General features: G+C 68.2%; 58 protein-coding genes (2 of these 58 cut by a window edge). 16 read left to right on the top strand and 42 right to left on the bottom strand.

The annotated features are described in order from the left end of the window. The 5 genes from ADBZ9K_RS24520 to ADBZ9K_RS24500 form a co-directional block, all read right to left on the bottom strand. Positions 1 to 1,405, bottom strand: the 5' portion of a protein-coding gene (locus tag ADBZ9K_RS24520; RefSeq protein WP_526624849.1) for an alpha/beta hydrolase. 50 nt of this gene lie to the left of the window's left edge; the window shows 1,405 of its 1,455 coding nt (coding positions 1–1,405); its start codon is at positions 1,403 to 1,405; the stop codon falls past the left edge of the window. 174 nt (positions 1,406 to 1,579) lie between these two features. After that, complete coding sequence (locus ADBZ9K_RS24515; protein ID WP_526624848.1) at positions 1,580 to 2,641, bottom strand: L,D-transpeptidase; 1,062 nt, start codon at positions 2,639 to 2,641, stop codon at positions 1,580 to 1,582. 144 nt (positions 2,642 to 2,785) lie between these two features. Next, the gene (locus ADBZ9K_RS24510) at positions 2,786 to 4,021 is read right to left on the bottom strand and encodes an MFS transporter (protein WP_526624847.1); all 1,236 of its coding nucleotides are present in this window, start codon (positions 4,019 to 4,021) and stop codon (positions 2,786 to 2,788) included. Between the two features lie 131 nt (positions 4,022 to 4,152). Next, a complete protein-coding gene (ricR, locus tag ADBZ9K_RS24505) occupies positions 4,153 to 4,443 on the bottom strand; it encodes a copper-sensing transcriptional repressor RicR (protein WP_526624846.1) in 291 nt (96 codons plus the stop codon). Next, entirely contained in the window at positions 4,444 to 5,034 is a 591-nt protein-coding gene (locus ADBZ9K_RS24500; protein WP_526624845.1) for a DUF305 domain-containing protein, read from the bottom strand. A 78-nt stretch (positions 5,035 to 5,112) separates the two neighbouring features. On the opposite strand from ADBZ9K_RS24500, the gene ilvD reads away from it, so the two are divergent. After that, positions 5,113 to 6,810 carry a dihydroxy-acid dehydratase gene (gene ilvD, locus ADBZ9K_RS24495; protein ID WP_526624844.1) on the top strand — a complete coding sequence of 566 codons (1,698 nt, stop codon included), beginning with the start codon at positions 5,113 to 5,115 and terminating at the stop codon, positions 6,808 to 6,810. Positions 6,811 to 6,851: 41 nt separating this feature from the next. Here ilvD and ADBZ9K_RS24490 read toward each other — a convergent pair whose 3' ends face one another. The 3 genes from ADBZ9K_RS24490 to ADBZ9K_RS24480 all read right to left on the bottom strand — a co-directional run bounded on the left by ADBZ9K_RS24490 (position 6,852) and on the right by ADBZ9K_RS24480 (position 10,698). Next, positions 6,852 to 8,471: a PE-PPE domain-containing protein gene (locus ADBZ9K_RS24490; RefSeq protein ID WP_526624843.1), complete on the bottom strand. Its 1,620-nt coding sequence runs from the start codon at positions 8,469 to 8,471 to the stop codon at positions 6,852 to 6,854. A 110-nt stretch (positions 8,472 to 8,581) separates the two neighbouring features. After that, complete coding sequence (locus ADBZ9K_RS24485) at positions 8,582 to 9,358, bottom strand: DAPG hydrolase family protein (RefSeq protein ID WP_526624842.1); 777 nt, start codon at positions 9,356 to 9,358, stop codon at positions 8,582 to 8,584. Then, positions 9,358 to 10,698 carry an FAD-binding oxidoreductase gene (locus ADBZ9K_RS24480; RefSeq protein WP_526624841.1) on the bottom strand — a complete coding sequence of 447 codons (1,341 nt, stop codon included), beginning with the start codon at positions 10,696 to 10,698 and terminating at the stop codon, positions 9,358 to 9,360. The genes ADBZ9K_RS24485 and ADBZ9K_RS24480 overlap by 1 nt, the downstream gene beginning before the upstream one ends. Before the next feature lie 90 nt (positions 10,699 to 10,788). Here ADBZ9K_RS24480 and ADBZ9K_RS24475 point away from each other — a divergent pair, with 90 nt between their 5' ends. Further along, positions 10,789 to 11,547: an IclR family transcriptional regulator gene (locus ADBZ9K_RS24475; protein ID WP_526624840.1), complete on the top strand. Its 759-nt coding sequence runs from the start codon at positions 10,789 to 10,791 to the stop codon at positions 11,545 to 11,547. 66 nt (positions 11,548 to 11,613) lie between these two features. Beyond that, the gene (locus ADBZ9K_RS24470) at positions 11,614 to 13,836 is read left to right on the top strand and encodes a molybdopterin-dependent oxidoreductase (RefSeq protein WP_526624839.1); all 2,223 of its coding nucleotides are present in this window, start codon (positions 11,614 to 11,616) and stop codon (positions 13,834 to 13,836) included. A gap of 3 nt (positions 13,837 to 13,839) precedes the next feature. Here ADBZ9K_RS24470 and ADBZ9K_RS24465 read toward each other — a convergent pair whose 3' ends face one another. Genes ADBZ9K_RS24465 through ADBZ9K_RS24445 form a run of 5 tightly spaced genes read right to left on the bottom strand, consistent with a single transcriptional unit; the run spans position 13,840 to position 17,693 of the window. Further along, positions 13,840 to 14,505, bottom strand: a complete 666-nt coding sequence (locus tag ADBZ9K_RS24465; RefSeq protein WP_526624838.1) for an O-methyltransferase — start codon at positions 14,503 to 14,505, stop codon at positions 13,840 to 13,842. A 28-nt stretch (positions 14,506 to 14,533) separates the two neighbouring features. Then, positions 14,534 to 15,031, bottom strand: coding sequence for a TIGR04338 family metallohydrolase (locus ADBZ9K_RS24460; protein ID WP_526624837.1), 498 nt, complete (start codon positions 15,029 to 15,031; stop codon positions 14,534 to 14,536). Continuing rightward, the gene (locus ADBZ9K_RS24455; protein WP_526624836.1) at positions 15,028 to 15,777 is read right to left on the bottom strand and encodes a DUF2786 domain-containing protein; all 750 of its coding nucleotides are present in this window, start codon (positions 15,775 to 15,777) and stop codon (positions 15,028 to 15,030) included. The genes ADBZ9K_RS24460 and ADBZ9K_RS24455 overlap by 4 nt, the downstream gene beginning before the upstream one ends. Before the next feature lie 42 nt (positions 15,778 to 15,819). Further along, positions 15,820 to 16,857, bottom strand: coding sequence for an alpha/beta hydrolase (locus tag ADBZ9K_RS24450; RefSeq protein ID WP_526624835.1), 1,038 nt, complete (start codon positions 16,855 to 16,857; stop codon positions 15,820 to 15,822). Then, the gene (locus ADBZ9K_RS24445; protein ID WP_526624834.1) at positions 16,854 to 17,693 is read right to left on the bottom strand and encodes an alpha/beta hydrolase; all 840 of its coding nucleotides are present in this window, start codon (positions 17,691 to 17,693) and stop codon (positions 16,854 to 16,856) included. The genes ADBZ9K_RS24450 and ADBZ9K_RS24445 overlap by 4 nt, the downstream gene beginning before the upstream one ends. A gap of 105 nt (positions 17,694 to 17,798) precedes the next feature. Here ADBZ9K_RS24445 and ADBZ9K_RS24440 point away from each other — a divergent pair, with 105 nt between their 5' ends. Then, on the top strand, positions 17,799 to 18,794 hold the full coding sequence (locus tag ADBZ9K_RS24440) for an RNA polymerase subunit sigma-70 (protein ID WP_526624833.1): 996 nt from the start codon (positions 17,799 to 17,801) through the stop codon (positions 18,792 to 18,794). Positions 18,795 to 18,819: 25 nt separating this feature from the next. Here the strand turns inward: ADBZ9K_RS24440 and ADBZ9K_RS24435 are convergent, their stop codons facing one another. From ADBZ9K_RS24435 to ADBZ9K_RS24425, 3 genes are read right to left on the bottom strand one after another with little or no spacing between them, the layout of a single operon-like run. Continuing rightward, entirely contained in the window at positions 18,820 to 19,242 is a 423-nt protein-coding gene (locus ADBZ9K_RS24435; protein WP_526624832.1) for a nitroreductase family deazaflavin-dependent oxidoreductase, read from the bottom strand. A 42-nt stretch (positions 19,243 to 19,284) separates the two neighbouring features. After that, on the bottom strand, positions 19,285 to 20,268 hold the full coding sequence (locus tag ADBZ9K_RS24430) for an L-lactate dehydrogenase (RefSeq protein WP_526624831.1): 984 nt from the start codon (positions 20,266 to 20,268) through the stop codon (positions 19,285 to 19,287). A gap of 2 nt (positions 20,269 to 20,270) precedes the next feature. Further along, positions 20,271 to 21,233, bottom strand: a complete 963-nt coding sequence (locus tag ADBZ9K_RS24425) for a ferritin-like domain-containing protein (RefSeq protein ID WP_526624830.1) — start codon at positions 21,231 to 21,233, stop codon at positions 20,271 to 20,273. A gap of 361 nt (positions 21,234 to 21,594) precedes the next feature. Here ADBZ9K_RS24425 and ADBZ9K_RS24420 point away from each other — a divergent pair, with 361 nt between their 5' ends. Further along, a complete protein-coding gene (locus ADBZ9K_RS24420; RefSeq protein ID WP_526624829.1) occupies positions 21,595 to 22,002 on the top strand; it encodes a hemophore-related protein in 408 nt (135 codons plus the stop codon). Positions 22,003 to 22,058: 56 nt separating this feature from the next. On the opposite strand, the gene ADBZ9K_RS24415 is transcribed toward ADBZ9K_RS24420, so the two are convergent. After that, entirely contained in the window at positions 22,059 to 22,505 is a 447-nt protein-coding gene (locus ADBZ9K_RS24415) for a MarR family winged helix-turn-helix transcriptional regulator (protein WP_526624828.1), read from the bottom strand. Between the two features lie 95 nt (positions 22,506 to 22,600). On the opposite strand from ADBZ9K_RS24415, the gene ADBZ9K_RS24410 reads away from it, so the two are divergent. Together ADBZ9K_RS24410 and ADBZ9K_RS24405 are read left to right on the top strand one after the other, a co-directional pair. Beyond that, entirely contained in the window at positions 22,601 to 23,356 is a 756-nt protein-coding gene (locus ADBZ9K_RS24410) for a pirin family protein (RefSeq protein WP_526624827.1), read from the top strand. After that, entirely contained in the window at positions 23,337 to 24,611 is a 1,275-nt protein-coding gene (locus ADBZ9K_RS24405) for a PQQ-dependent sugar dehydrogenase (protein WP_526624826.1), read from the top strand. The genes ADBZ9K_RS24410 and ADBZ9K_RS24405 overlap by 20 nt, the downstream gene beginning before the upstream one ends. A gap of 4 nt (positions 24,612 to 24,615) precedes the next feature. On the opposite strand, the gene ADBZ9K_RS24400 is transcribed toward ADBZ9K_RS24405, so the two are convergent. Continuing rightward, complete coding sequence (locus ADBZ9K_RS24400) at positions 24,616 to 24,894, bottom strand: GlsB/YeaQ/YmgE family stress response membrane protein (RefSeq protein ID WP_526624825.1); 279 nt, start codon at positions 24,892 to 24,894, stop codon at positions 24,616 to 24,618. 200 nt (positions 24,895 to 25,094) lie between these two features. Between ADBZ9K_RS24400 and ADBZ9K_RS24395 the strand changes: the two genes are divergently transcribed. Next, positions 25,095 to 26,210, top strand: a complete 1,116-nt coding sequence (locus ADBZ9K_RS24395) for a phosphodiester glycosidase family protein (protein WP_526624824.1) — start codon at positions 25,095 to 25,097, stop codon at positions 26,208 to 26,210. Between the two features lie 52 nt (positions 26,211 to 26,262). On the opposite strand, the gene ADBZ9K_RS24390 is transcribed toward ADBZ9K_RS24395, so the two are convergent. The 15 genes from ADBZ9K_RS24390 to fadD5 all read right to left on the bottom strand — a co-directional run bounded on the left by ADBZ9K_RS24390 (position 26,263) and on the right by fadD5 (position 42,303). After that, positions 26,263 to 27,087: an SDR family oxidoreductase gene (locus ADBZ9K_RS24390; RefSeq protein WP_526624823.1), complete on the bottom strand. Its 825-nt coding sequence runs from the start codon at positions 27,085 to 27,087 to the stop codon at positions 26,263 to 26,265. 9 nt (positions 27,088 to 27,096) lie between these two features. Continuing rightward, entirely contained in the window at positions 27,097 to 27,795 is a 699-nt protein-coding gene (locus ADBZ9K_RS24385) for a YoaK family protein (protein ID WP_526624822.1), read from the bottom strand. Between the two features lie 25 nt (positions 27,796 to 27,820). Then, positions 27,821 to 28,501 carry an Mce protein gene (locus ADBZ9K_RS24380; RefSeq protein WP_526624821.1) on the bottom strand — a complete coding sequence of 227 codons (681 nt, stop codon included), beginning with the start codon at positions 28,499 to 28,501 and terminating at the stop codon, positions 27,821 to 27,823. Next, complete coding sequence (locus ADBZ9K_RS24375; protein ID WP_526624820.1) at positions 28,468 to 29,016, bottom strand: Rv1363c family protein; 549 nt, start codon at positions 29,014 to 29,016, stop codon at positions 28,468 to 28,470. The genes ADBZ9K_RS24380 and ADBZ9K_RS24375 overlap by 34 nt, the downstream gene beginning before the upstream one ends. Then, entirely contained in the window at positions 29,013 to 29,990 is a 978-nt protein-coding gene (locus ADBZ9K_RS24370; RefSeq protein ID WP_526624819.1) for an RDD family protein, read from the bottom strand. The genes ADBZ9K_RS24375 and ADBZ9K_RS24370 overlap by 4 nt, the downstream gene beginning before the upstream one ends. Then, complete coding sequence (locus ADBZ9K_RS24365) at positions 29,987 to 30,664, bottom strand: Rv1363c family protein (protein ID WP_526624818.1); 678 nt, start codon at positions 30,662 to 30,664, stop codon at positions 29,987 to 29,989. The genes ADBZ9K_RS24370 and ADBZ9K_RS24365 overlap by 4 nt, the downstream gene beginning before the upstream one ends. Then, positions 30,634 to 32,184, bottom strand: coding sequence for a virulence factor Mce family protein (locus ADBZ9K_RS24360; RefSeq protein WP_526624817.1), 1,551 nt, complete (start codon positions 32,182 to 32,184; stop codon positions 30,634 to 30,636). Before ADBZ9K_RS24360 ends, ADBZ9K_RS24365 begins: the two co-directional genes overlap by 31 nt. A 14-nt stretch (positions 32,185 to 32,198) precedes the next feature. Continuing rightward, positions 32,199 to 33,341 carry a virulence factor Mce family protein gene (locus ADBZ9K_RS24355; protein ID WP_526624816.1) on the bottom strand — a complete coding sequence of 381 codons (1,143 nt, stop codon included), beginning with the start codon at positions 33,339 to 33,341 and terminating at the stop codon, positions 32,199 to 32,201. A gap of 8 nt (positions 33,342 to 33,349) precedes the next feature. Next, the gene (locus ADBZ9K_RS24350) at positions 33,350 to 34,972 is read right to left on the bottom strand and encodes a virulence factor Mce family protein (RefSeq protein ID WP_526624815.1); all 1,623 of its coding nucleotides are present in this window, start codon (positions 34,970 to 34,972) and stop codon (positions 33,350 to 33,352) included. A 3-nt stretch (positions 34,973 to 34,975) separates the two neighbouring features. Beyond that, a complete protein-coding gene (locus ADBZ9K_RS24345; RefSeq protein WP_526624814.1) occupies positions 34,976 to 36,523 on the bottom strand; it encodes an MCE family protein in 1,548 nt (515 codons plus the stop codon). After that, positions 36,520 to 37,560 (bottom strand): virulence factor Mce family protein, encoded by a 1,041-nt coding sequence (locus ADBZ9K_RS24340; protein WP_526624813.1) that lies wholly within the window; start codon positions 37,558 to 37,560, stop codon positions 36,520 to 36,522. Before ADBZ9K_RS24340 ends, ADBZ9K_RS24345 begins: the two co-directional genes overlap by 4 nt. Next, positions 37,557 to 38,768 (bottom strand): MCE family protein, encoded by a 1,212-nt coding sequence (locus ADBZ9K_RS24335; protein WP_526624812.1) that lies wholly within the window; start codon positions 38,766 to 38,768, stop codon positions 37,557 to 37,559. The genes ADBZ9K_RS24340 and ADBZ9K_RS24335 overlap by 4 nt, the downstream gene beginning before the upstream one ends. Before the next feature lie 4 nt (positions 38,769 to 38,772). Beyond that, positions 38,773 to 39,642, bottom strand: coding sequence for an MlaE family ABC transporter permease (locus tag ADBZ9K_RS24330; protein ID WP_526624811.1), 870 nt, complete (start codon positions 39,640 to 39,642; stop codon positions 38,773 to 38,775). A 1-nt stretch (position 39,643) separates the two neighbouring features. Continuing rightward, a complete protein-coding gene (locus ADBZ9K_RS24325) occupies positions 39,644 to 40,399 on the bottom strand; it encodes an MlaE family ABC transporter permease (protein ID WP_526625615.1) in 756 nt (251 codons plus the stop codon). Between the two features lie 278 nt (positions 40,400 to 40,677). Further along, complete coding sequence (gene fadD5, locus ADBZ9K_RS24320; protein WP_526624810.1) at positions 40,678 to 42,303, bottom strand: fatty-acid--CoA ligase FadD5; 1,626 nt, start codon at positions 42,301 to 42,303, stop codon at positions 40,678 to 40,680. A 156-nt stretch (positions 42,304 to 42,459) separates the two neighbouring features. Between fadD5 and ADBZ9K_RS24315 the strand changes: the two genes are divergently transcribed. Then, positions 42,460 to 43,152, top strand: coding sequence for a GntR family transcriptional regulator (locus ADBZ9K_RS24315; RefSeq protein ID WP_526624809.1), 693 nt, complete (start codon positions 42,460 to 42,462; stop codon positions 43,150 to 43,152). A 12-nt stretch (positions 43,153 to 43,164) separates the two neighbouring features. On the opposite strand, the gene ADBZ9K_RS24310 is transcribed toward ADBZ9K_RS24315, so the two are convergent. Both ADBZ9K_RS24310 and ADBZ9K_RS24305 read right to left on the bottom strand, forming a co-directional pair. Continuing rightward, positions 43,165 to 43,608: an SRPBCC family protein gene (locus ADBZ9K_RS24310; RefSeq protein ID WP_526624808.1), complete on the bottom strand. Its 444-nt coding sequence runs from the start codon at positions 43,606 to 43,608 to the stop codon at positions 43,165 to 43,167. A 33-nt stretch (positions 43,609 to 43,641) separates the two neighbouring features. After that, a complete protein-coding gene (locus ADBZ9K_RS24305; protein ID WP_526624807.1) occupies positions 43,642 to 44,268 on the bottom strand; it encodes a TetR/AcrR family transcriptional regulator in 627 nt (208 codons plus the stop codon). A gap of 133 nt (positions 44,269 to 44,401) precedes the next feature. On the opposite strand from ADBZ9K_RS24305, the gene ADBZ9K_RS24300 reads away from it, so the two are divergent. From ADBZ9K_RS24300 to ADBZ9K_RS24290, 3 genes are read left to right on the top strand one after another with little or no spacing between them, the layout of a single operon-like run. After that, complete coding sequence (locus tag ADBZ9K_RS24300; protein WP_005142555.1) at positions 44,402 to 44,512, top strand: hypothetical protein; 111 nt, start codon at positions 44,402 to 44,404, stop codon at positions 44,510 to 44,512. 18 nt (positions 44,513 to 44,530) lie between these two features. Then, the gene (locus ADBZ9K_RS24295) at positions 44,531 to 45,679 is read left to right on the top strand and encodes a low temperature requirement protein A (RefSeq protein WP_526624806.1); all 1,149 of its coding nucleotides are present in this window, start codon (positions 44,531 to 44,533) and stop codon (positions 45,677 to 45,679) included. Then, the gene (locus ADBZ9K_RS24290) at positions 45,676 to 46,149 is read left to right on the top strand and encodes an acyl-CoA thioesterase (RefSeq protein WP_526624805.1); all 474 of its coding nucleotides are present in this window, start codon (positions 45,676 to 45,678) and stop codon (positions 46,147 to 46,149) included. The genes ADBZ9K_RS24295 and ADBZ9K_RS24290 overlap by 4 nt, the downstream gene beginning before the upstream one ends. A gap of 70 nt (positions 46,150 to 46,219) precedes the next feature. On the opposite strand, the gene ADBZ9K_RS24285 is transcribed toward ADBZ9K_RS24290, so the two are convergent. The 5 genes from ADBZ9K_RS24285 to ADBZ9K_RS24265 form a co-directional block, all read right to left on the bottom strand. Beyond that, positions 46,220 to 47,653, bottom strand: coding sequence for an NAD(P)(+) transhydrogenase (Re/Si-specific) subunit beta (locus tag ADBZ9K_RS24285; RefSeq protein WP_526624804.1), 1,434 nt, complete (start codon positions 47,651 to 47,653; stop codon positions 46,220 to 46,222). Next, on the bottom strand, positions 47,650 to 47,973 hold the full coding sequence (locus tag ADBZ9K_RS24280) for a proton-translocating transhydrogenase family protein (protein WP_526624803.1): 324 nt from the start codon (positions 47,971 to 47,973) through the stop codon (positions 47,650 to 47,652). The genes ADBZ9K_RS24285 and ADBZ9K_RS24280 overlap by 4 nt, the downstream gene beginning before the upstream one ends. Then, complete coding sequence (locus ADBZ9K_RS24275) at positions 47,974 to 49,131, bottom strand: Re/Si-specific NAD(P)(+) transhydrogenase subunit alpha (RefSeq protein WP_526624802.1); 1,158 nt, start codon at positions 49,129 to 49,131, stop codon at positions 47,974 to 47,976. Between the two features lie 163 nt (positions 49,132 to 49,294). Further along, the gene (locus tag ADBZ9K_RS24270) at positions 49,295 to 50,506 is read right to left on the bottom strand and encodes a sensor histidine kinase (protein ID WP_526624801.1); all 1,212 of its coding nucleotides are present in this window, start codon (positions 50,504 to 50,506) and stop codon (positions 49,295 to 49,297) included. Then, complete coding sequence (locus ADBZ9K_RS24265; RefSeq protein WP_526624800.1) at positions 50,499 to 51,143, bottom strand: response regulator transcription factor; 645 nt, start codon at positions 51,141 to 51,143, stop codon at positions 50,499 to 50,501. Before ADBZ9K_RS24265 ends, ADBZ9K_RS24270 begins: the two co-directional genes overlap by 8 nt. A gap of 149 nt (positions 51,144 to 51,292) precedes the next feature. On the opposite strand from ADBZ9K_RS24265, the gene ADBZ9K_RS24260 reads away from it, so the two are divergent. The 4 genes from ADBZ9K_RS24260 to ADBZ9K_RS24245 all read left to right on the top strand — a co-directional run bounded on the left by ADBZ9K_RS24260 (position 51,293) and on the right by ADBZ9K_RS24245 (position 53,888). Beyond that, positions 51,293 to 51,472, top strand: coding sequence for a hypothetical protein (locus ADBZ9K_RS24260; protein WP_526624799.1), 180 nt, complete (start codon positions 51,293 to 51,295; stop codon positions 51,470 to 51,472). Positions 51,473 to 51,491: 19 nt separating this feature from the next. Continuing rightward, on the top strand, positions 51,492 to 51,695 hold the full coding sequence (locus ADBZ9K_RS24255) for a hypothetical protein (protein ID WP_526624798.1): 204 nt from the start codon (positions 51,492 to 51,494) through the stop codon (positions 51,693 to 51,695). A gap of 184 nt (positions 51,696 to 51,879) precedes the next feature. Further along, positions 51,880 to 53,097 (top strand): acyl-CoA dehydrogenase family protein, encoded by a 1,218-nt coding sequence (locus ADBZ9K_RS24250; protein ID WP_526625614.1) that lies wholly within the window; start codon positions 51,880 to 51,882, stop codon positions 53,095 to 53,097. Next, complete coding sequence (locus ADBZ9K_RS24245; RefSeq protein ID WP_526624797.1) at positions 53,094 to 53,888, top strand: tyrosine-protein phosphatase; 795 nt, start codon at positions 53,094 to 53,096, stop codon at positions 53,886 to 53,888. The genes ADBZ9K_RS24250 and ADBZ9K_RS24245 overlap by 4 nt, the downstream gene beginning before the upstream one ends. Here ADBZ9K_RS24245 and ADBZ9K_RS24240 read toward each other — a convergent pair. Both ADBZ9K_RS24240 and ADBZ9K_RS24235 read right to left on the bottom strand, forming a co-directional pair. Further along, on the bottom strand, positions 53,877 to 54,362 hold the full coding sequence (locus ADBZ9K_RS24240; RefSeq protein WP_526624796.1) for a DUF456 family protein: 486 nt from the start codon (positions 54,360 to 54,362) through the stop codon (positions 53,877 to 53,879). The genes ADBZ9K_RS24245 and ADBZ9K_RS24240 overlap by 12 nt on opposite strands. Before the next feature lie 155 nt (positions 54,363 to 54,517). Then, positions 54,518 to 54,649, bottom strand: partial view of an SDR family oxidoreductase gene (locus tag ADBZ9K_RS24235; RefSeq protein WP_526624795.1) — the 3' portion only. 732 nt of this gene lie beyond the right edge of the window; the window shows 132 of its 864 coding nt (coding positions 733–864); its start codon lies off the right edge, out of view; its stop codon occupies positions 54,518 to 54,520.

Below are 54,649 nucleotides of genomic sequence, written 5' to 3'. Positions count from 1 at the left end.
ACGGGAGCGCATCGGAGAAGGCCCGCTCGGCGAACTGCCAGGTGTGGAAGCTGACGATGCGGTGCACCGAGCAGGAGATACCCACACTCTGCGCGGTCGTGCACAGATCGTCGGCGGCGCCGGCCTCATCGGAATCACGGAACTCGTCGTGCCCCCCGAAGCCCAGCGGCGCATCCGATTGCGGCCGGTGTCCACCGCCGTTGCCGTAGGGCGATACGCCGTTGGCGGGTTTGACGGTGTCCTCGAACCAGCCCGAGACACCCTGATACGGGCCATGTTTGAGCATCACGGTACGCGGGTCGAATTGATCCCAGGCCGCGACGTTCCCGCCGTAAAGTCGGCTGATCGTCTGGTCCTTGGTGCCGGCAGTCGGCCCATGGTCACCGGCGATGTCCTCGAAGGTGCTGAACAACTCCGGATGCATCACGGTCAGGTCGATCGCGCAGGTGCCGCCCATCGACCAGCCGACCACCGCCCAGTTGGCCGCCTGGCCGGAAGCGCCGAATTGGTCGACGACATAGGGCCGGACGTCGTTGGTGAGATGGTCGGCGGAGTCGCCACGGGGGCCGTTGACGCATTCGGTGTCGTTGTTGAAACTCCCGCCGGAGTCGACGAAGACAAAGATCGGCGCCTGGCCGTCATGGCTCTGGGTGTAGGCGTCGATGATGGGCATCGCGTTGCCGCTGCGCATCCAGTCCGCCGGGGTGTTGAACTCACCGGCGACCATCATGATGACGGGCAACCGCGGCGGCACAGCACCGGCGAACCAGGCCGGCGGCAGATAGACGTATTCGCTGCGATGCTTGAATCCGCTTACTGCCGAACCGATGTCGACCTCGACCAGCTTCCCGGTCGCTGGCACGGTGTTACGCAGGCCGGGCAGGTCGGTGGCATCGATCTGGTTGGGTAGCGGCCCCGCCGTCAGCGCCCCCCACGCGGCCGGCACGCTCGGGTAGTAACCGACCCACTTGTTGAGCGCGAGCAGCGCCGTCGACAGCGTCAACGGAATCGCCAGGACCGCCACACCACGGCGCCACCAGGAACTCCCTCGCCAACCCAGCACTGCGACCGCGACCCCGGCGGCGAAAACCCCTGTCCAGAGCCACAAATAGAAGGGCGCTGGGTCCGAGGCCAGCCCCTGGGAGTTGACGTAGGTGCGCGCGACGAGAGCACCCGCCACACCCACCACCACACACGCCGGCAGCCAGACCAGCCACCAGCGCCGGGTTCGCCGCCACCCGATGGCCACGAGCAACGCGACGACGGCGACGATCTCGACCGTCAGCGGCAGCCAGCCGCCCAGCAGCGAGATCCCGTGTGCGTACTGGTGGAAGTCCGGTGCCGGCAGCTGCGGCAGTGGTGCCGGCTCGGCCGGCGACGGTGCAGGCGACGGAGTTGGCGGCACATACCCCATTGTGGGGGTGGTTGCTGTGCCTAACCTTTGAGCGTTCGTCCAGCCGACCCTGCGGTGAGCGCACCGAGTCTGCGTCCGGAGTGCAATCCGCCGCGTTGAACACGCACTGCGCGCAGGCTCGATGCGCCGGGGGCAGAGCGAGTGCCCCGGCTGTCAGCGGCCCGATCAGGCCAGCTGCCACTGCCAGTCGTCGGCGCCGTCGGGGTTGTTGTAGAGCCCGACGGAGTTCTTCACCACGATCGGGTCACCGCTGCCGAAGTTGTCGTAGAACCACTTGGCGTTGTCCGGTCCGAGGTTGATGCAGCCATGGCTCACATTGCGTTTGCCCTGGTCACCGACGGACCACGGCGCGCTGTGCACGAAGGCCCCGCTGTTGTCGATGCGGACCGCCCACTGCACCTTGAGCTTGTATCCCTCGGCCGAATTCACCGGAACGCCGTAGGTGGACGAGTCCATGATGATGTCGGGGAACTTCTCCAGCACGTAGTAGGTGCCGTTCTTGGTCTCGTGCTTACCGTCCGGCTTGCCCATCGATACCGGGAAGGTCTTCTCCACCTTGCCGTTCCGGGTGACCGTCATCTGGTGGGTCTTGTCGTCGACCGTGGCCACCAGCGCGTCGCCGACCCGGAAGCTGGACTTGGCGCCGCTGGCGTCGATGTTGACGATGGTGCCGGCCGGCCAGAAGCTGTAGGGACGCCAGCGCACCTGGGTGTCGGTCGTCCAGTAGAACGCGCCCGGAACCGGCGGCACCGAGGAGACGTGGATCGCCGACTCGGCCAGCGGACGGTTGGCGATCGGTCGGGCGAAGTTGATGATGATCGGCTTGGCCACCCCGACCAACGCCCCGTTGACCGGGTTGAACGACGGCGGGGCGAACACCGGGTCACCGGTATAGGGCAGCGGGTTCTGGCCCTTGACCGGCCCGGCCGCGGCTGCGGCCTGCTGGGCGGCCAGCGGATCGAGAGGCGCCGGCGGGGCGCCGGGATCGGTCACCGGCGGCGGGGCCGGCAGGGCCGGATCGGGTGCCGGAACGGCTGCCGGATCCGGTGCCGGAACGGCTGCCGGGTCCGGGGCGGGAACGCCCGGTGCTTGCGCATCGACGACCACGGGGTCGACGGGCGCCTGGTCGGGATCGGCCAGCGCCGACCCACTGCCCAGACTGAGCCCGGCGGCCACTCCGACCACACACAACGTGGCCGCAACAGCCCCCTTCACCCGCAGTGCCATAACCAAACTCCCTCGATACCGACTCGAACCCAGTGTGGCACAGCACGCTGAGTTGACCGCTGGACCACGTTCGCCAGCGAACCCGAGTGCCGGCGCCGTCAACGCTCTGAACTGTGCGGATCGTCGTCGCGGCGGGGGCAAGCGTTACTTTCCGCTGGTAGCCGGGGCGAGCGCGAACAGCCCACGGCTGCCCACCACGCACACCAGGGCACTCAGCATGAGCAGCGCCGACGCGGCGATCATGGCCGGCACTCCGGCGCGCTGATACAGCAGCCCACCGGCCAGCGAGCCGGCCATGATGCCGACCTGAAACGCGGCCACGTAAAGGCCCGACGCCCCGTCCGGGTCCTGCGGGGCGTGCCGCATCGCGGCGGCCTGCAGCATCGGCGGCATCGCGGTGGCCGTGGCGCCCCAGAGCACGATGGCCGCCGCACCGGCCAGCACCGTCGCGACGGTGTGCGGACCGCCGGCACCCAACGCTGCCAGCACCGTGAACGCCAGGGTGGACCCGATCAGGCAGGCCACGACGGTCGCCTTGGGCCGGCGGTCCCCCGGCCGGGCCAGCACCGCCATGGCGGCCAGCCCGGCCAGTCCGTAGGCGGCCAGCAGCCACGCCAGGTGCGGCCCGCGCACCCCGACGACGTCGCGGATGATCACCACGATGAACGTGTAGGAGATGAAGTGGCCGGTGACGCCCACCAGCGTCAACACACTGAGTGTCACCAGCGGGCCGTTGCGGTGGTGAGCCACCCGGCCGGCCCCGGCGCCGTCCGCCCCCGTCGCCATCACCATGGCCGGCAGTGTGAGGCGGGCGGCCACCAGCACCACCAGCGCGGCCACCGTGATCGCCCCGACCGCCCACCGCCATCCCCACACCTCACTCATCGCCGCCGTCAGCGGGCTGCCGACGACCAGGGCCAGGCCGGTGCCGACATAGACGGCCATGGTGGCGCGCCCGGCGTGGCTGGGCGGCACCAGGCGCGCACCGATCGGGGCGATCACCGACCACATCAGTCCGTGGGTCAGGGCGCACAGCACCCGGCCGCAGGCCAGCACGGCGAACGACGGCGCCAGCGCCGAGATCAGCTGCGATGCCGACAGGCAGGCCAGCGTGCACAGCAGGGTGCGCCGCCGCGGCCAGGTCGCCGTCGCGCGCAGCAGCGGCATCGTGGCCAGGGCCGCCACCAGGGCGTAGCTGGCCAGCAGGGTGCCGACCATCGCCTCACTGACGTCAAGGTCGCGCGCGATGGCCGGTAACGCCCCGACCGGCATGATCTCGGCGGTGACGTAGATGAACGCCGCCGCGGCCAGCACACCCAGTGCCACCGCAACCCGCGGTGTCCACGGTCCGGTGCGGGCGGGAGGCGACGAGTCGATCATGACAAGCGTTCTCCCGGGCCGACCCGTGAGTTCGGCACTGGGAGCACGCCATCACGGTATCGGCTGCGGCGGCCAAACCGGCCGAGGTCGCCCGGCGTTGCACGCCGCGGTGGTTCAGCGGGTTGCGCCGCTCAGGAGCGCACCAGCCGGGCGATCGCAGCGGTGGCCTCGGCCAGCTTCTTGTCGGCATCCTCGCCGCCCTGCGCGACCGCGTGACTCACACAGTGATTGAGATGTTCCTCAAGCAGGCCCAGGGCCACCGACTGCAATGCACTGTTGACGGCACTGATCTGGGTCAGCACGTCGATGCAGTACTTGTCCTCGTCGATCATCTTGGCAATCCCGCGGACCTGCCCTTCGATCCGGCGCAGCCGCTTGGCGTAATTGTCCTTACGCGCCGAATATCCATGAGCGCCAGTCATTTACCCTCCAAGGATCTGCTTCATCTGATCGATCTCGGCCTGCTGCGCGGTGACCATGCCCTTGGCCAGCGCCGTCATGTCGGCGCTGGTGCCGTTGGCGATCTCGGTCTTGGCCATCTCGATGGCCCCCTGGTGGTGGCCGATCATCGACTGCAGCCACAGTGTGTCGAATTCGGGGCCGGTGAGCGAGTTGAGTTTGGCCATCGTGGCGCCGTCGACCATGCCCTGCATCGCCATACCGCCGTGGTCTCCGGCGGCGTTGAGGTCGACGTCCCACTGCAGCAGCAGCGCCTTCATCGCGTTGATCTCCGGTTGCTGCTCTGCGGAAATGGTCGACGCCAGCTTGATCACCGCGGGATCTGCCGACCGTTGCGGCACCAGGGCGGACAGCTCGAGGGCCTGTTGATGGTGAGGGATCATCATCTGGGCGAACATGATGTCGTCGGCGTTGTGCGCGGCCACCGTCTCGGTGCTGGTCGCAGCCGGTGCGGAGGGTTCGCTGTGGTCCTGGGGCCGGCTGCATGACGCGATCACGACGGCGGTGGCGAGGGCGGTGGCCGCGGCGACGATGCGGCGGCGGGTCGACGTCATCCTGCCACCGTACCGGAATACCCCTCGGGGGTATAAAAGGGATTTGGTCGCCATCCCCCACCACGGCATACTTGACCGGTGAGCCAAACGCCCGATCTCAAGCCCCGCAGTCGCGACGTCACCGACGGTCTGGAGAAGACCGCCGCCCGCGGGATGCTCCGCGCGGTAGGCATGGGCGACGAGGACTTCGCCAAGCCGCAGATCGGGGTGGCGTCCTCGTGGAACGAGATCACGCCCTGCAACCTATCGTTGCAACGCCTGGCCCAGGCCGTGAAGGAAGGCGTGTTCGAGGCCGGCGGCTACCCGCTCGAATTCGGCACGATCTCCGTCTCCGACGGCATCTCGATGGGCCACGAGGGCATGCACTTCTCGCTGGTGTCTCGCGAGGTCATCGCCGACAGCGTCGAGACCGTCATGCAGGCCGAGCGCCTCGACGGTTCGGTGCTGCTGGCCGGGTGCGACAAGTCGCTGCCGGGAATGTTGATGGCCGCCGCGCGGCTGGATCTGGCCGCGGTGTTCCTCTATGCGGGCTCGATCCTGCCGGGGCGGGCCAAACTGTCCGACGGCACCGAGATGGACGTGACGATCATCGACGCCTTCGAGGCCGTCGGCGCCTGCGCGCGCGGGCTGATGTCACGCGCCGACGTCGACGCCATCGAGCGGGCGATCTGCCCGGGCGAGGGCGCGTGCGGTGGCATGTACACCGCCAACACCATGGCCAGCGCCGCCGAGGCGCTGGGCATGTCGCTGCCCGGCAGCGCCGCCCCGCCGGCCACCGACCGGCGCCGGGACGGGTTCGCCCGGCGCAGCGGCCAGGCCGTGGTCGAGCTGCTGCGGCGCGGGATCACCGCCCGCGACATCCTGACCAAGGAAGCCTTCGAAAACGCCATCGCGGTAGTGATGGCGTTCGGCGGGTCCACCAACGCGGTGCTGCACCTGCTGGCGATCGCCCATGAGGCCGAGGTCGAGCTGTCCCTGGCCGACTTCACCCGCGTCGGCGCCAGGGTGCCGCACCTGGCCGACGTGAAGCCGTTCGGCAAGCACGTCATGTTCGACGTCGACCACATCGGCGGCGTGCCGGTGATCATGAAGGCCCTGCTCGATGCCGGGCTGATGCACGGTGACGTGATGACGGTGACCGGAAAGACCATGGCCGAGAACCTCGCCCACATCGCGCCGCCGGATCCCGACGGCAAGGTGCTGCGCGCGCTGGACAACCCGATCCACCCCACCGGCGGCATCACGATCCTGCACGGCTCGCTGGCTCCCGAGGGCGCGGTGGTCAAGTCGGCCGGCTTCGATTCCAGTGTGTTCGAGGGAACCGCGAGGGTTTTCGACGGCGAGCGAGCAGCGATGGATGCCCTCGAGGACGGCACGATCACCGCCGGTGACGTGGTGGTGATCCGCTACGAGGGCCCCAAGGGCGGCCCCGGAATGCGCGAGATGCTGGCGATCACCGGTGCGATCAAGGGCGCGGGCCTGGGCAAGGACGTGCTGCTGCTGACCGACGGCCGGTTCTCCGGCGGCACCACCGGCCTGTGCGTGGGGCACGTGGCGCCCGAGGCGGTGGATGCCGGGCCGATCGCCTTCGTCAACGACGGTGACCGGATCCGGCTCGACGTGGCCAACTCGACCTTGGACGTTCTGGTGGACGAGGGCGAATTCGACTCTCGCCGTGCGGGTTTCACCCCCCCAGCCCCGCGCTACACCACCGGTGTGCTGGCCAAGTACCGCAAGCTGGTCGGGTCGGCCGCCGGCGGCGCGGTCTGCGGCTAGTCCGCGGCCGCACCGGGTTGCGTAGATCCGCCCTCGACGTCCTAGTCGCCGGCGGACCGCTTGGATCCGCCCACCCCACCCTTGTGGGCAGAGCTGTTCTGGGCTGAATCATGGCTGCCGGCAGCGCTGTCGGCCTTCTTCGACGGTTTGCCGGACTTGCCCACCGTCACCGAGGTCGTCGGCGTGGACGGTGAACCCGTCGAGGCAGCGTCGTCGGAGGCGGCGACGTCCTTGACGTCCTTGACGTCCGTGACGTCCGTGACGTCCGTGACGTCGTCATTGACCGCCGCCGTCGTCGGCTCGTCGACCGTCGACTGGGTCTGCGTGCTCGAGGAAGCCGCGATCGCCTGGGCCGCAGGCGCTGCCTTCAGCGACGCCGCCGCCGAGGCGGGCACCGAGGCGGCCGAGTTCGGGAAGAACACATCCTTGAAGCCGGTGATCAGCGCCTTGATGACGTCGCCGGGAACCTGCGCCCACTCCTGCGGGGTGAGCGTGGCCTGCGACAGGTACGGAACGTACTGGCCCGACTGATCGTAGGTGCGGTTGTAGGTTCCGCCCTCGCTCGGCGTCTGGACATCGGTGTAGCCAGTGTTGACCAGGATGGTCAGCGCCGGTTGCAGCGCGTCGGCCAACGGCGTCCCCAGGTGGATCCCCACCCCGAGCGCGTCGAAGGCGGCGTTGAGCAGCCGGGAGGGCAACCGCAGCGGCTCGAGCAGGGGCAGGTCCTTCGGGACGAGAGTGCTGTAGGTCGTGCTGGGGGTACCGAGGGTCACCAGCGCGATCAGGTTGGTCTCGATCGTGCTGACGCTGGTCCCCTGCAATTCCACGCCCCCGAGCAGGTACGTGGGCAGGACGCTGGCATACAGGGAGTTGAGCAGCGAGAACGGGTTGAGCGTTGCCGGGAAGTCCGACAACATGTCGTAGCCGAGCGCGACGTTGACGAAGGCACCGTTCAGCACGATGCCGGTGCTCGAGCCGGAGCCGGCGTTGGGGCTGACCGGATTCATCCCGAACAGGTTGAAGATCGGCGCGAAGCGGGCGTACAGGCCACCGTTGGGCGTCTCGGGGTTGCGGATCAAGGCGATCGGCAGGTTGGTGACGTTGGTGCCCTGGGCGCAGGTGATCCCCGTGGTGCAGGAGTTACCGGAGATGTTGACTTTGCCGGGGTTGGTGAGCGGGGTGTACCCGGCCGGTGTGTTGCCGTTGGCGCTCGCTAACAGGGCTTGGTAGGTCTGCAGCGCGGTGGGCACGGCCGTCCCGGACGCAACCAGCAGCGGCCCGGTGGGATTGGAGGCCAGGATATTGGGGCGGGTGAAGGAATAGAAGAGCGGGTTGAACCCACCGAATGTCGAGGAGTTGAGCACGTTGTAGAGACCGACCGAGTCGGCCTCATTCCAGTCGAAAGCCAACGTGATCGAGCCAATGACCGGCACATTGTCGAAGGTGACGCTGTCCACCCCGAGCTGGTTGACCAGCCACAGCAGCGGCCCGGTGGTGGTCGTGTCGAGGGTCAGCGCGCTGGCCGTGGGAGCGGTCGGCGTCACCGCCGTACCCACCGTCATCGCCACGGCCGTCGCCGCTGCCGCGCCGAACAGCGCGGCCTTCCTGCCGCCGGCCTTCGACCGTCGCTGAATTCTGCTCGAAAGTGTTGTAGCTGCCATGTCCCCCACCCCTTACGCCTACTTCTCAGGCTGCTCTCAGGAACATAGTCCTTCCCGCTGACGTCGGCGGCAGTTTCGCAATCTCGGCGCGGGTCGGCGCGTCGGGCGGGTCAGGCCGTGGCGAACTCGGCGTGGATCGCGGCCAGCCGGGCAGCCAGATGGTTCATCTCCTGGGCGCAGTGCACCAGCAAGTCCCGGGGTTGCGGCAGCTGGCGCGCGGCGACGGGCCGGATCACCGAGTCGGCCAGCCGGTTGCCGCCGCGCACGCCGATGAACGGTCCACCCATCCAGAACCGCGACCGCATCTCCGCGCCGTCGGGGGTCGCCCGGACATGGTGGATGAACCAGCCGATGTCCACCGGCAGCTCGCTGGAGCCCAGCCGGGCGCACACCGCGACGTCCCCGCCGAGCCGCGATGCGTCCAGACCCAGGGCCGACGGTTCGAGGAACTGGATCGCCCCCTTGGTGTAGGCCGAGCCCAAGTACTCCTCGATGATTGAGGTCCGGCCGACGTAGCGGCCGTCAGGTCCGTCGTCACCCCAGTGCGCCGAGGCGTGGGCGCGTGGATGCCACAACTTGTAGCGGCGCGAGTCGCTGCCGTGCCAGCCGAACCACCAGTCCCACATCGCCGGCGTCACACCGGGCATGTCGGTGCGAACCGCGACGTGGAACCCGCCACCGCGCAACGTGCCATAGCCGTTCTCGGTCTGCTGATAGCCGTCATCGAGAATCGATGCGGCGGAATCGAATCCGAGCAGTGTTTGGTCGGCCTGCGGGCCGTGCTCGAGGGCGACGACGACGTGGCTGGGTAGCGTTGCCATTTGCGGGTCGAAGTACTTGCCCCACGGCGTGTCCGCATCGCCGGGCCGGTAACCCAGGTAGGTCATCAGACGCGTCCCATCCAGCTGTGGAAGCGGCCGTCCGGGTCGTACTGGGCGCGCACCCGGTCGAGCTTGGCCATGTTCTCGTCGGTGGCGAACTTCGCCGGCCGCTGGCCGAGGTTTTCGTCGGCGAGCTGGATTCCAGTGGCCAGCGGTGCCATCGCCGCCATATTGGAACGCGGCCAGTCGCTGTACTTCTCGTCGTCAGCGGGATCCATCCAGCCGGCGTACAGCGCCAGATAGATCTCGCTTTCCAGGCTGTAGGCCATGTCCTGGCGCTCCGGTGACGGACCCCAGTTCAGCCACAGGAAATGCGCCGGGTGCGGCGGGAGAGTGTCCAGGATCCGGTGAATGCCGGGCAACAGCTCCGCGGCCGAGGCGTTGGTCCACATATTGTCGGCGGTGTACCGGTGATCGGCGAGGTAGTTGCTCATGACCGCGGTGTACCAATCGGGCAAACCCATGGGCGCGTAGGGAACCGCGATCAGCGCCTTGTCGGCTACCGGGCATCGGTCGAGAATGCCGAAAGCCTCTTTGGCCTCGTCCTCGGTGTCGGCGAACGCCGGGGAAGCCATCACGATGGCCGGGCGGTCGATGCCGGCGTTGGGCACGCTGCTGGAGGCGACGATCTGCAACTCGACCCGTCGGTCCACTTCGCCGGAGATGCCGCGGGCCCAGGTGAAGATCTCGTCGGCGAGTTCGATGGGATAGGCGTAGAAGCTGCTGCCCAGCACGGCGGGCTTCTTGTAGAGCTTGAGGTGGAACGCGGTGACCACGGCAAAGAAGCCCGGCCCGGCACCGCGGGCGGCCCAGTACAGATCCGGATGGTGGTCGGCGTCGATATAGATCTTCTCGCCGTCGGCGGTCACCACGTCCAAGCCGATCACGCTTTCGCAGGCAGGCCCCACCACACGGCTGTTCCAGCCGTAACCACCTTGCAGCAGATAACCGCCGATGCACACGCCCTTGCAATGCCCGGCGGGAAAGAACAGGCCCACCTCGTCGAGCTGGGCGGCGAGCGCGCTGCCGCCCTTACCGGGGCCCGCGACCGCGGTCTGCTTGGCGGTGTCGATGCTGGTCTGGTCGACCCGGCTCATGTCCAGCAGCACCGCGCCGTCGCGCAGGTGACTGGCCGCCCAGCTGTGGCCGCCGGACTTGATGCTGACCTGCTTGTGGTTGGCCTTGGCATACCGCACCGCGGCCACCACGTCGTCGGCGTCGACCGCTTGGACGATGACGTCCGGGTAGCGGTCGGGCACGCGCTTGTTCCACACCGTGGCGCGGCGCGCGTCCTCGTACCCGTCGTCGCCGCGGAAGAAATGGCGACCCTCCGGAAGTGACCCCACCAGAGCCTCCTCTGATTCACAATGCGGACCGCTATGATCCGTAATGCGGCACATTACCGTGGAGGGCATCGGATAGGAAGGGACGACCAGATGGCGGATCCGGCAATTTCCGGTGCAGACGAACCTCGGGGGGCCGGCCGCGACGACGGCATCCAGGTGCTGCGCCGGGCCGCGGCCGCGCTCGACGAGATCGCGACCGCGCCGGGCCGGCTGCGGCTGGTCGACCTGCACAGCCGGCTGGGGCTGGCCAAGTCGACGACCCGGCGGCTGTTGGTCGGGCTGACCGAGATCGGGTTCGCCGCGGTCGACGACGACGGTCGCATCGTCCTGGGCGACCGGCTGCTGAGCCTGGCCAGCGCCAACGCCGCCCAGATCTCCTCGACATTTCGCCCGACGCTGGAACGGGTGGCCGAGGCCACCGGAGAGACCGTCGACCTCTCGGTCTACCGGGGCGGCCAGATGCTGTTCGTCGACCAGATCGAGTCGCCACACCGGCTACGTGCCGTCTCCGCGATCGGCGGCCGGTTCACCCTGCACGACACCGCCAACGGCAAGGCGGCCTTGGCGTTGGTCGACGATGCCGAACTCGACGCCGCGCTGGCGGCGCTGGATTCGGCAGTGGCCGAGCGGGTGCGCGCGGAAATCGACAGCATCCGTACCAGCCGTGTCGCTTTCGACCTCGATGAGCACACCGAGGGGATCTCGGCCGCCGGCGTCGCCGGGCGGGCGGCCGGTGGCAACATCGTCGCGATCTCGGTGCCCGCGCCCACCGAACGCTTCACCGCCCACCGAGACCGCATCGTCGCCGCGCTGCGGCTGGCGTTGGAGTCGGCGGCCTGGCGCAGCTGAGCAGATTCTGACCATCCGGTTGGTCGGGCTTGCCAGCGGGTCGGCGGTGGGAGCACAGTGACAAGCGTGAGCCGCACCGCATTGCGCATCTGCCCGATCTGCGAGGCCACCTGCGGGCTGGTCCTGACCATCGACGACACGGAGCGGGTCAGCTCGGCCCGCGGCGACCGGGACGACGTGTTCAGCCACGGTTTCATCTGCCCCAAGGGGGCGAGTTTCCCCGAGCTGGACAACGATCCCGACCGCCTGCAGAACCCGCTGGTCCGCCGCGGCGGCGAGTTGGTCGAGACCACGTGGGCTGAGGCGTTCGCCGCGGCCGCCGAGGGTCTGCAGCGGGTCATCGCCGACACCGGCGGGCCCTCGGTGGCGATGTATCTGGGCAATCCCAACGCCCACACCATCGCCGGCTCGCTCTATGCCCCGGCCGTCCTCAAGTCGCTGGGCACCCGCCAGGTGTTCTCGGCCAGCACGCTGGACCAGATGCCCAAACACGTCGCCTGCGGCTACCTGTACGGCAATCCGGTGGCGTTCACGATCCCCGACCTGGACCGCACCGACTACCTGGTCATCATCGGCGGAAACCCGTTGGTGTCCAACGGTTCCCTGGCCACCGCCGCCGACTTCGGCGGCAAACTCAAGGCGCTGCGCCGCCGCGGCGGACGCCTGGTGGTCGTCGACCCGACCCGCACCCGCACCGCCGAGCTGGCCGACCGGCACATCGCCCCGCGCCCCGGCACCGATGCCGCGCTGCTGTTCGCGATCGTGCACGTGCTCTTCGACGAGGACCTGGTCGACCTCGGCCACCTCGACGGCCACGTCACCGGGATCGAGCAGGTACGCGCGGCCGCGGCGGATTTCGCGCCCGAGGCGGTCGCCCAGCACTGCGGTGTCGGTGCCGACGACATCCGGACCCTGGCCCGCGAGATCGCCACCGCGCCCAGCGCGGCGGTCTACGGCCGCATCGGCACCTCGACCGTCGGGTTCGGCACCCTGACCAGCTGGCTGGTCGACGTCGTGAACATTCTGACCGGCAATCTGGACCGCGCCGGCGGGGTGATGTTCACCAGCTCGCCGGTCGCATCCGCCCCGCGCCCCGCCCGCCCCGGCCGGGGCTTTGCCACCGGCCGCTGGCGCAGCCGGGTCTCCCAGCACCCCGAGGTGCTGTCCGAACTGCCGACGGTCGCGCTGGCCGAGGAGATCGAGACCCCCGGCGACGGCCAGGTCAAGGCCCTGATCACGATCGCAGGCAATCCGGTGCTGTCGGCGCCGGACGGCGCCCGGCTCAGCGAGGCCCTCGGCCGCCTCGCCTTCATGGTGTCGGTCGACCCCTACCTCAACGAGACCACCCGGCACGCCGACGTCATCCTGCCGCCGCCCCCGCCGTCGCGCGCGGCGCACTTCGACGTCGCGCTCAGCGCGGCGATGGTGCGCAACAACGCCCGCTACTCCCCGCCGGTGCTGCCGCTGCCCGCCGGACGCCCCGACGAGTGCGAGATCCTGTCCCGGCTGGCCTTGATCGTGCTGGGAATGGGACCCGACGCCGACCCGAACCTCGTCGACGACCAGGTCATCGCCACCACGCTGGGCAAGGAGACCGCCGATCCGCACTCGCCGGTGTCGGGCCGCCCGGTCGAGGAACTCACCGCCATGCTGCCCGACGGTCCGGGCTACGAGCGGCGGCTGGACATGATGCTGCGGCTGGGGCCGTTTGGTGACGCCTTCGGTGCCCGACCGGATGGCCTGACCCTGCAGCGACTCAAGGACACACCGCACGGTGTCGACCTCGGCCCGCTCACACCGCGGATCCCTGAGGTGATCCGAACCCCCTCGGGCACAGTGGAACTGGCTCCCGAGCCGATCCTGGCCGATATCCCCCGGCTGCTGACGTCGCTGTCCGAAGAGCCCGGATTCCTGCTGATCGGCCGCCGCCATCTGCGGTCGAACAACAGTTGGATGCACAACCTGCCCGCCCTGTCGGGCGGCACGAACCGGTGCACACTGCAGATCCATCCCGATGACGCCGCCCGGCTGGGGCTGGACGAGCTCGCCCTGGTCACCGGCCCGGGCGGGAAACTCGAAGTGCCGGTGGAGATCACCGACGCGATCCGTCCCGGCGTGGTGTCGCTGCCGCACGGGTGGGGGCACAGCGAACCGGGCACCCGGCTTCGGGTTGCCGCGCGCGACCCTGGGGTGAACGTCAACAGCCTCAACGACGGCACGCTACTGGATCCGCTGTCCGGGACGGCGGTGCTCAGCGCGCTCCCGGTCGAGGTGGCTCCGGCCGGCTGACGGCTACGTCACCAGCGCGACGGCGAAACCGTCCCAGCCTTTGCGCCCCACCGTCTGGATGGCGGCGGTGTCGAGGCGGTGATGGGTGCTCATCATCTCCAGCATGTCGCGCACGCCGCGGGCCTGGCGGTCGCCGTCCGCCGGGTCCAGGATGCGGCCGCTGCGCACCACGTTGTCCACCACGATCACGGTGCCGGGCCGGCCGAGGTCGATCGCCCACTGGACGTAGGCGGTGTTGTTCTCCTTGTCGGCGTCGATGAACACCAGATCGAACTCACCGGTGAGTCCGGGCAGGCGCTCCAGCGCGGCGCCGACGACGATGTCCACCCGGTCGGCCACCCCGGCCCGCTCGAGATTGGTCCGGGCGACCTCGGCGTGCCGCGGTTCGTATTCCAGTGTGACGACGCTGCCTTCGGCGCCGACGCCGCGTGCCAGGCAGATCGTGCTGTAGCCGCCCAGGGTGCCAATCTCCAGCACCCGGCGGGCACCGCGGATACGGGTCAACAGGTAGAGCAGCTGCGCGCTTTGCGGGGACACCTCGATGGGCGGCAGCCCGGCGGCCGCCGAGTCGGCCAGCGCGGCGGCCAGCGCGCGATCCTCGCCGAGCAGCAGGCGGTCCAGCAGTTCGTCGACGGGCTGCCAGTCGGTGGGGCCGATCGTGTCGCTCACCGCCCCACCGTAACCGGTGCGGACCGGCTCAGCGCACCCCCTCTTTGGCGTACACCACCCGAAGCACATGACCGACCTCCGGGCCCATCACCACCGAAGCCAATTCACAGAAGGTCGCGGTGAAGCCCGGCCCGTGCGCGGGCCCCTCGGGCGCTAGGTGGTGGGCAATCTCGTGCAGGACGACCAGCTCCCGCATGGCCCAGTCGGCGGCGTTGCGGTCCGGGACCGCGATAACGCCTGTGCCGTCGCGGTTCTCGTAGTGCGCGGCGCCCCCCGCCCGCCGGGGCCGCACGCTCAGCGGCGCCGAGGCGGGCCACCGGTCGGCCACCGCGGGCAGCGCCAGCACCTCGTCGACGTAGCGCTGCACCGACGTCATCGACGCGAAGCGTCCTTCCGGCGGCAGGGTGAGCTGAGCGCCGAAGAAGTCGATGGTGGGTGAATTATGTTGGGCGGCACGGTCGAAGAGCATTCGGATGAACTCCTCGGCGGCGTAGACCCGCGAGCGCTGACTGTCGCGCGAGCTCACCGGGACAGCCGGCGGCGCGCCCCCGGCAGTTCGGGGGACGATCCCAGCTGGGCCTGCCGGCCGGCCCGGTCACCGGCGCGCCGGGCGGCCGACGAATACCCCGCCGTCGCGCGGGTGGCCTGCCAGGTGCCCCGCGCCTTGGATGCCTGCCGGTAGTAGTCGCGCAACTCAAGTTCCTTGTTGCGCAGCGCCAATGCGGTTCCCGGCGCGGACTTCCGGTCGCGGGTGGCCTCGTGACGGGCTTCGTCTCGCGCCTGCGCCAGACGCTGGGCGACCCGGGCACCGAAGGCCAGTTGGAAGTTGAGCCGGGCGGTGATGGTCGGCGTGGGGCGGTGCGCCCCGGTGGACAGGTAGGCGTCACAGGCCCGCACCATCTGGACCACGAGGCTGGCGTAGAGGGCGTGGCTGGCGTCGATGTCCTCGCCGAACCCGTAGGCGTAGACGAACGTCGAGTTGGAGGCGACATCGCAGCGCACGTCGTTGGCCGCGGCGATGCCGGCGAACAGCTGCACATAGGTGCGCAGCCCGCGGCTGCCGGGCTCGCCCATGGTGATGGTCCGCTGGGTCGGGGCCTGGGCCGCCGTCCGGGTGGCCGAGTGGGCGCGCGCCACGGCGAGGTCGATGGAGGTGGCGGTGGCCAGACGCTGCGCGGCGGCCATGAACGCCTCGGCTTCGTGGGCGTTGTCGGTGCCTTCGGCCTGACGGAGCAGCGCGGCGATCCGCGCGAGCATCTTGTCGTCGGTCACGAATGGCAACCTAGCCGAGCACTATGACATCGGCACGGCCGGTCATCTGGTGACGAACTGGTCCAGGGCGGCGGTCAGCTGCGGTGACAGCGGGCCCGGTTTGGCGTAGTTGCCGACGTTGTCGGTCGGGTCGTCGCGCAGCACGTGGTTGACGCCCTTGAGTTGCAGGAACGTCAGTGCGGTGTGCGCCAGTGCCGCGGTGAGCGGCGCCATGTCGGCGCAGTTGGCCTGGGCATCGGAATCCGAGCAGGTCACCAGGACCGGGGTGCCGGCCGGGATGCGGGCGGCCAGATCCAGCGGGTCGATGGCGTCGGCCTCGGCGACGGCTTTGACATTGCCGGGGTTGAGGATTGCGCTGAGACCCTCGGGCAGCTTGGCCGCCACGGTGCCCTTGGTTCTGGTCTCCTGGACCGCGGCGTCCCACGCGGCGATCACTTGGTCGGCCTGCTGCTGGTTCTTCTGACCGCTCTTGACCGCCGCGGCCATATCGCCCTTGACCCGGCTGGTGATCAGGTCGAGGTAGCGACCGGCCAGGGGTTGCAGCAGCCCCAGCGCGTGGATCTTGGGCGCGCCCGCGGAGGTGTCGTCGGCCAGCGACATGGCGTGGACGGTGCCCTCCCCCAGGCCGTAGACCGAGACCCGGTTCTTGTCGGTGCCGGACTGGTCGGCCAGGAACCGCACCGCGGCCTTGGCCCCGGCGGTGTAGATGGCGCTGCCGACGTCGGCGGGGCGGTCGGCGAAGGGGCCGAGCCCGGTACGGCCGGTGCCGACCTTGTCGTAGCGCAGGGAGGCCTCGCCGTGCTCGGACAGGTACTCGGCGAGCTGGCGCATGTTGCCGATCGGGCCGGCGACGTTGTTGTCGCCGTTGCGGTCGGTGCGGCCACTCTCCGAGATCAGTAGGGCCGCCGGTGCGGGCGGGGCGCCGTGCTGATGGCGGTAGGTGCCGTGCACGGTCAATCCGTCGGCGTCGAAGGTCACCTCGTCCTCGACCCAGGCCTTGGACGATTCGCCGGTCGACGAGCAGCCCGCCACCAGGGTCAGCGCCAGCGCCGCCAGCGCGACGCACCTGGCCAGCCTCACAGCCTGGCCTCGATCCAGGCCGTGACGTCGTCGAGGACCCGGTCGCGCTCGGGCTCGTTGAACACCTCGTGGTAGAGCTCCGGGTACACCTTGAGGTGCACGTCGGCGGAGCCGACGCAGTCGACGAGCAGTTCGCTGCCGCTGGCCGGTACCAGCGCATCCTCGGCGCCGTGCACCACCAGCAGCGGCGCGGCGAGTTGCCGGGCGCGCTGGGGCATCGTCTCGCCGACCTTCAGCAGCGCCTTGGCGATACCGGCGGGGATCTTGCCGTGGTGCACTAGCGGGTCGGCGTTGTAGGCGGCCACCACCTCGGGGTCGCGTGAGACGGCGTTTGCGTCGAGTTCCTCGACCGGAAGGTTCGGCAGCAGCGAGCCCACCGCCTTACCCAGCAGGGCTTTACCCGGGGGCACCCCGATGTGCGCGGCGACCGCGGGGCCGGAGAGCACCATCAGGTCGAACGCGCCGGGGCGCTCCACGCCGTAGGCGAAGACGATGCCGCCACCCATGCTGTGGCCGAGCACGATTCGGGTCAGTCCGGGGTGCTCGGCGGCGGCAATGTTGACGAGGGTGTCGAAGTCGCCGGTGTACTCGTCGATGCTCTTCAGCCGCACCCGTTTGCCGCCGGAGCGGCCGTGACCGCGGTGGTCGAGGGCGTAGGTGATCAGGCCGGCCTGGCCGAAGCGCTCGGCGACGTGGTCGTAGCGGCGGGCGTGCTCACCCAGGCCGTGCGCCAGGACGACCACGCCGCGGGGCTCGGTGTCGGGCGTCCACACGTCGTAGACGATGCGGACGCCACCGACTCCGTCGAACGTCCGCTCGGTGCGCGTTGTGACCATCAGGGGAGCCTAACGGGGTCGATGGCCCGGCCGAGTTCGACACAGGGTTGGGGCCCGCCGCTGTCGCCGCTTCCGTTGTCGGTGGTCGTGCGTAAGCTCGGTTCGGTGAGCGTGCTCGCACAAAGTCTTGACGGGGGCGACGACGATTTCTTGGCTCGGGCCGAGCCGTACCGGCGCGAGCTGCTGGCGCACTGCTACCGGATGACCGGCTCGTTGCACGACGCCGAGGACCTGGTGCAGGAGACCTTCCTGCGGGCGTGGAAGTCGTTCGACCGGTTCGAGGGAAAATCCTCGGTGCGCACCTGGTTGCACCGCATCGCCACGAACACCTGCCTGACCGCGCTCGAGGGTCGCCAGCGCAGGCCACTGCCCACCGGGCTGGGCGCGCCGAGCTCCAATCCCACCGACGAACTCATCGAGCGGGCCGAGGTGCCCTGGCTGGAGCCACTGCCCACCACGTCATATGACGATCCCGCCGATCCTTCTGTGATCGTTGGATCCCGGGAGTCGGTCCGGCTGGCTTTCGTTGCCGCCCTGCAGCATCTGTCGCCGCGGCAGCGCGCCGTTCTGGTGCTGCGCGACGTGCTGCAGTGGCGCGCTGCCGAGGTCGCCGAGGCGATCGGCGCCTCCACGGCCGCGGTGAACAGCCTGCTGCAGCGGGCCCGCGCCCAGCTCGACGAGGTCGGGCCGAGCCAGGACGACCACCTCACGCCGCCGGAGTCGACCGAAGCCCGCGAACAGCTGGCCCGCTACATCGCCGCGTTCGAGGACTACGACATCGAGCGGCTGGTGGAGATGTTCACCGCCGAGGCCGTCTGGGAGATGCCGCCGTTTATCGGCTGGTACCAGGGCGGGCCGGCGATCGGGACGCTCATCCACGAGAACTGTCCGGCCGATGCGGCCGGCGACATGCGGCTGCTGCCGTTGATCGCCAACGGGCAGCCGGCCGCGGCGATGTACATGCGCCTGCCCGACACCGGCGGGCGCCATGTGCCCTTCCAGCTGCACGTGCTCGACCTGCGCGCCGACGGCATCTCCCACGTGGTGGCGTTCCTCGACACCAGCCTGTTCGCGAAATTCGGCCTGCCCGAGGTGCTTTGACCCCACTGCGCCGCAGACCCGCGGTTCAGGAGCGGCGCAGCTCGACGACCGGGATGACGCGCGAGGTGTTGCGCTGGTACTCGCCGAACTGGGGTTCGACCGCGACCTGCTTGGCGTAGACCTCGTCGCGTTCGGGACCGGAGAGCACTCGCGCGGTGACCGGGAATGTCTCGGTTCCCAGCTCCACGACGGTGTTCGGGTTGGCAACCAGGTTGTGGTACCAGTCCGGATTGGTGTCGGCTCCGCCCTTGCTGGCGAAGATGAAGATCCGGCCGTCCTCCAGCAGGGGCACCAGGGGCGCGATCCGCTGGGTTCCCGACTTCGCGCCGACGTGATGCACCAGAACCAGTGGCTTCCCTTCGAACATCCCGCCGGCCTTGCCGCCCGTGGCGCGGAACTCTTCGATGACCTTGCGGTTCATCTCGTCGAAATTGATGGCTTCTGTCATGAGTCCACCGTAACCGTGGCCCGAGTCAACTCGACGAGCACTTCACAGGTTCAGCGAATCCTGCGCGGAACGCAGCGCCGTCGCCGAGGCCTGCAGCCCGAGCAGTTCGTTGACGGCCAGCGGCACCTGTAGCACCTCGCCGGCCCCGGCCGCCGAGACCACGGTGGGCAAAGACAGTGCCACACCGGTGATTTCATAGGCGCCGCGCTGGACGCTGGAGACCGGCATCACTCGATGCTGATCGCCGAGCACGGCCTCGATGATGCGGGCGGTCGACAACCCGATCGCCAGATTCGTCGCGCCCTTGCCCTCGATGATCTCGTAGGCGGCGTTGACCACATCGGCCGAGATGGCCGTGCGGGTGGCCTCGTCGAAGACGATCGCCCCGTCGCTGCGGAACTGCTCGGCCGGCACACCACCGATCGACACGCTCGACCACAGGGATATCTCGGAGTCGCCGTGTTCACCGACGATGAATCCGTGCACGTTGCCCACCGCCAGATCGGCGCGCTGGGCGACCAAGAAGCGAAATCGGCTGCTGTCCAACAGGGTCCCTGATCCAAAGACCCGTCCCGGCGGGGCGTCGACGGCCTGCGCGGCGGCATAGGTGACGACGTCGACGGGGTTGGTGACGAAGATGATCACCGCTCGCGGCGACATCTGCAGCAGCTGCGGGGTGAGCTGCTGTGCCATCGCCACATTCGTGGCCGCCAGCTCGAGACGACTCTGCCCGGGATGCTGCCTGGCCCCCGCGGTCACCACAACGATCGCCGACCCCGCGGTGATATCGAGCTGATCGGAGCCCGACACCGTGCAGTGCGGGACGAACTGGCTGCCGTGGTTGAGGTCGAGGACCTCGGCGCGCACCTTCTTGGCGTTCGTGTCATACAGCGCCAGAGCGCCCGCCGACCCGCGGATCAGGCAGGCGTAGGCGATCGCCGTCCCGACGCTGCCGACCCCGACGATGGAGACTTTGCGGTTCCGTTGCTCGGGCACAGCTCCATCATCGGGTACGGCGCTCGTCACGGTCAGTCGATGCCGACGATCTCCTGGGCGATGGCAGCCACCCGGGCCTGAGCGGCCGAGACCAGCCGAGCACGATTCTTGTGCGCTTCCTCGTAGGCGACGATCACCCGAATGTCGGCGGGGTCGCCGAGTTCCTTGACGGCGGCGACGGCCTCGTTGAGGTTGAGCTCGTCGTAGCCGGTGATCGGCAGTTCACTGGGCTCCAGGACACCGGTGGCGCTGCGCATCGAGTGCAGGGCGTCGGCGGCTCCGTCCGCACCCTCGCGACGCGCGACCCGCTCGGCGGATTCCAGCGCTGCGTCACGCGACGCTGCCGCTGCCTTGACGGCGACACCGCCGGCGTGCGCGCCACGGCTGACCAGCTCGTCGACGGCGGGGCGGGTGTTGCGCAGGGCGTCCAGGGCGCGATCGATGCCGCGGACCGAGGAGATCATCGGCCAGTTGGCCACCCGAATGGCCAGGCCGGTGACAACCTGCACCGGCGTGCGGCGCAGGGCCGCGGGCCCGCCGAGCGCGTCCTCGGCCAGGACCGTCGTGAGCCAGTCCACGGTGGCCGAGTGCGCGGTGATCAGGCGATTGGCCAGGCTCTCGACGTCGGATTGCCGGGCGGCGACGGCCAGCGCCTTGAGATAGCGGGCGCGGTCGAGCAGCTGTCCTTCCAGCGCGAGGTCGCCCAGCAGTGCCTCGTCGAAGGGCTGGGCCTGCTCGGTCAGTGCCTTGACGGCGGCGGCGGCGCGGCCGAGGAACGGGCCGATGACGTCGGGGAACCCACCGAGGTCGCGGATCGCGGTCTCGATGGCCTCGGCGCGCTCGCGGCCGTTCTGGGCGTTCTGGGTGAGTTCGCGGCGCACGGCGTCGGTACGGGCCTGTGCGACGCGGGTCTCGGCGATCTGGATCTCGGTGTTGGTCAGGTCGAGCACGGCCCGCAGCTGGGCCAGCAAGGTTGCGGTATCTGCTGTGGTCATAGGGTCCCTCCCCTTGGGGGGTTGATGGCGGCGCGGTTATTGCGCCTCTGAAGGCCTTTACCCGCTATGCACGGTCCGTACTCCCGTTTGCGGGCGATAACGATTGCGTCACAACCCGAGATCACGATCAGCTAAGGGATTGCGCCGGGAAATAAGAACATTCAGAACTCGTGGGCCGCCCTGACTACCCGGTAAACCGATCCCCACGAAATGGGTCGAAGATCACCCACTGATGCAGTAACACCGTCCTCGGGGCCGAATTCAGCAGTCGTTACGACATTTTGCTGCAAAACCTCAGGCGTACTTTGGATTTCAGGAAGGGGAACAGCGACCGATTCATGAATCGGAGAAGGAAGTGATCATGATGTTCAGCGGAATCACACCGGGTACGCGGGTCGCGGCCGGGTTCGCCGGTTGGGTGGTAGGGGCAATGGCGGTGGCCACCCTGGCCACCCTGGCCGCACCGATCGCCTCGGCCGCCCCGGACTGCAGCGGAGCCGGCGTTGCCAACACGGTCAACTCGGTCACCGGCTCGGCTCATCAGTACCTGGCCGGCCATCCCGGTGCCGGACAGGTACTCATGGCGGCGGCCAACCAGCCCCGCCCGGAGGCCGCGGCGAACGTCCGTGGGTATTTCACCGCCAACCCGGGCGAGTACTACGACCTGCGCGGCATCCTGGCCCCCCTGGGCGACGTCCAGCGCCAGTGCGGCGTCGCGGTGTTGTCACCCGACCTGCAGTCGGCCTACGACCAGTTCATGGCCGGCTGAGGTCAACAGGACCCGCCGATCCGCCGCCACGGTGCATGCCGTGGCGGCGGATTGCATCACGGCTCCAGACGCTGCAGCACCGTCGCGGTCACCGCATCGAAGGCGCGCAACTGGGCCGGGGTCATCGACTCGAAAAGCACCGACCGGACCAGCGCGACATGGCCGGGCGCGGCGGCGGCCAGCGCATCGGCGCCCGCCGCGGTGATCGCGACGACGGCGCCGCGCCGGTCGTGCTCACTGCCGCGCCGGTCGATCAGCTCGCGGGCGCGCATGCGGCTCAGCTGATGCGAGAGCCTGCTCTGCTCCCAGCCGAGTTCCTCGGCCAATTCGAAGACCCGCATCGTCGCCCGTTCCGACAGGGCGACCAGAACGTCGTAATCGGCCAGCGAGAGCCCGCAGTCGGCCTGCAGCTGGCGGTTCATCGCCGCCTGCAGTCGGCCGACCATGGCCAGGTAGTTGCGCCAGATCCGTTGTTCGTCGTCGGTCAACCACCGCGGGGCCATGTCGCCCAGCCTAGCGGAATACATGATACGTCATTCATGTTGTCGGGTTCAAGGCCGGCCACCTAGGCTGGCAACCGACCCGAGGGGTGATTGACATGGCCGCAACCGTCGACATCAGGCGCGCCGCCGACCGCGCTGCGACGAAGATCGACTGGCTGGACTCCAAGCATTCGTTCTCCTTCAGCCACCACTACGACCCGGCGAACACCCACCATGGCCTGCTGCTGGTCAACAATGACGACATCGTCAAGCCCGGCACTGGTTTTGAGACTCACCCGCACCGCGACATGGAGATCGTCACCTGGGTGCTGCAGGGATCGCTGGTGCATCAGGATTCGACCGGGCACTCCGGGGTGATCTATCCGGGACTGGCCCAACGGATGTCGGCCGGCCGCGGCATCCTGCATTCGGAGAAGAACGACTCGTGGCGGCTCACGGGCCACGAAACACACAGCGAACCAGTGCATTTCGTGCAGATGTGGGTGGTTCCGGACGAATCCGGGATCGACCCCGGATACCAGCAGCTGGAGATCGACGACGAATTGCTGCGCGGCGGCCTGGTGACCATCGCCTCCGGTATGCCCGAGCACGCCGACCAGACCGCGATCGCGATCCGCAACCGGTACGCGGCGTTGCACGGCGCCCGGTTGCAGCCGGGTGAGACGGTGCAACTGCCCGAGGCCCCCTATCTGCACCTGTTCGTGCCCCGCGGAGCGGTGACCCTGGAGGGCGCCGGCGAGCTGGGTGCCGGCGACGCGGTGCGGTTCACCGCCTCTGGCGGGCAACAGGTCACCGCAACCGCGCCCGCCGAGATCCTGGTCTGGGAGATGCATGCCGGGTTGGCGAGCTAGGGTCGGCTGCGCCGCCATCGCGGCGCTGACGGCGGCGTGCGGGCAACCGGCGCCGCCCGCACCGCCCGCCGCCGCACCCATGGGTTTGGCGCCGGTCACCGTCAGCGTCCCGGACGGTATGGCCGGCGCCCCACTCGACACCCCGCGCCAGGCCCTGGTGCCGGTCGGCTGGACGATGTCGGTATGGGCCCGGATACCCAAGGCCCGGTTGGCGGTGTGGGCTCCCGATGGCGCGCTGTTGGTATCGATACCGGCTGCGGGACAAGTACTTCGACTGACTCCGGCCGCGCCACGCGCCAACAGCGCGGTGCTGCTCGATGGCCTGGACCAGCCGCACGGTCTGGCCTTCGACGGCGCGACGCTGTATGTGGCCGAAAGCGACCGGATCGCCGCGTATGGCTACGCCGATGGCCGGGCCGGCGCGGCCCGCGTGGTCGCCGACGGCCTGCCCGATGAGCGCAGCCCGGAATTGGGGGGTGCCTATGCCCACGCCCTCAAAAGTGTTGCGGTGGGCGATGACGGCGCCGTCTATTTCTCGATCGGCTCAACCGGCAATGTCACCGCGGTCGACCGCACCGCCAGCCCGCCGCGCGCCACGATCATGCGGATCCCGCCGGGGGGCGGCCCGCCGGCCGTCTTCAGCACCGGCGTTCGTAACGGCACCGGGCTGGCCGTCGCCCCCGATGGATCCGTCTGGACGGCGGTCAACAACCGCGACCAGGTGGCCGACCCACACCCGGGGCCGTCCTACGCGACGGTGACCACCGATTACGTCAACGACCACCCACCGGAGTCGATCGCGCGGCTGTCCCCGGGGCGCGAACTCGGTTGGCCCTATTGCAATCCCGACGTCGACGGCCGGCCCACGTTCCTGCCCGATGTGCAGACCAATGCCGACGGCAGCCGCCTCGACTGTGCGGCGCTGGCGCCGGTCGAGCAGACCCTCGGTGCGCATTCCGCACCGCTGGGACTGAGTTTCGTCGGCGCGCCACTGCCCGAGCCGTTCGCCGTCGGCGCGCTGATCGGGGTGCACGGGTCGTGGAACCGCACCCCGCCGCGCGCGCCCGAGGTGTCGTTCTTTGCCTGGCGCAACGGCGCTTTGGGCCCACAGCAGACGCTGGTGGGCGGATTTCAGGACGCCGACGGCACCCGCTGGGGGCGCCCGGTGTCGGCCGTCGCCGGCCCCGACGGCGCGGTGTACATCACCGACGATTACGCCGGTGCGGTGTACCGGCTCGCGCCGCCGGGCCATTGAGCGATCAGTGGTGGACGCGGCTGCTCCGGCCGGTGATCGCGACGTAGATCCCGATCAGGATCACCGCGACGACGATGCCGACCAGGAACGGGATGATGGCGAATCCGCCATTGGCGTTGGAGTACCCGAGCTGGTAGGCGATCCACGAGCCGAGGAACGAACCCACCGCACCGAGCAGGATCGTCATGATGACGCCGATGTTCTGCTTGCCCGGCATCACCAGCCGTGCCAGCGCCCCGACGATCAGGCCGACCACAATCGCTCCGATAATCGTTCCGATCATTGCTGCTCCTCATGTTCCGGCAGGGCCCAGCGGGCTCCGCGCCGAACAGTAGTTCCCCAGAAACCGCCCGGATAACCGCACCGGGCCCGCGATCGGTGCTCCAGCAAATACCGTCGCGCCGGTTGTGACGGCCCTGCAGCCGAACCGTCACGGCCCTGTTACGAAAGTTGACAGCGGTACCTGTGAGGTTATTGTGAAGTTTGCCGGACCCTACCCATCGTGACGAAAGGCCCAGTGTGCCAACCCCAGCCGCGACCCTGCGCCGCATCTCCGCGCGCGCCGTGGCGGTGATCGCCAGCCTGACGCTGGCGGCCACCACGGGCATGCCGGTCGCGGCGGCGGACGGTCGCGAGCAACTCGCCCAGGCCATCGCCACGACGCGGGGCAGTTACCTGGTCTACAACTTCGGCAGCGGCTACCCCGCGCCGATGCTCAACGCGGCTGGAAACTGGTACGAGATGACCAACGGTGGCCATCTGATGATCGTCAAGGCCGCCTCCAAGCGGTTGACGCCCCGTCTGCTGGTCGACACCCACACCGGCTACCAGTCCCGGTGCGAACGCACGCCCGGAGCGCGCACCCGGGAGGGGCTGGTGCAGGCCTCGGAGACCTACAGCCCCCTGCAGGCCTGGCAGGCCCTGGGTCAACCGACCATCGCCGTCAACGCCAACTTCTTCGATGTGCGCTCCCAACAGGCGGGGTCGTGGAAGACCACCGATTGCAGCTCACCGCTGGGCGCCTACGTCGACAACACGCAGGGGCAGGGCCGGGCCAACGCCGCCGTGACCGGAACCATCGCCTACGCCGGCAAGCAGGCGCTCTCCGGCGGCGACGAGGTGTGGACGGCGCTGACGACGATGATCCTTCCGGTTGCCGGCGCCCCGTTCGTGGTGACGCCCAAGACACCCGACGACTACGACTCCGCCACCCCGGTCATCCAGGGCCTGCTGGACAAGGGCACCCGGTTCGTCGCCGTCAGCGGACTCAAGCTGCTGGCACCCGGTGACACCGGCCAGATGAACGACCCCGGCCCCAGTGCGGCGCGCACCGCGCTGGCCTATGCCAGGGACCGCGACGAGATGTACGTCTTCCAGGGCGGCAACTACACCCCGGACCAGATCCAAGATCTCTTCCGCGGCCTAGGCAGTGACACCGCGATCCTGCTCGACGGCGGCGGCTCCTCGGCGATCGTGCTGCGCCGCGACTCTGGCGGGATGTGGGCGGGCGCGGGAGTGCCGAAGGGGTCCTGCGACACCATGCAGGTGCTCTGCGACTCGCGGGAGCGGGCACTGCCGAGTTGGCTGGCGTTCAGCTAGTTATCCGTTGCGGTGTGGCTGCCGGACTGCAACTGCCGCACGCGACCCCCAGTCAGGGTTGTCCGAGCACTCGGCGCAGGACCGCGTCGCGAACGCGGGTGGGGAGCTTGGTCATCAGAGTCATCTGAACAACGGTGGCTACGCCCACCGGGTAGCGTGCCCGCGGCTTGTGTGCGGTGAGTGCGGTGAGCACCACCTTGGACACCTTCGCGGGATCCACCGCCAGACGCTGCGACGTCGGGATCGATTTCCGCATACCCGCTACATGTTTGGTGTACAGAGCACGGTGTCGCGGCGCCAGTGCGGCTTCCATGTCGATGAAGCTCTGGTCTGCAGTGCGCCACAGATCGGTGTCGGTCTGGGCGGGCTCGACGACGCTGACCGCGATATGCCAGGGCCGAAGCTCTTGTCGCAGTGCGTCGGCGGCGGCTTCAAGGGCAAACTTGGACGCGCTGTAGGCGCCCATCATCGGCGCCGCAAGCTTGCCGTTCACACTGGAAATGAACACGATCCGGCCACGTGACTCCCGCAACAACGGAAGCACCGCAGAGGTGACCGCGAGCTGCCCGACCACGTTCACGTCCAGTTGTCGCCGGATCTCTGCCGTGGTCAACCCCTCGAGCGGGCCGCTGACCGCAATCCCAGCATTGTTGACCACCGCATCGAGACGGCCGGGCAGCGCCTCGGGTAACGCCGCGACCTGCGCGTCATCGGTGACGTCGAGGGTCACGGTGCTGACTCGCGGCAACGCTGACAACGCTTCGGCGTCGGCCGCGTCGCGGACACCGCCGATGACATCCCAACCGGCGGCGGACAGGTAACTCACGATCGACTTGCCGATACCACGCGAGGCGCCGGTAACCAGAACAGTGGGCATGTCGCGACTCTACTTGTCGGACTGTGCAATCGGCGCCGGTTGTGGACCGTAGTGGAAGACCGCCAGGCTGGCCGCCACTGTCGCCGCGGCCAGCCCGATCACCGGGGCGACCATGAAGCGCGACATCGTCGCGCCGACTGTCGCACCGGCACACATCGTGAGAACGACGGCGTAGCGCAGCTTTTCGCGCTCACCGCTGCCGCCGGCCAGCCGGCTGTCAACGCCGATCCCGACCAGGGTGGAGGTCAGCACCGTCGTACTGAGTTCCTGGATTCCAAATTGGCGGGCCGCGGCGTTCTGCGCGCCGAAGGTGACCGCGAGACCGGCGATCAGGATCAGCTTCCCGTCGTCGTGATAGTTCAGCACCCCAGTGCCCGCGAGCACGGCCAGCACCGTCAGCAGGACGATCTCGGTGCCCAGCGCCGCGGTGAGCCACAGTCGCACTTCATGATCGAGGTGGCGGGCGAACCGGCCGCCCAGCACCGTACCGATCAGGAAACTCACGAAGGCGATCACCGCGGCCGTCATGTCGACACCGGAATGTGGGACGAACCAGAAGCCCAGGAAGATCACGTTGCCTGTCATGTTGGCGACGAACACGTGGCCGAGCACCAGCACGCTGATCGCATCCACCAGGCCGGTGGCGAACGTCAGCAGCAGCAATGCGACGACGGTCAGTCGCTGCGACACGGGCGAGACGACGGCCATGGCTCAGTATGGCCAATCGCCGCGCTCAGAGCTGCGGGGTGAGGTCCAGCGATGTCACCGTGGTCATCTTGGTGACCAACCACCGTGCGCCATCCCGCTTCAACTGCAACCGGTAGGACAGGTACCGCATGGCGGGGATGTTCTTGCTCAGCGGGCTGGTCGAGGTGGTGTTGGTGTAGACCAGGGCACTGGCTTCGGCGGCGTTGAGCGACTCGACCGCGGCGCCCACCACTTCGGTGGTGTTGGTGACCTTGGCCTGCTTGTTGGCCGGCACGATGGCATCGACGTACTTGCGGTACTGCTCCTGGAAGTCGCCCGACAGATACTTGGCCGAACGATCGGGCAGCGATTCCATGTTGTCGGGGGTGTAGGTCCACAGGGTCGTGATCGCTTCTGCTGCGGTCGTGGCGATGTCGAGCTTGGTGTCGACCGTCGCCCGGTCCATCAGATAGGGCGCCACCGTGGCCCCGCCGAACGCTCCCGCGGCGACGAACAGCGCCGCCGAGGTTCCCACCACCACTGCTGTCTTGTTGCGGCCGAACCAGTTTCGCCGCCGCGGCGGCGAAGTCTCGGCCTCGGTGGCGGCGTCAGCCTCAGCGGCGTCGGTGTCCTCGGTAGCGGCGTCGGCGGCGGCCTCGCTGTCGACGGCGTCGGTCTCGGGTGTGCCGTCGGTCAGATCACCTGAAGAAGGTTGCTGATCTTCCACTGCTCTCCCTCCTTGGTCGCGGTTACCACCCATCGGCTGCCGCTCTCGATGACTTTGCCGTCGGGCATGGTGGTCTTGGTCGTGGCGGCCACGACGACGTCGGCACTGCCGTCGGAGTTCCAGCGCTCGATGCCGAGATCCTGAACGGTCCCCTTCGTCGGCTCGGCCTGGGCCACCTGGACGACGACCTCGTTCATCTTCTCCTGGTACAGCTTGGCGAACTGGCCGGTGCCCTGCGCCAGCACCCGGTCGGCGTAGTCGTTGGCATGAAACGGGTCGATGGACGTGTACTGCGTGACGAATCCGCGTACCGAGCTCAGCACCGCCACGTTGCGGACGGCGTCCCGGCGCTGCGTTTCGCGGGTGATCAAGAGCAGCGTGCTCACGGTCAGCGCGGCGATCACCGCGATCGCGGCCAGGCCGGCCACCAGCGGCAACACCCACCGGCGAGGTTGGGGGTCGGGCAGCCGGAACAGCTCGACGCTGTCCGGTTCGATCCTGCGGCGCGGGCTCATTTCGCCTGCCCGGCGGGATTGGGTTTGGCCAGCACAGACAGGTTGGCCACCTGCCACTGGCCGGCCGGCGACTTCTCGAAGTCGACCCGCAGCGTCGCGGTGATCAGGCGCTGCTTGGGGGCCTCGCCGCGCTGGCCCTGCATCAGCAGGAGCATCACCGCGCGGTCCCGGGTATTGGTCAGCACCGTGCTGTTGGTCACCCAGTAGTCGTTGTCGACGGGACCGGCCTTGCGGACCGCATCCTGCTGAGCCACCAACTGCGGGAGGTAGCCGGCGGTCACCAGACCGCGGGCCCGCGCGAAGTCGTCGTCGATACTGGCCACGTTGTAACTGAGCATCTGGGCGACGATCTTGGGCCCCTGCACCGCCAGCTGCTGCTGCGCCTGCTCCACCGCGAGCGCGGGCCGATACACCGTGAGGTAGCCGAGCCCGGTCGCCGCCAGGCCCAGCAGTGCGGTCACCGAGATAACCACCCCGGCCAGCCGGCGCCGGTTGGGTTGCTCCCCCTGGACCCGGTGCACCTCGGTGCGGGCCAGCAGATCGGCGAACGTGCGGCCGCGCGAGTCCCACAATGGCCACAGCCAACCCAGGAACAGTGCGGCGGTGTCGAGCAGGTGCGCCAGGTCGCGGGCCAGCAGACGCCACGGGCTCACCGGTGCGCCGTCGCGCCCGACAACGGCGATCCCGGCCGCCGCCCGGCCCAGTGTCCATCCGGTGATGGACGGCAAGACCAGCCGGTTCAGCGCCATCGCCAGGATGACCGCGGTGGCCAGGCCGACCACCACCCACCAGACCCAGCCACGCAGCGGTGCCGCCCACGCCACCAACAGGCAGGTGATCACCACGCCGGTGCCGAAGAACACGTCGATGCAGAAGGCGCCGGCCCGGGCCCGCCAGCTCGCCGGCACGGCGTCGACGGTCTGCGCGACGGCCGCGGCGGTTTCGGGTTCGGTGTGGTCGAGCGCCACCGTCACTTGCTCACCTGGTCGAGTCTGGCGATCTTGTACGTGCCGCCATCCGGTGCCATCCGCACCCGCAGCCGGTAGCCCTGCTCCTGGTCCTGGCTTTGGGTGTTGGACACCTTCACCCGCACCGCCACCAGGACGTCCATCGAACCGTCGTCGTTGTGGCGTTCCACCGCGGCACGCATGTTGGACACCTGGACCTGAACCTTTGCGGCCTGGTAGGCGTCGACGAGCAGTCCGCTGTACAGGGTTGCCTGCGCACCGAAATCGCCTGTCGCACACTCGATGATCTTCTGCTGGCTGGCGGCCATCGCGTCGGCGTTGGGGGCCTGGGTGGCCGCGACACAGTCCTTGGCCGCGGCCAGCGCCGCCGTCTCCGCGCGGGCCTGCGCTTGGCTCTGCTGATGGGAACGCAGCGCGAGGACTCCGCCCGCGGCGACCGCCAGGCTGACGATCAGCAACACGACCGAGACGCCGACCAGCCGCCGCGCGCTCAGCCGTGACCCGCTGGGCTGCTGCCCGTCGGGCGACTCGGCCTGCCCGGCCGCCTGCGCATCGGTTCGTTGCGCATCGGCGTCGTCGTCGAGCGGGGCTTGATTCGCCGTCTCCTGCGCCGCACTGCTTTCGGCGTCATCGTCGAGCGGGGTGGGGTTCAGCCGGCCGGAGCCAGCATCTCCTTCCATCCGTCGTCTCCTGTACTGCTCGAGTTGCTGACGTTGTACTTCACCCCGTCAGGGCCGACGACCTGGCCGCTCGATGGGCTGTACACGGCCGTATTGCTTGCTGCCGGAGTGTACGTGCACGGATTGGGTTGCTGTCCGTTGCACTGCACGGTCCCGGTCCCCGGCGCACTGAGGTCATCGCTGGTCGGCGGGGTGGGTCCCGGCAGCAAGTTCGCCGGCAACGGGTTCATCCCGTTGTTGATCGTCGGTGCCGGTATCACGGTACCGGGGTTCACTGGCTGGTCACATCGAGCGCCGGGCGCCGGGCAGTTGAGCACCTGGTTGGGATCGCCGTACCAGGGGTTGTTGCCCAGCGGCGTGTACGGCTCGGTGCTGCGGCATTCCATCGGCGTCGCGGCCCGCTTGCCAGGGACGTCGACGCAGGGGAAGTTGCGTGCGCCGCGGACCACGTTGGCCGGGGTGTCCTTCGGAATCTTGCAGTACAGACCGTTTTCCACCGGCATCGGCCTGGTGTCGGCGGGAGCCCGCCATTGGCTGGCCGGCAGGAACCCGGTCAGGCACGGCGGCGGCTGGTTGATGGTCAACCCGAAGTCCAGCGCCGCCTGGCCCGGGTAGGGCGCCGACACCGACTGGGCGACCGAGGCGCCCTGCGGCAACAGCACCAGGGACTGCTCGACGCCCTTGTTGTAGCGCTTGAGCATGTCCAGGATGATCTCGAGGTTCGCCAGCGTCTGCGGCAACGCCTCGCGCACGTCGCTGAACACCGCCGTCACCGCGTCGGCGGTGGGCGCGGCCTGTCGCAAGCCATCGCGCAGAGCCTGATCCTGCGCAGCGGTCTGAGCCGAGATGGTGTTCAGGTTCGCCGCCCATTGCTGGATGGCATCCCCGGAGTTGATCTGGCTGTCAATGATCGGTGCTGAGTTGGCGATGATGTCGTTGACGTCGGCGATGTTGGTCTTGAAGTCACCGACAAGCGCCTGGGTGCCGTCCACCAGCCGCTGCAGCGACGGGCCGAGCCCGCCCACGGCCTGGGCGGTCTCGTTGAGCAGCACCGGGATCTTGTCGGCCGGCAACGCCGCGAGTCCCTTGTTCGCGGCGTCCAGCGCGGGGCCGACCTCCTCGGGCACCGTCGACTTGGTGATGGTCTGCCCGCTGCTGAAGTACTGCCCCGGGTTTCCGTCGGACACCAGGTCCAGGTACTGCTCGCCGACCGCGGACACCGAGTGCACATTGGCGCTGGCGTCGACCGGGATCTTGAACTTGTCGCTGATGCTCATGGTGGCCCGGACGCCGGTCTCGGTCGGTTCCACCGCGGTCACCCGCCCGATCGTGACGCCCCGGTAGGTGACATTGGCCGTGCTGTACAGACCTCCAGAGGAGGGCAGGTCCGCCTTGAGGGTGTACTGCCCGACCCCGGCCAGCGTGGGCAGGCGCAGGAAGTACACGCCCAACACCAGCAGGGCGATCAGCGTCAGCACGCCGAAGACGACGAGCTGCGTCTTGATGAAACGCGTCAGCATCTACTCGTCACCCCTTATTCGCCGCGCTCGACATACGGTCCACCGTCGGTCATGTTCGGGTGCGGTGTGAACCGGACATCCGGGATCATCGTCTGCGGATCGCGGCCCCACGCCTGCTCGAGTGCGCGCAGCATGCCGGACACTCCGGTACCGGTCAGGAACGCGTTGTCGATCGAGCTCAGCGTCAGGTCGAACGTCGCCGAGGTGTTGATGTAGTCGCCCCGGATCACCTTCGGGATGTTGTCGATCGGGTACGGGGCCGTGATGACCAGCTTCAGCGAGTCGATCAGGTACGGCGCGGCCCGTCCGAGCTGCTTGAGCGGACGCTGCAGCAGGGCCAGGTTGGTGTCGAAGTCGGCACGCGACTGCGACAGGGTCTGGTCGGTGATCCGGCTGAACCGCCCGAGTGCCTCCACCGCGCCGGTGAACCGGTCCCTGGCGTCGGCGAAGTACTTGATCAGCGGCGGGAACTCGGTCAGCACCCGGTCCAGGGTGGCGTTGCGGGCCGCGACGATCGACACCAGCTCGTTGGTCTTGTCGATCGCGCGGGTCAGGTCCTCGCGCTGTTGGTTGAGCTGATCGGTGAAGGTGTTCAGCTTGCCCAGGAAGTCGCGGATCTGCTCGGCGTTGCCGGACAGGATGTTGCTGACCTCGGTCTGGATGATCTCCAGGTTGGGGATGCCGCCGCCGCGCAGCACGGTGGCGATGCTGGCCAGTGTGCGTTCGGTGGTCGGGAACGACTGCGAGTTCTTCAGCGGGATCGTCGCGCCGTTGCGCAGCGGTTCCGACGACGGATTCGGCGGCGCATCCAGCTCGACGTGCTGGGTACCCAACAGACTGGTCTGGCCGATGCGCGCAATGGCGTTGGCCGGCAGCGTGACTCCGGGCTGCAGGTCCAGCGTCAGGGTCGGAATCCAGTTCTTCAGCTCGATGGCCCGCACCGAGCCCACGAACACGTCGGCGACGCGCACCCGGCTGTTGACGTTGAGCGCCAACGTATCCGGCATCTGGACGTAGACGGTCATCTTGTCCCTGCCGGTGCCGGGCCCGCCCGGCATCGGCACGTTGGCGATGCCCCGCCAGCCGCACGACGTCAGCACCAGCGCCGTCACCAGCAGCACCAGCCCCCGCCAGCCGAGCCGGCGGGTCGTGCTCATGAACGCGCTCACTGTCCACTCCCCATCTCAGCGGGCAGCGCGGGCCCGGCCGGGGCCGCGGGGGCGGCCGGCGCCGGGGCGCCACCGTTGATCTGCTGCGACACCGGCAGCGGGCCGGGGATCACGTCCGGGCCTGGCGGCGGTGGTGGCGGCGCACCGGGATACCACGGCGGCGGCAGCGGGTTGTTCTGGTCATAGGAGTTCGACGGGGCGCCCCCGGGCGGGCCACCGGGCGGGTAGGAGACCGGGTCGGGTCCGCCCATCAGCGCCGCCAGCGAATCGGGGGTGAGCATGTTGGCGGTGAACGCCTGAACGTCCACACCCTGCATGCCCGGTGCCACGATCCAGCCGGCCTCATGATTTCCGTGCGAGAACAACGTGTCCCGCGACCAGATGCCGGGCACCGTCGTGTCCTTGTAGCCGGACGGCGGCTGTAGCCGCGGCTCCGAGTAGGCGACGTACTTCGGCAGCGTCTCGGCCGTCGAGAACTGATTGACGCCGAACGGCGGGAAGTTGAACTTGATCGCGTCCATGATCGGCGCCAGGTACTCCGCGCACATCTCGGCCGAATCCTGGTAGCCCAGCCGGCTGCCGGATTGGATCGCGCTGCAGATGAACTGCATCGGGTTGGCGAAGCTGGCAACCGTCGGAATGGCCACCAGCGCACCGTGCGTCGGGTGATAGATGTTCTGCAGGTTGGCAGCCAGGTTCGGGTAGACGTGCAACACCGTCTCCAGGCCATTGCGCGATTCCGGCTGCAGGACAGCGTTGGTGACGTCGGCCAGGTTGTTGATGTCCTTGCCCAGCACCGCGCCGTTGTCGTTGACGAACTTGCGGGCAGTGGTCAGCAGCGCGTCAATGTCCTTGACCGCCTTGGCCACTTCCTGATCGGAGTTGGAGAACGAGTTGGTGAAGGTGGCCAGGTTGTTGTTGAGCGACACCAGCTGCTGATCGCTCTTGTGCAGTGCGTTGACGAACAGCGCCAGGCTCTTGAGGACGCCGAAGAAGTCACCGCGTCCCTCGTTCAGCGCGGTCACCGCATCGGAGAGCGCCCGCAGCGTGGTGTTGATCTGCTGGCCCTTGCCGTCCAGGCCGTTGGCGAAGGACTCCAGGACGTCACCGAAGGGGCCCTTGGGCTGCTCGGGCGTGGGACCGAGTTTGGTGACGATGTCGGAGATCTGGTTGCGCAGGTCGTCCCATTCGACGGGCACCTGGGTGCGTTCGATCGGGATGACGGCGTTGTCGGCCAACACCGGTCCGCCGGTGTAGGCGGGCGCCAGCTGAATCACCCGGGAGGCCACCAGGCTCGGGTTGAGGATCGTCGCGGTGGCCTCGGCGGGCACCTTGTACTGGTTGGCGTAGTGGAAGGTGACCTTCATCTTGTCGCCGGCCGGCTCGATCTTGTCGATGTTGCCGACCTGGACGCCCATGATCTGGACCCGGTCACCGGGATAGAGGGCCAACGCCTCGGGGAAGTAGGCGACCACGGTATTGGTGGTCAGCTTCTTGTACAGCTGATAGCCGACCAGCGCGCCGACCAGCCCGAGGATCACCACGAGCGAGCCGATGATGACGGACATCCGGGACATCTTCGGTAGGCCCAGATTGCGGATGCTGAAGACAGTCGACATCGGTTAGGCTCCCCCTCCCTGATCGACGGGCGCCAGGTCACCGACGGGCGGAACCTGGGGCCCCGGTCCCGGTGGCGGGATCGGTCCAACGAGCGCGTTCGGCGGCGGCGCGTAGCCGGGGATATCGGTGGCCGGGCCCGGCAGCGGGCCGACCGGCACGGTGCGTGCCCCGGGCGGACCGGGAGCCAGCGGCGGGGCCGGAACGCCAGCGACGTTCGGCGAGAGCTCGCCGGGGAAGGCGGCACTGGGCACACCGGGCCCACCGACCGCGGCCGGATTGGGCGCCGAGATCGGCACGTCGGCGGCGGGGTATGCCGGGCCACCGAACGGGCCCTCGGTCAGTCCCGCACACGGCAGCGGGTTGGCCGAGGTCGGAATGCCGTCCGCGGGTGGGGTGTACGAGCACGGCGAGCCCGGCCCGACGGCGGGTCCCGGATGATCCGGTGTGCCCTCCAGCGGCGTCGGCGCCGGCGGCGGTGCGCCGTTGGGCTGACGCTGCCCGTTGGGATCGGGGAACCGGAAGGCCGGCAGACCAGCGTTGCGCCAGAACTCCTCGGGATCGATGCCGCGCTTCTTGAACGCGGCGTCCACCCAGGGCTGCAGGATCTGGTAGGGCACCAGGTTGACCACGAGCACCTTGAAGTACGGGCCCGACCCGATCGCCTCGGCCAGTGCACCCATGAACTTCGACGCGGTGATCAGCACGTCGGACAGGTCCGTCTTGTGCTTCACGAGCACGTCGCTGATCGTGTTGAGTTGCTGCAGAACGTGATTGAGGTTCGGGTTGTCGTTGACGAACCCGGCGAACTGCTCGGAGATCAGCGAGACGTTGGCCAGCAGGTTGTCGACCTCGGCGCGGCGCTCGTTGACGGCGGCCAGCAGGGTCTGGGCGTTGACCGCCAGCCGGTTGATCTGCTCGCTGCGGTTGCCCAGCACGGCGGCGACCTTGTTGGCGTTGGCCAGCAGCGCCTTGAACTGTTCGTCGCGCTTGCCGATGGTGTCGGAGAACCGGGCCACCCCGTCCAGCGCCGCACTCAGGTGCGGGTAGGTCTGGTCGATGGTCTCCGACAGAACGTTCAGCGACCGTTTGACGGTGTCGATGTCCCAGCCGGCGGCGGCCTTCGTCACGTCGAACACGGCGTCATAGATCTGGTAGGGCGTGGTGGTCTGGCCGACCGGCAGCACACCGCTGGCCTGTAGCTTCGTGTTGCCGCGCGGCTCGATCTCCAGCACGCGCTTGCCCAGGATCGTCTCGGTGCGGATGGCCACCCGGCTCTCGGTGCCGATTTGCCTGGCGCCCAAGCCAAATCCGATGCGGACATGGTCGCCGTCGATCTTCAGCGACTTCACCTCACCGACGTCCATGCCGGCGATGCGGACCTTGTCGCCGTCGTTGAGGCCGGCGCTGTCGGTGAAATCGCCGTAGTAGATCGGCTGGGCGAACAACTGCGGAATGCCCGAGAAGCTCTGGCCCACCAGGATCACCAGAACGATGATCAGGATGCCGGCCAGGCCGTTCTTGATCCGGTTGTCAGTCTCTAGTGTCCTCATTGCGGGGTGCACCTACCCGTGGGCTGCTGGGTGATCTTGACGGTACGGACCGGGCCACCCGGCTGCAGGCCGTTGAGCTTCAGGTTGATGTCACACAGGTAGAAGTTGAAGAAGTCACCGTAGATGCCACCGGCCCGGCCGATCATCTTGACCGCCTGCGGCAGCTTGGTCAGCAGATCGTCCAACCGGTCCTGACCGTCGGCCAGCGGCTGCTGGATGGTCTCAATCTTGGCGATGGTGTCCTTCAGCTGGGGACGGTCGTCGGCCAGCAGGTCACCGAGGGTGCCGGCGGCGTTGCTGATGTCGGCGGTGGCGGCGGCCAGCGGATCGGCGCGGTTACGCAGTCCGGTGATGAGCACTTCGAAGTTGTTGACGGTGTCGTCGAACTCCTTCTCGTGCTTGACCGTGGTACTCAACACCGTGTTCAGGTTGGTGATCACGTCACCGATCGCCTGGTCGCGATCGGCCAGCGTCGAGGTGAGTTGCGCGGTCTGGTCGAGGATGTCGTTGATGGTGCCGCCCTGCCCCTGGAAGACCGTGATCAGCGACGAGGCGATGGTGTTGACCTTCTCCGGATCCAGCGACTTGAACAACGGCTTGAACCCGCCGATCAGCGCATCGAGATCGAGCGCGGGCTGGGTGCGGGTCATCGGGATGAAACCGCCCGCCGGCAAAACCCGGTCGGCTCCCTCACCGGTACCGCGGTCGAGGTTGACGTAGCGGTTGCCGATCAGGTCCTGGTAACGGATCTGGGCGGTGGTCGACTGGTACAGCGGCAGGCTCCGGTCGACGTTGAGGGTGACCAGCACCCGCTGACCGTCGTCGACCAGGGTGATGTTGGAGACCTTGCCGACCTCCACGCCACCGGCACGGACGAACTGCCCGTCGCGTAACCCGCTGGCGTTACTGAATTCCGCGGTGTAGGCGGTGGTCCGGTCAAACCGGAACTGCCCGAAGACGATGACGATGATCGCCGTGAAAAGCAGCAGCACGAACGAGAATGCCGCGAGTTTGACTGCTGTGCCGGTGATTTTCATGGGTTGATCGTGTTCTCCCCGACTTGGCGGCCCCAGACGTACTCGGTGAGGATGGGCTGGCCGAGCTCGAAGTGGTTGTACGGCGCGAGCGAGGCTCCGTCGTCGACCACCAGGTACGGCGCCGGCCAGAAGTTTCGGTCAACCTTCTGCCAGCAGCCGGGCGCACCGCCCGGGCCGCCGTGCCCGTTGACCCTGGGCAGGTTGTCCGGATAGACGTAGGGATTGGGCGCACCGAGGAACTCGGTGACGGTGTTCAGCGAATATCCGTTGCCACCAAAGGAAGCCAGCGCATCCGGAAGCGCCTGGGCCTCACTACGGATCTGGCAGTAGAGCTGGGGGCTGTACTTGTCCAGCAGTTGGGCGGTGGGAATGAGGTCGGCCTGGCCGCGGGCAAAGTAGGGGCCGCCTCGTTCGAACACGTCGGCGCCGGTGTTACCGAAGCCGGCCGCCGCCAGCAGCGCCGCATCCAGATCGCCCTTCTCGGAGTTGAGGGTGCGCGCCGTGGTCACCGCGTTGTCCAGGAAGCTCCACAGGTCCGGGCTGGCCTTGATGTAGACGTCGGCCAGGTTCGACAGCGAACGGATGTCGCTGCGGATCTGGGGCATCTGCGGGTTGATGTCGTCGAGCACGGCGTTGGCGTTGACGATCGACTGGCCGAACTTGGTGCCCAGCCCGTCGAGCGCCTGCGCCGCCGCCGACAGCGTCAGGTTCAGCTTGACCGGGTCGACCTTCTCCGAGATCGAGGTCAGCGTCTCGAACAACGTGTTGAACTCGGTCGTCACGTGCGACACGTCGATCACGTCGGCGCTGGAGATCCTGGCCTTGCTCGGATCCTTGGGGCTGGTGAAGGCGACGTACTTGTTGCCGAACACGGTGCTGGCTTTGATCTGGGCGTCGACGTTGGCCGGGATCAGCGCGATGTACTTCGGGTTCACCGCCAGCGAGAGTTCGGCCACTGCCCGGCCGTCGCGGTTCACCGACGACACGGTGGTGACGCGGCCGATCTCCACCCCGTTGTAGGTCACCTTCGAGCCGGGGTCCATCACCAGGCCGGCCCGGTCGGAGACCATGGTCAGCTTGGTCTTGGGCGTCAGCGCGCCGCGGAACTGCAGGTAGACCAGCGTCCCCACGACCAGGGCCAACACCACGAAGAGCACCCCCGCGAGCTTGATCGGGGGTCGCCGAGACGAATTCAACGGATGTGCCATGCGGCTATACCGTCAGGTTGAAGTTCGGGTTGGTGCCATACAGCGCCAACGAGGCCAGCAGAACCACAGTCGCGACGGCGACCAGCGAAGCGCGCATCGAGATGCCGACGGCCTCACCCACGCCGACCGGACCACCGCTGGCGTTGTAGCCGAAGTAGCAGTGGTTGATCATCACGAACACGGCGATGATGATGGCGACGACGAAGGACCAGAACACGTCGTCGGGCCGCAGGAACGTACGGAAGTAGTGGTCGTAGGTTCCTGTCGACTGACCGTAGAACACCGTCGTGGTCAGCTGGGCGGCCAGGAACGACAGCAGCAGCGCCATGGCGTACAGCGGGATGATCACCACCATGCCGGCCAAGATGCGGGTCGACACCAGGTAGCTGATGGATTTGATGCCCATCACCTCGAGTGCGTCGATCTCCTCGCTGATGCGCATGGCACCCAGCTCGGCCGTCGCACCGGCGCCGACCGTGGCCGCCAGCGAATGCCCGGACACCAGGGGCGCGACCACGCGGACGTTGACCAGTGCGGCGACGAAGCCGGTGAAGGCCTCCACACCGATGTTGCCCAGCGACGCGTAGCCCTGGATGGCGATGAGCGAGCCACCCGAGAGGGTCACGAATCCGACGATCGCGATGGTGCCGCCGATCACGGCCATCGCTCCGGTGCCCATCCCGATCTCGGCGATGAGCCGCAGGGTGGCGCGGCGGTAATAACGCAGGGCGTGCGGCATCTGGCCGACGGCGGTGACGGTGAACCAGGCCACGTCGCCGACCCGGTCGATGAACCGCCCCGGCGAGGACGCCCACTTGGTCGCGGTGGAGTACGCCCGGGGGTAGCGGCTGCGCAGGACTGTCGCGGTACTCATGTCAGTGCCCCGTTCCGAACCGAACACCGATGGTGGTCAGCACAACGTTGACGGCGAACAGGGCGACGACGGAGAGCACCAGCGTCTCGTTCACCGCCGTTCCGAGGCCCTTGGCGCCGCCGGACACCGTCAGGCCGCGATAGCAGCCGACCAGTCCGGCGATGAGCCCGAAGGTGAGCGCTTTGACGATCGAGATGATGACCTCGGGCAGCCCGGTGATCAGCGTGAGGGTGGAGACGTAGGCACCGGCGGAGATGTTCTGCATGTACACACCGAAGATGAAGCCGCCGACCAGACCGACCGCGATGACCGCGCCGTTGAGCAGGACGGCGACGAACGTCGAGGCGACCACCCGGGGCAGGACGAGCCGGTGGATCGGGTCGATGCCGAGCACCTCGAGGGCGTCGATCTCTTCGCGAATGGTGCGCGCGCCCAGGTCGGCGCAGATGGCAGTCGACCCGGCGCCGGCAACGACGAGTACGGTCACGATCGGACCGAGCTGGGTCACCGCCGCCAGCGCGGCGCCCGCACCGGACACGTCGGCGGCGCCGAACTCGACCAGCAGGATGTTGATCGTGAAGATGATGAGGATGGTGTTGGGGACCGCAACGGCGATGGTCGGCAGGAACGTCACCCGGAACTGGAACCAGCTCTGCAGGATGAACTCGCGCCACTCGAAGGGCCACTTGGTGGCGGCCTTCGCGGTGAGCACACACATCCGGAAGAAGCCACCGACCGCGGTCAGCGGCGCCCGCATCTTGTCCTGGACGTAGCCGGAGAACCCGGCCGTCGTCGCGGTCACCGGGGCACCAACGTAACGAGACCACGTTGGTCGTCGCGGCTCAACGTCAGTCCGTCTGGCACGTACCCTCCTCGCCCCGTCCCGCAGTCCGTGAGTGACGTCTCCCTACTGTTGAGTAGTAAGGCGGACCACAGGAATGTACCCGATGGCTGACGGGCAGTGCACCGCATCTGCACGATTAACCCTCCATCGTCATTTCCACGAATTTTTCGCATCGGTAAGTGGTTCGGCGCTCATCCGGGATCGGCTGTAGCCGAACCGTTTTCGCTTGTCAAGTCCGCTTCGGCGGGGGTAGCGAACCGAATCCGCAATTCGGTCTTCAGGACTTTGCCAGCAGGGTTGCGCGGCAACGTGTCGACGATTTCGAGGCCCTTGGGATGCTTGTAGCGGGCCAGTCGCTCGTCGAGGAACTCCACGAGGTCGGCGAGCCGCAGCTGCGCCGCGGAGACCGCCGCGACGGCCACCGGCACCTCACCCCACTTCGGATGGGGCCGCCCGATGACCGCCACCTCGACGATCGCCGGGTGCGCCGCGAGCGCGTTCTCCACCTCGGCGCAGTAGATGTTCTCGCCGCCGGAGATGATCATGTCCTTCTTGCGATCGACGACCCAGACGTAGCCGTCGGCGTCCATCCGGACCAGATCGCCCGAGTGGAACCACCCACCCGCGAACGCCTCGGCCGTCGCTTGCGGGTTGTTCCAGTAGCCGGCCATCAGAGTCGGTGCCCGATAGACGATCTCGCCCACCTCGCCCACCGGCACGTCGTTCATGTCCTCATCGACCACCCGGGCCGACACCGTCGGGATCACCTTGCCGACCGAGCCGCGCTTGGTGATCGCGTCCTCGCCGAGCAGCATGCAGGTCACCGGCGACATCTCGGTCTGGCCGAACGCGGCGAGGATCTTGCTGTCGGGGAAGGTCTGCGACATCTCGCGCAGCAGCGTGTCCGAGGCCGGCGCGGCCCCCCACGACAACGAGCGCAGCCGGATGTCCCGGGGCTTGGCTTTCTGGGCAGCGCACACGGCCTGCCACTGCGCGGGCACCAGGAAGATTCCGGTGACCCGCTCGGCTTCCAGGACGTCCAGCAGTTGACCGGGGTCGAACCCGCCCAGCGGGTGGATCACGGTCGGCGTGCCCAGCAGCAGGCCGCCGAGCACGTTGCCGATGCCGGCGATATGGAACAGCGGCACCCCGATGAAGCCGACATCGTTGTTGATGTCGGGCGCGGTGGTGTACATCGCGGTCATCGCCTGGCCGGCCAGGTTGGCGTGGGTCAGCACCGCGCCCTTGGGTCGCCCGGTCGTGCCGGAGGTGTACATGATCAGCGCGGGGCTGTCGTTGGGGATGTCCACCGGCTCGTGCGCATCGCCGCCTTCGGCGATCAGGTCCTCGTAGCCGAGCACCCCGTCCTCGGTCGCGGCGCCGGCAACGATCACGGTGGACAGCGCCGGGGCGATGTCCCGGACCGCCGTGGCGACGTCGGCGAGCACCGGTTCGGTGACCAGCACCGCGGCTTGGCAGTCCTGGACCAGGAAGGCCAGCTCCGGTGGGGTCAGGCGGAAGTTGACCGGGATGGCGATGGCCCCCAGCTGGCTGGCGGCCAGGGTGGCCTCAACGAACTCGGGGCGGTTGAGCATGAGGATCATGACGCGGTCACCGAATCGGACGCCGCGACGACTCAGTGCGTCGGCCAGTCCGGTGACGCGGCGATCCAGCTCGGCCCACGTCGTGCTCTGGCCCAGGAATCGCAGTGCGGTGGCGTTCGGCTGCATCAGCGCGTGCCGCGCGAGCTGGTTGGTCCAGTTCTGGCGGCGCGACAGATACGGCTGCTCTGCGGTCACGGTCAACTGCCCGGTCACTCGCCTCTTCCGTCCTCTTCAAACCGTTCCGTCTGGCGTGAACGTTGCGTGAACCCGAAACCGGAGAACGCAGCAATGGTTATATTTGATCAAATCCGTTGTTGCCTGCGTCACACTATTGCCTCGCCGCTGCCCACACAAGTCCTCGGAGGTCACGTGAACGCACCGGCTTCCACACGGGATGACAACCGCCGGGGGCGAGGCCGTTCGCAGCTATCCGACGAGGTCGCCGCCCACCTGCGGGAAGCCATCATGACCGGTTCGCTCCGGCCGGGCACCTTCATCCGGCTCGACGAAACCGCCGCGCAGCTCGGGGTCAGCATCACCCCGGTGCGCGAGGCGCTGCTGACCCTGCGGGGCGAAGGGATGGTCACCCTCGAACCGCGGCGCGGCTACGTCGTGGTGCCGCTGAGCCGCCAGGACGTCGCCGACATCTACTGGCTGCAGGCCACCATCGCCACCGAGCTCGTCCGCAGCGCCGCCGAGCGGCTGACCGACGAGCAGATCGACGAACTCGACGCCGCCAACGACGGCTTGGCGGCCGCGGTCGCCGCCGGCGACCCGGCGGCTATCGGTGCCGCGGAGTTCGCCTTCCACCGGTTGCTCAACCGGGCTGCCGGCCGGATCAAGCTGGCCTGGTTTCTGCTTCATGCCGCCCGCTACATGCCGCCGCACATCTACATCACCGACCCGTCCTGGGGTCTGACGGCGGTGGAGACCCACCGTCGGCTGATCGCCGCGTTGCGGCGCCGCGATACGGATGCGCTGGCCGAGATCACGGCCGGTGAATTCAGCGACGGCGTGCGCCGGCTGCTCGAACAGCTGGAGCGCAGCGGGATGTGGCGCTGACGACTCAGGACATCAGGAGTTCGCCGATAGGTGCTCGGCGCGCGTCTTGAGATTGTTGGCCAGATGGTCCAGCACGTCGTTGATGAGCTTCTTGACCATCATGGCCGGCACCGGCAGCGAGACCTCGACCTCCAGATCCACCGTCAGCAGGCTGGCCGGACCCATTCCCACCACCGAGAACAACTGATCCTGTTTGGTGAACACATCACCCTGCTGCAGCACCGTCTGGATCTGGCCGGGGCCGGGGTAGTACACCGCCTGGATGAAGGTGCCCTCCTGGCCCTGGATCACGGTGTCGACGCGCAGCTGGCTGGGGCGGCCGTCGTCGTAGCGCGCGAGCACATAGACGGCCTTGACCTCGTCGTTCCATTCCGGATACGCCTCGAAATCGGCGACGATACCCAGGATCGACGTGGCATCGGCGTTGACCTCGACGGTCTTGCTGACGAGCGGCATCGGCCGATCATAGCGAGCGGGTGGGGGCCGCCCTCAGGCCCGACCCAGCGGTGACTCCACCCGGATCTTCTCGTCGCGGATCAGGCCGCGCAGCAGCGCGGTGCTGAACTCGGCGGCGATCTCCTTGGCACTGCGCCGGCCGTCGGGCCGCAGCCACCGGTAGGCGCCCAGCGTCATACCGATGTAGCCCAGCGCCACCACGTGGGAATCGCACTCGTAGAACTCGCCGCTGGCGATTCCCCGTTCGATCAGCCCGGTCACGTGCTCGTAGACCTGGGTTTCCTTCTCCCGGACCTCGGCGACCTGTTCGTCGCTGAACCATTCGGTGATGTAGGGCTGCTCCTGGAAGTACACCGCCGCGCCCTCGGGGTTGTCCGCGATGTTGGTCAGCAGCCGCACCGTGTACTGGTAGAGCGCCTCACGCGCGGTCCAGGACGGATCGTCGTGGACGGCTTGCAGGGTGTTGTCGGCCGCCCGGCGATAGATGTCGAACAGGATCAGCGACTTGCTGGCGTAGTAGTGGTACACCGTCGCCTTGTTCAGACCGACCACGTCGGCGACGTCATCCATCCTGGTGCCGTGATAACCGCGGGCAGCGAACAGCTTCGTGGCGACAACCAGCAGCTCTTCGCGCCGGGTCATCCCGTTCTCGGGTGGCATGATGTCCTCGCTGTCCCACTTCGGTGATCGGTAGCTCTCTATCAACTGGTTGGATAGTTTAGTGACCGGTGTCGCGGCGCGGTCCTGCGGACTAGACTGCCCACTGTTGCGGCGGCCCTGGGAGGTGTGGCGGATGGATCCGAATCCGGATTACGACGCGAGCGATGAGGTCGAATACTTCTTCAGCTGGCTGCCCTGGGCGCTGCGTGGCGTCTACCCGCCGCCCGCCTACCCGCCGGTCTAACCGGACGCCTTCGACACTTTGCCGGCCGGCCTGCGGGCGATGCTCGCCCGCGACCCCGATGAACCGCACCGTGCGGCCAGCTCACTGGAGCTGCTTTTCGACCTCGTCTTCGTCGTTGCCGTATCCCAGGCTTCTGGTTCGTTGCATCACCTCTGGGAAGAACAGCATTTCGGCGAAGGCCTGGGCGCCTATGCCATGGTCTTCTTCGCCATCCTCGGCGCCTGGATCAACTTCACCTGGTTCGCCAGCGCCTATGACACCGACGACTGGCTCTATCGACTGACCACGTTCGTCCAGATGGCCGGGGCGCTCGTCATTGCCGCGGGCGCGCAGCGCGCGATGTTGGAGCACGACTTCGCGGCCATCATCGTCGGCTACGTGATCATGCGGGTGGCGATGGCCGCGCAGTGGACCAGGGCGGCGATCAGTGATCGTGAATACCGCGGCACCTGCGTGCGCTACGCCGTCGGCATCGTCATCGTGCAATGCCTCTGGGTGCTGTGGTGGTCCCTGGACGGTTCGCTGTGGTGGTTCCCGGTGCTGGCGGTGCTCGACCTGTCGGTATCACCGATCGCCGAGCACCACCGGGTCACCGCGTTCCATCACCGTCACATCGCCGAACGATACGGCTTGTTCACGCTGATCGTGCTCGGTGAATCTGTTCTGGCGGTGGCTAATTCGATCATCGGCGGCCTCACCGACGCCCATGCCCGCACCAGCCTGATCGTCGTCGCCGCATGTTCCCTGACGACCGTGGCGTCGATGTGGTGGATCTATTTCGACCGTCCACAGCACGGCCAGACCCTGACGTTCGGCAGATCCTTCTACTGGGGCTACCTGCACTACTTCATCTTCGCCTCGGCTGCCGCATTCTCGGCCGGGGTGGAGGTCGCGGTCGCCGAGCGCCTCGGGGAGAGCCACCTGCCGCACATCGCGGCCGGACTGACGCTGACCATTCCGCTTGCGGTGTTCCTGCTCGCGACCTGGCTGGTGCTCGACGCCGAGCGCAACGACGTCATCCAGGCGATCGGCACCGTGGCGCTGGCGGCGGCGATGGTGGGTGCCGGGTTGCTGCCCAACGCGCCGCTCGGTGCGGCCGTGATCATGGTCGCCGCCGCCGCGCTGGTCAGCTGGCGGCACGCGGCCGCTAGGCTTGCGCACTTGTGACCGAATGGACAACCACGGCAGCCCGCCCGTCCCAGATGCGGCTTCGGCTGGACTCCTACCCCGTCGTCGACGTCGCACAAGCCCGCTACGGCGATATGGACGCCAACGGACACCTCAACAACCTCGCGCTGGAGTCGTTGCACGAGAATGCGCGGGCGACGATGAACCGCCGCCTCTTTCCCGACATCTACGACGTCGCGACCCGGCGGCTGCGGCTGGTCACGTCGCAAAACGCCGTGCATTTCCTGGCCGAGGCGCACTGGCCAGCCCTGCTGCGGACCGGCGCCGGGGTGGGGCGGATCGGCCGCACATCGTTCATCGCGTCGACGGGTCTGTTCAACGAGGACACCTGCATCGGTGTGTGTGACACCGTGCTGGTCCTGCTCGGCGACGACGGCCCGGTGCCGATCCCCGAGAACGCGCTAGCCGCCCTGGAAACCCTCACCCTCGGTTCGCCGAGATCGACGTAATGGCGTGCCGCACTCGTGTTTTGGCGCCCGTTTGTCGGTTTGGGCGCCAAGGAACTAGAGGGCCAAGGAACTAGAGGGCTTTGAGCTCCTCGATGACCTCGCTCACCGACTTCTTGGCGTCGCCGAACAGCATCGAGGTCTGCTCGAGGAAGAACAGCGGGTTCTCGATGCCGGCATAGCCCGACGACATCGACCGCTTGAGCACGATCACCGAGCGGGACTGGTCGACGTTGAGGATCGGCATGCCGTGAATGGGCGAGCTGGGATCGTTGCGGGCCGCCGGGTTGGTGACGTCGTTGGCGCCGATCACCAACGTCACGTCGGTGCGGGCGAATTCGCCGTTGATGTCGTCCATTTCCTTCATGGCGTCGTACTCGACGTCGGCCTCGGCCAGCAGCACGTTCATGTGCCCGGGCATCCGGCCGGCGACCGGGTGGATGGCGTACTTGACCTCCACCCCCTTGCTCTCCAGGATCTCGGCCATCTCCTTGACGGTGTGCTGCGCCTGCGCGACGGCAAGACCGTAGCCCGGCACCACGATCACCTGGTTGGCGTAGGCCATCTGGATGGCCGCGTCGGCGGCCGAGGTGGCCTTGACCGGGCCCTGATCGCCGCCGGCCGGCCCGGCGCCGGCGTCCCCGCCGCCGAACGAGCCGAACACGATCGCCGGAATGGACCGGTTCATCGCCACCGCCATCAGGTTGGTCAGGATCGACCCCGAGGCGCCCACGATCATGCCCGCGACGATCATCGCGGTGTTGTTGAGCGCCAAACCCGCTGCGGCAGCGGACAACCCGGTCAGCGCGTTGAGCAGCGAGATGACCACCGGCATATCGGCGCCCCCGATGGGGAACACCACGAACAGCCCCATCACGCCGGCCAGCACCAGCACCAGCACGATCGTCCAGGCGGGGCTGCCGGTGCCGGCATTGAGCCCGATGTAGACGGCGGTAGCCACCGCGCCCAGCAGCAGCACGATGTTGGTCGCTTGAAAGAACTTCGCCGAGGCCACCAGCTTCTTCTCGACGTCCTTCGGGATGGACTCCTGCAGCTTGAGGAAGGCCACCAGCGAGCCCCAGAACGAGACCGAGCCGATGATCGCGGCGAACAGCGATCCCACGACCAGCGCCACCGTCGGTGACTGGTCCGGCTTGAAGGCCGAAAAGCCGTCGGTCTCAATGAATTCCGCCCACGCGATGAGCGCAACCGTGCCACCGCCGACACCGTTGAACAGCGCCACCAGCTGTGGCATCGCCGTCATCTTGGTCTTCTTGGCCGGCGGGACACCGAGGACTACGCCGATCAGCAGGCCGGCGACGATCAGGATCCAGTTGATCGTCGCGGTGTCGCGGACCTTGATCAGCGTCGCCACCACGGCGATCGCCATGCCGGTGGCCGCAATCCAGTTGCCGCGCACCGCGGTCTTGGGTCCGGTCAGGCCGGACAGACCGAGGATGAACAGGGCGAACGCGACGATGTAGAGAACGTTGACCAGGTAGTTCATTTGCCGACCCCGGCCTTCGCGTCAGTCTTCTTCTTGCCCTTGAACATGCCCAGCATGCGGTCGGTCACCAGGAAGCCGCCGATGACGTTGAGCGTGCCGAAGATCAGCGCGACGAAGGCGATGATCCGCACGCCCCAGTGTGCGTCGGCGGGCAGGTTGCCCAGTACCAGCAGCGCACCGAGCACGACGATGCCGTGAATGGCGTTGGTGCCCGACATCAGCGGGGTGTGCAGGGTGTTGGGCACCTTGGAGATGACGGCGAAGCCGACGAACCCGGCCAGCACCAGGATCGCCAGGTTCCCCAGCAGTTGCTCGTACATTTACGCCTCTTCGCTCGATGGCTTCGCCGCTGGCGCGGCTTCGCGAGTCACGCAGGAGGCCGCGACGACCTCGTCGGAGAAGTCCGGCGCCAGCGCGCCGTCGGTGATCAGCAGTTCCAGCAGCGAGGTCAGGTTCTTCGAGTACAGCTCGCTGGCATGCTCGGGCATGGTGGCCGGCAGGTTCAGCGGCGAGGCGATCGTCACGCCGTGCTTGACCACCGTGCGGCCCGGCTCGGTCAGCTCACAGTTGCCGCCGGTCTCACCGGCCAGATCGACCACCACGCTGCCGGGTTTCATGCCCTGCACCGCGGCGGCGGTCACCAGCCGCGGCGCCGGGCGTCCCGGAACCAGCGCCGTCGTGATGACCACATCGAAGCCACCGATCGCGGTCTCCAGCGCCTTCTGCTGCTGGGCGCGCTCCTCCTCGGTGAGCTCGCGGGCATAGCCTCCGCTGCCGGAGGCAGCGACGGCACTGCTACCGAGATCCAGCCATTGCGCGCCCACCGAGCGCACCTGGTCGGCCACCTCGGGTCGCACGTCGTAGCCGGTGGTACGCGCCCCCAGCCGCTTGGCGGTGGCCAGCGCCTGCAGGCCGGCCACCCCGACACCGAGCACCAGCAGGCTGGCCGGCTTCACCGTGCCCGCAGCGGTGGTCAGCATCGGGAAGAACCGGGTGGACTCGCTGGCGGCCAGCACGACGGCCTTGTAGCCGGCCACGTTGGCCTGCGAGGACAGCGCATCCATCACCTGCGCGCGGGAGATCCGGGGAATCGCCTCCACCGCGAAGGCCTGCACACCCTGCGCCTTGAGGGCGCCGATCTGATTGTCGGCATTGCGCGGAGCCAGAAAGCCGATCAGGGTCTGCCCCGACCGCAGCCGGGCCACCTCCTCGGCGGTGGGCGGCGCGACCTTCACCACGACATCGGCCGCCCAGGCGTCACCGATCCTCGCGCCGGCCGCGGTGTAGAGGTCGTCGGGCAACAGCGCGCGTTCGCCCGCGCCGGACTCCACCACCACCGCCACACCGCTGTTGACCAGTGCAGTGACCGCCTTGGGCACCAGCGCCACCCGGCGCTCGTCGGCGCCCGATTCGGCGACCACACCCACGGTCGGAGCCGCCACGGCGGCGACATCTGACCCCGTCTTCGTATCCGTCATGCCCGTGTGTCTGCTTCCTAGCGTGGATTTCGTCGGGGAAGATCCCTGTGCACGTGACACCCTAACCACATTCGGCGGCATCTCCCCAAGCCAGAACCGCCCGCATCGATACAGTTCCCCCATTCGGGGGAGGCGCCCTGCCAGGCGACGATTCTTGGATTGGTTAGTCCCGCTCGGCTGACGGAGCGCCGTCGGGAACGATCACCACCACCGTGGTGCCCCCGCCCGGGGTCTCGACCAGCTGGACCGAACCGTCCATCGCCTCGACCCCGACCACCAGCGACGACAGTCCGATGTGGCCCTCGGCCACCTTCCGGTCGAGGACGGCCGGGTCGAACCCGACCCCGTTGTCGATCACCCGAAGCACCAGCGCACCGGCCACCTGCTCCAGCTCGACCCGCAGCCGGGTGGCACGAGAGTGCTTGTGCGCGTTGGCCAGAAGCTCGCGAGCCGCGCGATAGAGCAGCGCCTGAGACGCAGGCTTGCCGACGTCTTCGACGACGCAGTCGATGGTGACGTCCCAGCGCTTCTCGTACTGACGGACCACCTCGTGCAACGCCGGCCCCAGGCCGACCTGGGCCAACACCTGCGGATGCAGGGTGCTGACCGCACTGCGCAGCAGATTGATGGCGTCCTGCAGCGCGGCGTCGACGCGATCGAAACCCGTCGCGGTCGGCCGGTCGCGGAGGTCCTCGAGGTCCAAACGGGCGGCCAGCAGGTTCTGCAGGGGTCCGTCGTGCAACTGCTCGGACAACTGCCGGTTGTTGCGTTCGTCGGCTTGCATCGATTCCGAGACCAGCCGGCGGCGCACCTCCAGTAGGGCGCGGACCCTGGAGCGCCGGCGGGCCAGCACCAAACACAGCGCGGTGGTGGCCACCGCCAGCCACGCCAGGCAGCCCACCTGCACGTAGACGATGTTGGGCAGCCCCATGGTGTCGTCACGTTTGGAGTAGATGATCCAGGCACCCAGGTAGCCGACCGCCGTGCCGGTACCGAGCAGCGCGGTGATCTCGGGCCGGTCGAGGAAGGCGACGGTGATCGGGATGAGGAAGAAGATGGGCAGCAGCCACGTGGTGGCACCCCCGGAGGCGACGCACATCGCCAGGACGGCCACCACGTCGATGGACGTCGAGGCCCAGCCGAACCATCGTTGCACCGGCCGTCGCGTCACGACCACCAGCCACACCACGGCGGCCACGGTGTAGAGGATCAGCACCGACCAGTAGACGACGGGCAGCCAGTGGTCGACGCCCTCGATCCAGACCAGCAAGGCGATCAGCAGGATCAGCGGCAGGCGCAGGACGGCCGCAACCCGGACGGGTTCGGTTCCCATGAAGTCGGCCGCCCGGCGCAGCGGGGCCGGCAAACTACTCAAGCAGACCCCGCCGCATGGCCTCGGCGACGGCCGCGGCCCGGTCGCCGACCCCCAGCTTCTCGTAGAGGCGTTGCACGTGGGTCTTGACCGTCGAGGGGGCCAGGAACAGCGCCTCGGCGATCGACGGGATGCTGCGACCGTGCGCGATCAGGCTGAGCACCTCGCGTTCCCGCGCGCTCAGCTGCGGCCCGGTCGGCTCCGCGCGACGCCGGATCTCGACCGCCAGGCCCGACGCCAGCCGGGGCGCTAGGACGTCGCGCCCCTTGGCGCAATCCAGGACCGCGTTGACGATCTCCGACCTGGTCGAGTCCTTTGGCAGGTAGCCGGCCGCGCCCTGCTGCAGGGCGTGGTAGACGATCTCCGCGTCGTCATGGGCCGAGACCAGCAGCACCCGGGTCGACAACTCGTCGCGGCGCACGGCAGCGGCCACCTCGGCGCCGTCCAGGCCCGGCATCCGGTAGTCCAGCAGCGCAACGTCCGGGCTGTGCTCCTTGATCAGGGCCAGCGCCGCGAGGCCGTCCTCGGCCTCGGCGACGACCTCCACATCGCCACTGCCGGACAGGGCCCGCACCAGGCCGTCGCGAAACAGCGGGTGGTCGTCACCAACGATGACGCGCACCTTCCGGTTATCGGGCATGGCAGGAGCTTTCCACAGGGTTCCCCCGATCGGGGGACAAACACTTCATCACCCCAAGGGTCCCATCGGCGGACATACATGTCGCGGCGGGCGAGCAATAGTCAGCACATGGCCGAAAACACCGGCCACCGGAGCCAAGGGAGACGGACATGGAATACACACTGACTCGTCGCTTCACCACCGCTCTGGCGGGACCCACCCTCGCGGTCGGCGTCTTCGCCGGCACCCTCGTCATCGATACCCCCGCCGCCGCCGACACCATGGGCATCAGCCAGGCAGCCCCGGGCGCTCCCAGCTCCGCCTCCACCCTGGTCACCCTCGACCTCTGATCCGAACAGGTATCGCCACATGAATCGCAACACCGCAATCCGACTCGCGTCCTTCGTCGCCGCCCCCGTCGCGGCATGCGGAATCTTCACCGGGGCCTTCATCTTCGGCTCCAACCAGTCCCAGAACCTCGCCGACTACGGCGCGAGCAACACCGCGCAGATCGACATGGCGCACGCCCAGAGCGAGGGTGTGCAGCACCAGCACAACGGCGGACTCGAGTAACCGGCCGCCCGCCACCGACCAACCACCGATGAACACCGTCACCCGCCACCCGATCGCGGGAGTCAGGAGGCCGTCTGACTAAAACCCTTCTTTCTCCACATGCCGACGAGGCCCTCCCCTGGTCATAGGGAGGGCCTCGTTGGCGTCCTGACGGGTGTCATATCGTGACGGCATGGATTTCGCCATGTCCGCCAAGGCGGCTGACTACCACAAACGCCTCACCGAGTTCATGGTCGAGCACGTCTTCCCGGCCGAGAAGTCCTACGACGAATATCGCGCCGCGGCCGGACCCCAGGATTTCACCGTGCCGCCGGTGGTCGAGGACCTCAAGGTGCTCGCCCGCAAGCAGGGTCTGTGGAACCTCTTCCTTCCGCCCGAGTCGGGGCTGACCAACCTCGAGTACGCGCCGCTGGCCGAGTTGACCGGCTGGAGCACCGAGATCGCGCCGGAGGCACTCAACTGCGCCGCCCCGGACACCGGCAACATGGAGACCCTGCACCTGTTCGCCACCGAGGAACAGCGCCGGCAGTGGCTGGAACCGCTGCTGGCCGGCGAGATCCGCAGCGCGTTCTCGATGACCGAACCCGCGGTGGCCTCCAGCGACGCCCGCAACATCGAGACCTCGATCGTCCGCGACGGTGACGACTACATCATCAACGGCCGCAAGTGGTGGACCTCCGGCGCCAACGATCCGCGCTGCAAGATCCTGATCGTCATGGGCCGCACCAATCCCGACGCGGCTTCGCACCAGCAGCAGTCGATGATCCTGGTGCCGGTGGACACCCCCGGGGTCACCCTGGTGCGCTCCACCTCGGTGTTCGGCTGGCAGGACCAGCACGGCCACGCCGAGGTCATCTACGACAACGTCCGGGTACCCGCCTCGAACCTGCTGGCCGAGGAGGGCATGGGCTTCGCTATCGCCCAGGCCCGGCTCGGCCCGGGCCGCATCCACCACTGCATGCGCGCGATCGGCGTGGCCGAGCGGGCGCTGGCGTTGATGGTCGAACGCGCCCGCACCCGCATCGCATTCGGCAAGCCACTGGCCGAGCAGGGCATGGTTCAGAACGCAGTTGCGTTGTCCCGCAATGAGATCGACCAGGCCCGGCTGCTGTGCGAGAAGGCCGCCTGGACCATCGACCAGCACGGCAACAAAGAGGCCCGCAATCAGGTCGCCCAGATCAAGGCGGTGGCCCCGCAGATGGCCTGCAACGTCATCGACCGGGCCATCCAGGTGCACGGCGGGGCCGGCGTCAGCGACGACTTCCCGCTGGCCCGGATGTATGGCTGGCAGCGCGCCATGCGGATCTTCGACGGCCCCGACGAGGTCCACCTGCGCAGCATCGCCCGCGCCGAAATCGGCCGGGAGCAAAGCCCTCTCGCGGCGGCGGTGACGGGCGCGTGACCGACCGACGGCTCTCTGGTGCGTGGAACTTTCGCGACGTCGCCGAGGAGACGGGCATCCGGCCGGGCCTGTTCTTCCGGTCCAGTGAGCTCAGCAAGCTCGACGAGTCGGGCCGCGAGGTGTTCCTCCGGCTCGGTATCACCGACGTCGCCGACCTGCGTTCGCCGCAGGAGGTCGAGCGCCGTGGACCCGGTGCGGTGCCCGACGGCGTCGCCATCCATCTGCTGCCGTTCCCGGATCTGTCCAACACGACCGCCGAGGCGCCGCACGAGACCAGCTGGCAGAAGATGATGACCGAGAAGCCCGACGACGAGGACGTCGAAGTCGCGGCGGAACGGTTCATGACCGAGGAGTACGAGAAGTTCCCCACCCTGGGTGGCGCGCATCATGCTGTGCGGCAAATGTTTTCGTTGCTCGGCTCAGGAAGCCCGGTGATCACCCACTGCTTTGCCGGCAAGGATCGCACCGGCTTCACGGTCGCGGTGGTGCTCGACGCGGTCGGGGTGCCACGCGATGCGATCCTGAGTGACTTCCTGCGCAGCAACGACGCCGTTCCCCACCTGCGGGAGCACATCCTGGAGACCATCCGCAGCCGCACCGGCGAAACCCCGGAGGTCATCACCTTCGCCGAAGCGCGGCTGACCGACGGTGTGCTCGGTGTGCGCGAGGAGTACCTGGCGACCGCGTACCGCACGATCGCGGAGAACTACGGCGATCTGCAGGGGTTCCTGCGAGTCGCGGGGGTCACCCCCGACGATGTCGGGCGGGTCCGGGCTCAGCTACTGGGTTAATACCAGGCCGACGATCCACACCGCGGTGGCGATCAGCCCGCCGGCGAGCTCGACCCCGACCGACAGCGCCGCCGCCTTGACCGCATGCACCGTGGCCGCCCACGCGCGGCGCTGGTTGCGGCGGGCGGCCAGTTCGGCCAGGTACACCCCGAGTACGAACCCGAACACCAGGCCGACCACCGGCACCACGAAGAAGCCGACGACGGCAAGGACAGCACCCGCGGCCAGGGTCCACCGGCCGACGTCTGCCGCACGCATCCGTCGGGCCGGCCAGAGGTACTTGACCAGCAGGCTGGTGCCGAGCACCGCGGTGACCACGCCGAGTACCGCCCACGACACCACGCTGCGTTCGACCACCGACCACACCGCGATTGCCGCGTAGACCAGCAGGGTGCCGGGAAGCAGCGGCACGATGATGCCGACCAGCCCCACGGCGATGGCCAGCGCCACCAGGATGACGCCGCCGGTGCTCATCTCATCGACGCTACCGGGACGCAGACGCACTCAGCGCGGCGCAGCGAGTGTGCGTCCACGGCTTCCACTGTGCGGTGAGGGCGGAATTCCTGGTGGAATTCCGCCCTCCGCGCACAGTCGACGCCCTCAGTGCACAGTCGCGAGTGCCGCGACGGTCAGCCGAGGGTGAAGTTCGCCGGCTTGGCCGCCGACAGGTCGTCGATCGTCGGCCAGTGCGCGGCCACGTCGTCGACGGTGGGCACCTGCTCGAAGGTGACACCCTCGTTCTGGAACAGCGCGGCGCGCTG

Source organism: Mycobacterium sp., from assembly GCF_965229265.1.
GTDB lineage: Bacteria > Actinomycetota > Actinomycetes > Mycobacteriales > Mycobacteriaceae > Mycobacterium.
This window is presented reverse-complemented; position numbering and strand designations above follow the sequence as displayed.

What these genes read in the sequence shown, in the direction of transcription:
- ADBZ9K_RS24515 (WP_526624848.1), bottom strand. Translation starts at nt 2,641, where the DNA reads ATGGCACTGCGGGTGAAGGGGGCTGTTGCGGCCACGTTGTGTGTGGTC.
- ADBZ9K_RS24510 (WP_526624847.1), bottom strand. Translation starts at nt 4,021, where the DNA reads ATGATCGACTCGTCGCCTCCCGCCCGCACCGGACCGTGGACACCGCGG.
- ricR (WP_526624846.1), bottom strand. Translation starts at nt 4,443, where the DNA reads ATGACTGGCGCTCATGGATATTCGGCGCGTAAGGACAATTACGCCAAG.
- ADBZ9K_RS24500 (WP_526624845.1), bottom strand. Translation starts at nt 5,034, where the DNA reads ATGACGTCGACCCGCCGCCGCATCGTCGCCGCGGCCACCGCCCTCGCC.
- ADBZ9K_RS24490 (WP_526624843.1), bottom strand. Translation starts at nt 8,471, where the DNA reads ATGGCAGCTACAACACTTTCGAGCAGAATTCAGCGACGGTCGAAGGCC.
- ADBZ9K_RS24485 (WP_526624842.1), bottom strand. Translation starts at nt 9,358, where the DNA reads ATGACCTACCTGGGTTACCGGCCCGGCGATGCGGACACGCCGTGGGGC.
- ADBZ9K_RS24475 (WP_526624840.1), top strand. Translation starts at nt 10,789, where the DNA reads ATGGCGGATCCGGCAATTTCCGGTGCAGACGAACCTCGGGGGGCCGGC.
- ADBZ9K_RS24445 (WP_526624834.1), bottom strand. Translation starts at nt 17,693, where the DNA reads ATGGTCACAACGCGCACCGAGCGGACGTTCGACGGAGTCGGTGGCGTC.
- ADBZ9K_RS24435 (WP_526624832.1), bottom strand. Translation starts at nt 19,242, where the DNA reads ATGACAGAAGCCATCAATTTCGACGAGATGAACCGCAAGGTCATCGAA.
- ADBZ9K_RS24425 (WP_526624830.1), bottom strand. Translation starts at nt 21,233, where the DNA reads ATGACCACAGCAGATACCGCAACCTTGCTGGCCCAGCTGCGGGCCGTG.
- ADBZ9K_RS24420 (WP_526624829.1), top strand. Translation starts at nt 21,595, where the DNA reads ATGATGTTCAGCGGAATCACACCGGGTACGCGGGTCGCGGCCGGGTTC.
- ADBZ9K_RS24415 (WP_526624828.1), bottom strand. Translation starts at nt 22,505, where the DNA reads ATGGCCCCGCGGTGGTTGACCGACGACGAACAACGGATCTGGCGCAAC.
- ADBZ9K_RS24410 (WP_526624827.1), top strand. Translation starts at nt 22,601, where the DNA reads ATGGCCGCAACCGTCGACATCAGGCGCGCCGCCGACCGCGCTGCGACG.
- ADBZ9K_RS24405 (WP_526624826.1), top strand. Translation starts at nt 23,337, where the DNA reads ATGCCGGGTTGGCGAGCTAGGGTCGGCTGCGCCGCCATCGCGGCGCTG.
- ADBZ9K_RS24400 (WP_526624825.1), bottom strand. Translation starts at nt 24,894, where the DNA reads ATGATCGGAACGATTATCGGAGCGATTGTGGTCGGCCTGATCGTCGGG.
- ADBZ9K_RS24390 (WP_526624823.1), bottom strand. Translation starts at nt 27,087, where the DNA reads ATGCCCACTGTTCTGGTTACCGGCGCCTCGCGTGGTATCGGCAAGTCG.
- ADBZ9K_RS24385 (WP_526624822.1), bottom strand. Translation starts at nt 27,795, where the DNA reads ATGGCCGTCGTCTCGCCCGTGTCGCAGCGACTGACCGTCGTCGCATTG.
- ADBZ9K_RS24375 (WP_526624820.1), bottom strand. Translation starts at nt 29,016, where the DNA reads ATGAGCCCGCGCCGCAGGATCGAACCGGACAGCGTCGAGCTGTTCCGG.
- ADBZ9K_RS24365 (WP_526624818.1), bottom strand. Translation starts at nt 30,664, where the DNA reads ATGGAAGGAGATGCTGGCTCCGGCCGGCTGAACCCCACCCCGCTCGAC.
- ADBZ9K_RS24360 (WP_526624817.1), bottom strand. Translation starts at nt 32,184, where the DNA reads ATGCTGACGCGTTTCATCAAGACGCAGCTCGTCGTCTTCGGCGTGCTG.
- ADBZ9K_RS24355 (WP_526624816.1), bottom strand. Translation starts at nt 33,341, where the DNA reads ATGAGCACGACCCGCCGGCTCGGCTGGCGGGGGCTGGTGCTGCTGGTG.
- ADBZ9K_RS24350 (WP_526624815.1), bottom strand. Translation starts at nt 34,972, where the DNA reads ATGTCGACTGTCTTCAGCATCCGCAATCTGGGCCTACCGAAGATGTCC.
- ADBZ9K_RS24345 (WP_526624814.1), bottom strand. Translation starts at nt 36,523, where the DNA reads ATGAGGACACTAGAGACTGACAACCGGATCAAGAACGGCCTGGCCGGC.
- ADBZ9K_RS24340 (WP_526624813.1), bottom strand. Translation starts at nt 37,560, where the DNA reads ATGAAAATCACCGGCACAGCAGTCAAACTCGCGGCATTCTCGTTCGTG.
- ADBZ9K_RS24335 (WP_526624812.1), bottom strand. Translation starts at nt 38,768, where the DNA reads ATGGCACATCCGTTGAATTCGTCTCGGCGACCCCCGATCAAGCTCGCG.
- ADBZ9K_RS24330 (WP_526624811.1), bottom strand. Translation starts at nt 39,642, where the DNA reads ATGAGTACCGCGACAGTCCTGCGCAGCCGCTACCCCCGGGCGTACTCC.
- ADBZ9K_RS24325 (WP_526625615.1), bottom strand. Translation starts at nt 40,399, where the DNA reads ATGCGGGCGCCGCTGACCGCGGTCGGTGGCTTCTTCCGGATGTGTGTG.
- ADBZ9K_RS24310 (WP_526624808.1), bottom strand. Translation starts at nt 43,608, where the DNA reads ATGCCGCTCGTCAGCAAGACCGTCGAGGTCAACGCCGATGCCACGTCG.
- ADBZ9K_RS24305 (WP_526624807.1), bottom strand. Translation starts at nt 44,268, where the DNA reads ATGCCACCCGAGAACGGGATGACCCGGCGCGAAGAGCTGCTGGTTGTC.
- ADBZ9K_RS24300 (WP_005142555.1), top strand. Translation starts at nt 44,402, where the DNA reads ATGGATCCGAATCCGGATTACGACGCGAGCGATGAGGTCGAATACTTC.
- ADBZ9K_RS24285 (WP_526624804.1), bottom strand. Translation starts at nt 47,653, where the DNA reads ATGAACTACCTGGTCAACGTTCTCTACATCGTCGCGTTCGCCCTGTTC.
- ADBZ9K_RS24280 (WP_526624803.1), bottom strand. Translation starts at nt 47,973, where the DNA reads ATGTACGAGCAACTGCTGGGGAACCTGGCGATCCTGGTGCTGGCCGGG.
- ADBZ9K_RS24275 (WP_526624802.1), bottom strand. Translation starts at nt 49,131, where the DNA reads ATGACGGATACGAAGACGGGGTCAGATGTCGCCGCCGTGGCGGCTCCG.
- ADBZ9K_RS24265 (WP_526624800.1), bottom strand. Translation starts at nt 51,143, where the DNA reads ATGCCCGATAACCGGAAGGTGCGCGTCATCGTTGGTGACGACCACCCG.
- ADBZ9K_RS24260 (WP_526624799.1), top strand. Translation starts at nt 51,293, where the DNA reads ATGGAATACACACTGACTCGTCGCTTCACCACCGCTCTGGCGGGACCC.
- ADBZ9K_RS24255 (WP_526624798.1), top strand. Translation starts at nt 51,492, where the DNA reads ATGAATCGCAACACCGCAATCCGACTCGCGTCCTTCGTCGCCGCCCCC.
- ADBZ9K_RS24250 (WP_526625614.1), top strand. Translation starts at nt 51,880, where the DNA reads ATGTCCGCCAAGGCGGCTGACTACCACAAACGCCTCACCGAGTTCATG.
- ADBZ9K_RS24240 (WP_526624796.1), bottom strand. Translation starts at nt 54,362, where the DNA reads ATGAGCACCGGCGGCGTCATCCTGGTGGCGCTGGCCATCGCCGTGGGG.